Consider the following 57,195-nt stretch of genomic DNA (forward strand, 5'->3'; position numbering starts at 1 on the left):
AGCGCGATATACAGACGTTGATCCATCGAATGAACCAAACCGCCCACATATCTCTTCAGATATCAAATTTTCAAACAACGTTGAGACAAAAGAAACTAAGATGCGCCCTAACTTCTTGGCGCGCCCCGCCCTAATACCTCGAATTTTTATCCGCTTTCCGAACCGAACTCAGCGTCTCCGCTCCCGTCCGCCCCATCTGGCGCCCCGCCGCCGCATCTCTGCGCCGCCGGTAGAGGGGGTTCTAAGGCGAGTGACAGAAACCCGCAAGCCATTTTTTGAGGTTTCGTGGAGTTTTTGTGAAACGACTTCAAAGCCCAATTATAACAGTAACTTAACACCTTATATCATTTGCGAAATCCTGCCCAATCCCCACTTGCGCAGCCCCATTATGTTAACGCCACCAGTTACCCACAGGTCATAGAGCCCATAGGCGCGATTCAGGGGTGTGAATCACGGCTCTTAACTGCGAATCCGATTCACCCCGCCCTGCGAAAGCCTCTGCCGGATGCGCTTGAAGGGAAGGCGGTAGATCAAGAGCGCCAAGATCACTCCGGCGTAGATCAGCGGTTCCAATTGAAGGCCCTTTGCCAGCCACAGAAAATGAAGCGCCGCCAGCAGCGCCGCGGCATAGGTAAGACGATGGAGTTTGCGCCAGCGGGCGCCAAGCTTGCGCAGGGACCAGTTGTTGGAGGTGGCCGCCAAGGGGATCAGACAGAGGAACCCCGCCATACCAACGGTGATATAGGGCCGCTTTAGAATATCCGCCCAGACCCGCGAGAGCGTCTGTACATCCAAGACGGCCCAGACTGTGAGATGCGCAAGCGCATAGACAAAGGTCATCACACCGATGGCCCGGCGAAAGCGAAGCAAGTTCAACCCAATTGTACGGCGCAGGGGGGTGACAATCAGCCCGGCGATCAAGAGGCGCAGCGCCCATAGGCCATAGAGATGCTCCAACCCCTTCACCGGGTCACGACCCAGCCCACCGTTGAGCCCCTGATAGAAGAACCACGGGATCGGGAGGGCCAGCAGCAAATAGACGGACCAAACCGGTACGCGCCGGGCGAGACTGTTCAGAGTGTCAATCGCCCCCGCCATCACCCGGTCATCCCTGGCAACGCGCTTCTACCGAGGCGGCAAAAAACTCTGGGCATATATAGTGTGTCGCGCATCAGAAGTTCGCGGTCAGGTCCATGCCCTCGTAGAGCCCTGCCACCTCTTCTTCGTAGCCGTTGAACATCAGCGTCGGCTGACGCCGCGCAAACAGCCCGCCACCGATGGGGCGCTCATCGGCCTGTGACCAACGCGGATGGCTCACTTCGGGGTTTACGTTACTGTAGAAGCCGTATTCCCGCGGCGCGGCCTTGTTCCAGCTGGTGGGCGGCTGTTTGTCTGTCAGGGTGATCCGCACCACGGATTTGATCGATTTGTAGCCATATTTCCACGGCACCACCAAACGCAGCGGCGCGCCGTTCTGGTTCGGGATGTCTTTACCATAGATGCCGGTGGCCATGATCGTCAGCGGGTGCATCGCCTCATCCAGCCGCAGCCCTTCGACATAGGGCCAGTCGAGCACGGGGAAGCGGACACCGGGCATTTCCTCTGGCCGGTAGGCGGTCTCGAACGCGACGTATTTCGCACCGGATTGCACACCGGCCATATTCAGAAGATCGGCCAGCTCGAACCCGTTCCACGGCACCACCATCGACCAAGCTTCGACGCAGCGCAGGCGGTAGATGCGCTCTTCGACGGTCATCGCCTTCATGATGTCCTCAAAAGCGTAATCGCCCGGCTTGTCGACCATCCCTTCGATGGCCACTGTCCACGGCTTGGTCGTCAGGCTCCCTGCGTATTTCGCGGGGTCACCCTTGCCAGTGCCGAATTCGTAGTAATTGTTGTATTGGGTGATGTCCTCATAGTCATTCGGGGTCAGCCCCTCCTGGGCCACGGCCCCCTGCCCCAAGCTGGCAAGACCAAGCCCCGCCATCGCACCGCCCATGATCTGACGCCGGTTAAAGTACTGCGCCTCGTCAGTCACGTCTCGGTCTGTCAGTCGATTGATCCAGCGATTGGCCATTTCAGCGCTCCCTACTATACTCAATAGAAGTTAGCGCCCGCCGCGGGTGGCACCAAATCCTTTCGCCCGGATTTCAGCCAGCACACCGGAATGTTAGGCGCCGTTATTAAAGGAGTGCCGCCATGATCCGTTTCCTTTTTGTTGCCGGTCTGATGCTGGCCAGCGCCGCGCAGGCGGATGAGATGGTCACCTATACCACCGACCAAAGCTTCGGCGATGTGACCTTTGGGGTGGAGAATGCAATCCTGAACCAAGGGCTGATCCCCGAAAACGTCAGCCATGTGGGAGAGATGCTGGACCGCACCCGCGCGGATGTCGGCTCTGACGTGGTGCTGTTTGAGGCGGCGGAGGTGTTCAGCTTTTGCTCGGCGGCCCTCTCGCGCAAGGTGATGGAAGCGGATGTGATGAACATCGGCTTTTGCCCCTACGACATTTTCGTGATGCAACTGCCTGAGAGTGACGAGGTGACCGTCGGCTACCGCGCCTTCCCCGAGGGTGCGATGCAAGAGGTGCAAACCCTGCTGGATGCCATTGTGAAGGAAGCGATTGGCGAATAATGGGCGCCTATCAAGGGTTTTAGTCCAAGCAAAAAGGCCGGGAAAACCCCGGCCTTTTTTATTGTCTTGGGCGCTTAATGCACTGTGGCATCATCCGGTTTGGGCCGGTTCGACGCGGCCACCTGATCGCCAATGATCAACCCATCGGCCCCGGCACGGACGGTGACGGTATCGCCGTCTTTCACGTCTCCGGCCAGCAGCATCTCGGCCAGCGGATCCTGCACGGTGCGCTGGATCACCCGCTTGAGGGGCCGCGCCCCAAAGACCGGATCATAGCCTTCGTCAGCCAACCACTTGCGCGCGGCGTCATCCAGATCAAGCGTGATCTTCCGCCCCGCAAGCCGCTTGAGCAGACGTGCCATCTGGATCGCAACGATGCCGTCCATATCCGCACGGCCCAGACGGTCAAAGATGATCGTCTCGTCCAGGCGGTTCAGGAACTCTGGCCGGAAATGCGCCCGGACCGCGTCCATCACGTCGCGCTTGGCCCCGGCCATGTCACCCCCCTCGGGCAGTTGGCTCAGTGCCTGCGCCCCGAGGTTTGAGGTCAGGATGATCAGCGTCTGCTTGAAGTCGACCGTGCGGCCCTGACCATCGGTCAGCACACCATCGTCGAGCACCTGCAACAGCACGTTGAAGACATCCGGATGCGCCTTTTCGACCTCGTCAAAGAGCACGACCTGATAAGGGCGCCGCCGCACCGCTTCGGTCAGCACACCGCCCTCGTCATAGCCGACGTAGCCCGGAGGGGCACCGATCAGACGGGCTACCGAATGCTTCTCCATAAACTCGGACATGTCGATGCGAACCATCGCATTGTCGTCGTCAAAGAGGAACTCGGCAACGGCCTTGGTCAGCTCGGTCTTGCCCACACCGGTCGGCCCGAGGAAGAGGAAGCTGCCCAACGGGCGGTTCTCATCATTCAGCCCCGCCCGCGCACGGCGCACGGCATTGGCGACTGCTTTGACAGCCGCGCTCTGACCGATCACCCGATCATGCAACTGCTCTTCCATCCGCAACAACTTGTCCCGCTCCCCTTCGAGCATCTTGCCCGCGGGGATACCGGTCCAACGCTCGACGACGCTGGCGATCTGATCCGGGCGCACGGCCTCTTCGACCATCATGTCGTCTTCGCGGCCCTCGGCGGCCTCAAGGTCGCGCTCCAACTGCGGGATCACGCCATAAGATAGCTCGCCCGCGCGCGCGAGGTTGCCTTCGCGTTTGGCAATGTCGAGGTCGGCCCGCGCATGGTCCAGCTTTTCTTTGATGTCACGCGCCCCGGCCAGCTTGTCCCGCTCGGCCTGCCACTGCGCTGTCATCTCGGCGCTGCGGTCTTGCAAATCGCTCAGGTCTTTCTGCAAAGCCTCCAGCCGATCCTTGGACGCGGTATCGTCTTCTTTCTTCAGCGCTTCGGCCTCGATCTGAAGTTGCAGGATCTGACGGTCCAGCGCGTCCAGCTCTTCGGGCTTGCTGTCGACTTCCATACGCAGACGGCTCGCGGCCTCGTCCATCAGGTCGATCGCCTTGTCGGGCAGGAAACGGTCGGTGATGTAGCGATGGCTCAGCGTCGCCGCCGCGACCAGCGCGGTGTCGGAAATGCGCACGCCGTGGTGCAACTCGTACTTCTCTTTGATGCCACGCAGGATCGAAACGGTGTCCTCCACCGTCGGCTCCTGCACGATTACTGGCTGGAACCGCCGCGCAAGTGCTGCGTCTTTTTCGACATATTTGCGGTATTCTTCGAGCGTGGTGGCACCCACACAGTGCAACTCACCCCGCGCCAGCGCAGGTTTCAGCAGGTTCGACGCATCCATCGCGCCATCGGCCTTACCGGCCCCGACCAGCGTGTGCATCTCGTCGATGAACAAGATCACCTCGCCCGCGGCTTCGGTCACTTCGGTCAGAACCGCCTTCAGCCGCTCCTCGAACTCGCCACGGTATTTCGCCCCGGCGATCAGCGCGCCCATGTCGAGCGCGAGCAGGCGTTTGTTGCGCAGAGATTCAGGCACGTCCCCATGCACGATCCGAAGCGCCAAGCCTTCGGCAATCGCGGTCTTACCCACACCCGGCTCACCGATCAGCACCGGGTTGTTCTTGGTCCGGCGGCTCAGCACCTGCATCGCGCGGCGGATTTCCTCATCCCGGCCAATGATAGGGTCGATCTTGCCCTCTTCGGCCCGCGCGGTCAGGTCGAGGCTATATTTCTCCAAAGCCTCATAGCTGTCTTCGGCGGTGGCGCTGTCGGCCTTGCGCCCCTTGCGCACATCATTGATCGCGGCGTTCAGGGCTTGGGCCGTTACTTTGCCCGCTTCCAACGCCGTCTTCGCGCCGGACTTCACCATGCAAAGCGCGGTCAGAATGCGTTCGACAGTGACAAAACTATCGCCCGCTTTCTTGGCCATGGTTTCGGCCTCGGCCAATACTTTGGCGGTGGTGCCGTCTAGATAGACCTGCCCCGCATCGCCGGTGACTTTCGGGATTTTGCCAAGCGCGAGGTCAAGCGCCTGCATCACGCGCGCACCATCGCCGCCCGATGCAGCGATCAGGTTGCGCGCCAGCCCTTGGTCGTCGTCCAGCAGTGCTTTGAGTACATGTTCAGGGGACAGCCGCTGATGGCTTTCCCGTGTCGCAATGGTTTGCGCCGCCTGAATAAAGCCGCGCGATCTTTCCGTGAACTTGCTCAAGTCCATGGGTCTCTCCTTTTCTACAAGCGCTCCAAAATGCTGCGCCCGATATGTGGCACGCAGCGGTCTGAGCCTCGGTAACAATTTGGGAAGCGGTGCTGCGGGTTCAAGACCGTACAGGCGCAAAATACCGCCACCGAAGAAACCGCCAATAGGAAGAATTCAGCCAATAAGGCGAAAATACGGCAACTTTGCGTAAAAAAATACCATCCTATACCATTGATATAAATACATTGTTAACCTTTATCCACAGAAAGTGTAACCATAATGAAACCATTTGGCTGCCTCTCGCGTTTATTCCGCAGACGAGAGCAGGACGACAAAGCCTGCCAAGGTTCAGAAGAACACAAGAGGTGAAACGATGCAGACGCGCCCTATCCAGTTGACAGATGTCACCTACAATGCGGCCACTCAGTGTTTCGAAGCGCTGGTGACCGTCCAAGACGGGGAGCAGCTGCGCCGCTACGCTTGTGCCATCGATGCCCCAATTACCATGTCATACCGCGACGCCGCTGACGGCCTGTCCCGTCAAGCGCTCCGCCGCCACGCCCAGAAGCGTGGTCTGAGTTCCGAAGTCCTGCGCCACGTCCCCGCTCAGCGGGCCGGACGCCGCAGCTTCGATCCGCTGCGTTGGTTGGAAGAGGTCATGGACCTCCCCGGCCGCGATGCAGCCTAACCCCCTTCCGTGCGGCACCTGCCTGCCGCGCGGCTGCCCGCGGACCTGCCGCCACCTCATCTGTCCTGAGTTGGCGATCCGCATACCAGAGACCAGTGCCTGCCTGCTAAGTCTCTGAACACTGGGCCCGGACCCGCGACGCGGTGTTCGGGCCTCTTTTTTGCCTGCTACCCTCATGAATGATGGACTTGCCCCGCCCCGCGGCGTAGGTCAAAGCCGTTTGAAAATTGGCAGGAGCCCTCGCATGTCTGATGACCGTCTGATTGTCGCCCTTGATGTTCCCCATGCGGTCGCGGGGCTGGAACTGGCCGAAAAGCTCGGCGATGCCGTGGGCTTTTACAAAATCGGCCTCGGCATGCTGACGGGCGGCGGCTTGGCCTTGGCCAATGAACTGAAACAGGAACATGGCAAGCGCATCTTCCTTGATATGAAGCTTTTCGACATCGGCGCCACCGTAGAGGCGGCGGTGCGCGGACTGGCCCAGTTCGATTTGGATTTCCTGACCGTCCACGGCGACCCGCATGTGGTGGCGGCGGCCAAGCAAGGGGCCGCTGGCACCGACATGAAGATCCTCGCCGTCACGATCCTCACCTCGCTTGACCGCGCTGACCTTGACGCCGCTCTGATCCAACCGGGCGATCTGGGCGATCTGGTGCTGACCCGTGCGGGCCGCGCGTTGGACGCGGGCGCGGATGGCGTCATCGCCTCCCCTCAAGAAGCCGCCGCGATCCGCGCCCTCCCCGAAGCAAACGGCAAGCTTATCGTCACCCCCGGCGTGCGTCCCCAAGGTGCCGCATTGGGCGATCAGAAACGGGTCGCCACCCCCGGTCAGGCCATCGCGGATGGCGCCGATCACATCGTGGTAGGCCGCCCGATCTGGCAGGCCGAAGACCCCTCTGCCGCTGCCCGCGCCGTGCTTCAGGAAATTTCTGAACGTTAACAAGAGTCTCCCTCCGCCCTGTAGCAAATCGACCACAGCGCGCCGGGATGCGCCGCGGGGGCGGCCATCAATGTTAGGCGAAAACCGCATAACATGTTATGTTGAACTCAGGTGATACTCCCCGACGAACTGGTTCTTCCTGATGTTCGTCACCTCCCCCCGCTCACGCAGGCGGGGGGCCTTTATTTCCCCCTTTCGTGTTAGTGTTTTTCTGTCGCGCTTTGCGCCAGATAGACCCGCAAGCGGTCCTGAAATGCGGGCACCGCGTGGGGATGGGTCAGAAACTCATCCTGCGTCATCAAACGCCAGCGCTGCCCTTCGTCGCCAAAAACGATCTCGGCCTCTGCCTCGGCGGGCAAGCGTGCAACGAAGAACCATTTGATCCGCCCCGCCTCATCAAAGCTGCCTTGCCAGATCACCGCGTCTTCGGGCACCACGATTCCCAACTCTTCGCGGCATTCGCGGAGCGCGCAGGCCAGCGGGGTCTCTGCCCCCTCGCGGCCCCCACCGGGCAGATCCCAATGATCCGCAAAGGGCAGGCCCGGCGTGTCATCGCGGAGGATCACGGCCAGCTTCTCTCCAAGGTAAAGCGCCAGCTTTGCGCCATCAAAGCCCATGTTAAATCCCTCGCGATCTGGTTAGAATCGTCGCCGAACCCTGCCCTCCTGGTGTACTCATGGCCACCCTCTGTCGCGACTGTCTTTCTGAAATCGTTCCGGCGCGGCGCTGTCCACGCTGTGGCAGCCCCCGTGTGCTGTCGCACCCGGAACTCTTCGACCTGTCGATCGCCCATATGGATTGCGATGCCTTCTATGCCTCGGTCGAAAAACGGGACAATCCCGAACTGGCTGGCAAACCCGTCATCATCGGCGGCGGACGGCGCGGGGTCGTGTCGACCGCCTGCTATGTCGCGCGGATCCGCGGCGTGCGCTCGGCCATGCCGATGTTTCAGGCGCTCAAGCTGTGCCCCGAGGCGGTGATCATCAAGCCGCGGATGGAGGTCTATGTCGAAGCCTCCCGCGCGATTCGCGCAATGATGGAAGAGATGACCCCCGCGATTGAGCCCTTGTCGCTGGACGAAGCCTTTCTCGATATGACCGGCACCGCGCGGCTGCACGGCCAGCCCCCGGCGGTGATGCTGGCGCGTTTGGTGAGGCGGATGAAGGTGGAACTGGGGCTGACAGGTTCTATCGGTCTGAGCCATAACAAGTTTCTGGCCAAGGTCGCTTCGGACCTCGACAAGCCGCATGGCTTCTCTGTCATCGGCGCGGGCGAAACGGCAGCGTTTTTGCGCGACAAACCGGTGGGCATGATCTGGGGCGTCGGGGCCGCCACGCAGACCGCGTTGGAAAAGGCAGGCATCCGCAGCTTTTCCGATCTGTTGCGGTGGGACCAGACCGATCTCATCGCCCGCTTTGGCAGCATGGGGGACCGGCTCTGGCATCTCGCGCGCGGCCAAGACAAACGGCGCGTGTCACGGCACCGTCCGGTGAAGTCGATCAGCAATGAGACGACATTCTCTGACGATACCGGCGATGCAGAGATTCTCGATGGCCACATCTGGCGCTTGGCGGAAAAGGTGGCGGACCGCGCCAAGGCGAAAGAGATGGCAGGCCGGGTGGTGACGCTAAAACTGAAACGCGCCGATCACTCTTTGCTGTCACGCCGCCTGTCGCTGCACGATCCGACCCAACTGGCCGACCGCATTTATCGCACCGCCCGCGCCCTGTTCGATCAGGTCGACCACAATAGCGCATATCGGTTGATCGGCGTGGGGCTATCGGACCTTTCGGGCGCAGAGGGGGCGGATATGGCCGGCGATCTACTTGACCCCGGCGCCGCACAGCGCAGCCGCGCCGAACGCGCCGCCGACAGCATCCGCAGCCGCTTCGGCGAGAAAGCAATCGTGAAAGGCCGCGCCCTGCGCTGACCTACTCCGCAGCGAGGGGAAGCCGCTGCTGTCCGATCTGCGCCACTTCGGCCACCACACGCTGCAGCGCTGCCTGCACCGCCTCGAACGCACCGTTGGGCCGAATCAACCGCTCGTTCATATAGAGCGCCCGGTCGATCTCGACCTGCACGGCGTGCTGCCCGCGCGAGGGACGGCCATAGGCTTGGGTAATATAGGCCCCGGCGAAGGGCGAATTGCGCGTCACCACGAACCCCGCTTCGACAAAGGCGGCTTCGATCTGGTCGACCACCTCGCCCCCCGCCGCCGCGCCAAAGCGGTCGCCCAACACAACATCGGGCCGCCGCATCCCGCCGCGCGCCACGCCGTCCATCGCCTCATGCGGCATGGAGTGGCAATCGACCAGCACCGCCTGCCCGTGACGGCGATGCGCCCCGTTCAGCAACTCTTGCAGTTTCGCGTGATAGGGCCGCCAGTAGCTGTCGATCCGCAGCTGCGCCTCTTCTTGGGAAAGCTTGCCACGATAGATCGCCCGACCATTGGCCACCACGCGGGGAATCACCCCCAGCCCCGAGGCCACGCGCGGGTTATGCCCCTGCCGCGGGATCCCTTCGATGACCGATGGGTCCAACTCCTCGGGCGCGCGGTTGAGGTCGATATAGGCCCGCGGCGCACCTGCTTTGATGAAAGTAGCCCCATGCAGCGGCGCGCAATCGAACAACAGATCAACAAATGCATCCTCGGACGAGCGGATCGCATGTTCATCCAAAACCGACCGCCGCAGGAAAGACGCCGCATAATCCCGACCCGAATGGGGCGAGGCAAAGACCACGCAAGAGCGGTTTCGGTCGGGATGCAGTACTTCGTAAGCGGTCATCGGCATAATAATTCCTTCTAAGTCGAACATAGCGTGTTTATTCCGCTCCAAAAGCCCTTGATCCCGTCGCCGACTCCTTTTATAGCACCCCAACGGCGCGAAATTTCGCGCCCCATTTAGTTTTGGGGCCGGGATGGAAACGCTTAAAAGTGGGTGATTAGCTCAGCGGTAGAGCACTTCGTTGACATCGAAGGGGTCACTGGTTCGATCCCAGTATCGCCCACCATTATTCATCGACCTGTCTTTGGCAGGTTGCCCGCAACCCAGGCGCTGGCCCGCGCCACGACATGAGGAGACGACCATGAAGGTTCGCAATTCGCTCCGCTCGCTCAAGAATCGGCATCGCGATTGCCGTGTTGTGCGTCGCAAAGGCCGCGTTTACGTCATCAACAAGACGCAGCGCCGGTTCAAAGCCCGTCAGGGCTGAGCTTCGCAGCTATTCGGTTTAAAGGCCGCTCCTTCGGGGGCGGCTTTTTTCGTTGCGCCTATCTGCTTGCAACCCCGGCGCAAAACCCCACCTTCAAAGCAGACTTGAATAACAAGGAAGACCATCATGTCGGACACGCCCGAATATACGCCCCCAAAGGTTTGGAAATGGGAATCAGAAAGCGGCGGCAAATTCGCCAGCACCAACCGGCCCATCGCCGGTGCGACCCATGACAAGGACCTGCCCGTCGGCGACCATCCCTTTCAGCTTTATTCCCTTGCCACACCCAATGGCGTCAAAGTCACTGTGATGTTCGAAGAACTGCTAGAGGCGGGCCATAAGGCAGCTGAATACGACGCTTGGCTGGTTGATATTTCCGAGGGCGATCAGTTCGGTTCGGGCTTTGTCGAGGTGAACCCCAATTCCAAAATTCCCGCGCTGATGGACCGCTCTGGCGATGCGCCCCAGCGGGTCTTCGAATCGGGGGCGATCCTGCTCTATCTCGCTGAGAAGTTTGGCGCCTTCCTGCCCCAAGACCCCGCCCGCCGGACCGAGGCGCTGTCGTGGCTCTTCTGGCAGATGGGCAGCGCGCCCTACCTTGGCGGCGGCTTCGGCCATTTCTACGCCTACGCCCCAGAGAAGTTCGAATACCCCATCAACCGTTTCGCGATGGAAACCAAGCGTCAGCTTGATGTGATGGACAAGCATTTGGCCGAGCATGAGTATTTCGCCGATGAATACTCCATCGCCGATATGGCAATCTGGAGCTGGTATGGTCAATTGGTGCTCGGGCGGCTCTATTCGGCGGCTGAGTTCCTTGACGTGACGTCTTACAAAAACGTCATGCGTTGGGCCGAAGCGATTGACGCACGCCCTGCCGTGACCCGGGGCCGTATGGTCAACCGCGCCTTCGGCGACGACCTGTCGATGCAACTGCATGAGCGGCACGACGCCAGCGATTTCGACACCAAGACCCAAGACAAGATCGGCAGCAAGGACTGACCGCGTAGCCCTCGGCCTGATGCGGCCGGGGGCTTTCCGACCAAATTTATCGGAATTGGTTGCAGGACCGGGTAAAATCTGTTTCTTACTGTTTCAGTCAAGTTATCCCAAATGGAACAGGACCCTGATATGACCTTCTGCAAAACATCGACTGCCGCCGCCGCGCTGATGGCGCTGGCTCTTCCTGCGCTGGCCGATGGCGAGTTGAACCTCTACTCCTCGCGTCACTACGACACTGACGAGCGGCTCTACTCCGACTTTACCGAAGCGACCGGCATCACCATCAACCGCATCGAAGGCAAAGCCGACGAACTGCTGGCCCGTATGGAAGCCGAAGGCGCGAATTCCCCCGCCGACGTCCTGCTGACCGTGGACACCAGCCGCCTCAAGCGCGCCAAAGACATGGACCTGCTGCAAGCGATCGAGAGCGACACGCTCGAAGAGCGCATCCCCGGCAACCTGCAGGACGACGACAATCAGTGGTTCGGTCTGTCCCAACGCGCGCGGATCATCTTCTACAACAAAGAGACGGTGGACAATCCGCCAGCGACCTACATGGATCTTGCCGATCCGGCCTACAAAGGTCAGGTCTGCATCCGGTCCTCGACCAACACCTACAACCAGACACTCCTGGCCTCCATCGTGACCCATGAGGGCGAAGAAGCCGCGACCGACTGGGCGCAGGGCGTGGTCGACAACATGGCGCGCGCACCCCAAGGCGGCGACACCGACCAGCTGCGCGGCATCGTCTCGGGTGAGTGCGACATCGCGGTCTCCAACAGCTACTATTTCGCCCGCGCGATCCGCACTGATGTCGACGGCGTGAGCGCCGATATCGGCAAGATCGGCCTGATCTGGCCGGACCAAGAAGGCAACGGCGCGCATATGAACCTCTCGGGCGGCGGCGTGGCCAAGAACGCTCCGAACCGTGAGAACGCGGTGAAATTCCTTGAGTATCTCGCCTCTGATCAGGCGCAGGTCTATTTCTCGGCGGGCAACGATGAATTCCCCACCGTGGAAGGCGTGGAACTGGCCGACAGCGTCAAGCAGTTGGGTGAGTTCAAAGCCGACGAGGTGAACCTGTCGGACGTGGCTGAGAACATCGGCACCGCGCAGAAGATCTTCAACTCGGTTGGCTGGGAATAATTCAACCTAGCGAGTAATGCAGAAGGCGGGCTTTCGGGCCCGCCTTTTTTTATGTGCTGCCCCCTCCTGCAAACGCCCCGCCCGGCGGCACGGGCATCGCCCTCCCTCCCCCCGGAGGGCGATTTTGCAACGCTGGGGCGCCTGCGCCATTAGCAATGACATTACAGAAAGCAGGCCGATCATCGCCCCCCAGAGAGGGCGCTGCCCTTATCGACAGACGGTCCGGAATCAAGCCGCAGGCGCCGGGCCATCGCCGGCCCGCCCGGACGGGGAGGCGATTTGGTGAGGCTAAGTGCAACCTCGCGAACGCACATCACGGTTGAGCCATTAAGTGGCACGAAGGCATGGTTGGATCGCCACCCCACGGGCAGGCGCTGGCCCTCGGTATCTACCGCTGACGGCCCACCTGCCGACAGATCAAGATCACCGGCAGCAGCCCCATCGCCACGATCACAAGGCTCGGCACCGCCGCCCCATTGAGCCGCTCGTCACTGGCCAGCCGGTACGCCTGCACCGCCAGCGTGTCATAGTTGAATGGTCGCATGATCAGCGTCGCGGGCAATTCCTTCATCACATCGACAAAGACGATCAGCAGCGCGGTCAGCAGGCTCGGCGCTAGGATTGGCAGATGCACCCGGCGCAGCGTCCCCAAGGGCGTCTGCCCCAGTGACCGCGCGGCGGCGTCCATATTGGCATGCACCATCGACTGCCCGCCCTCATAGGCCCCAAGCGCCGCAGCGAGGAAGCGCACCAGATAGGCCAGCACCAAAAGCCAGATCGAGCCGGTGATCAAAAGCCCGGTGGAAACATCAAAGGTCTCGCGCATCCAAGCATCGAGCGCATTGTCGAAGGCCGCGAAGGGCACCAGCAGCCCTACAGCGATCACCCCGCCCGGCACCGCATAGCCCAACCGCGCGACATAAGCCGCCCCTTGCGAGACGCGGCCCGGACGCAGCCGCCGGTAAAACCCCACACTGATCGCCGCCAGCACCGTCAATACAGCCGCGACACCAGCAAGCGTCACCGAATTGCGCATGAAACCGAGGTAGCGCGGGCTGAAAAGGCTCTGCTCGCTATCAAGCCCCATGGTCACGAGGATGACCACCGGCAGCACCGCGCCAAAGAGCACCGGCACACCACAAAGCACGATCGCCGCTGCGGCCTGCCAGCCTTTCAGCTCGGCTGGCGGTGCGGATTGGGTCCGACGCGCGGGGTCGTGATACTTGGCCTTGCCGCGCTGCGCCCGCTCCAGCATCGCCAGCAATAGCGCGAAACTCAGCAGGCAAAGCGCCAGTTGCGCGGCGGCGGCCCGGTCGAACATGGAGAACCAGCTGGTGTAGATGCCGGTGGCAAAGGTCTGGACGCCGAAATAGGCCACGGTGCCGAAATCGGCGATGGTCTCCATCACCGCCAGCAACACGCCGCCCGCAATAGCGGGCCGCGCCAGCGGCAAGCTGACCTTGAAAAACGCGGCCCAAGCGCTGGAGCCGAGCGCGCGGGCGGCTAGGAATGTCGTCCCGCTTTGCTGCAGAAAAGCGGCGCGAGCCAGCAGGTAGACGTAAGGATAAAGCACCAACACCAGCATCGCCGCCGCCCCGCCAAGCGAGCGGATCTCGGGGAACCAGTAGTCACGCGGACCCCATCCCGTGACGTCGCGCAGCATGGTCTGCACAATGCCGGGATGGTCGAGCACATGGGTATAGGCGTAGGCCAGCACATAGGCCGGGAAGGCCAGCGGCAGCACCAGTGCAATCTCCAACAGCTTGGCGCCGGGGAAACGTGTCATCGTCACCAGCCATGCCGCCCCCACACCGATGGCAAAGGTGCCGAAAGATACCAGCAGTACCAGCAGCAGCGTCGTCACCGTGTAGCGGCCCAGCACCGTGTCGATCAGGTGTTGCACCGTCTCCGTCCCGCCGCTCAGCGCGGCGATCAGCACCGCCAGCATCGGCAGCGCACAGAGGGTGGCGACGGTCAGGGCGACAGCCGACAGCGCGCGCAGCCCGTCGCGGGCGCGGCGCAGATGGGGCGTCTCAGAGGAGGCAGTGTTCAGCGTCATGCGCCCTATTTCGACGATTTCACTCGGAAATGCCAGAGGGCGCGACGCTGCGCCTCAATCGTAGCTGCGGGTGTCTTCGATCACCAGCCCGTCGCGCGGCAGGCTGCCGGGTGCAACCAGCTCGACCCGGCCCTTGAGCTTGAGTAGATCGGCCACGGATCGGGCATAGGCGTCCTTGTCCTCTCCGGCGGTTTCGATCTGCACGGTCATCACATCTGCCTCGCCTTCCCGGCTTGCGATGACGCGGGCCTTTTCGATCTCCTCGTGTTGGGCAACCAGTGCCGCCACCTGCTCGGGCCGGACGAACATGCCCTTGATCTTGGTGGTCTGATCGGCGCGGCCCATCCAGCCCTTAATGCGCATGTTGGTCCGTCCACAGGGGCTTTCGCCCTCCAAAACGGCACTAAGGTCGCCGGTGGCGAACCGAATGAGCGGGTAATCGGGGTTCAGCGTAGTGACCACCACCTCGCCAACCTCACCAGGCGCGACCGGGATTCCGGTGCCGGGGGTGACGATCTCGACGATGACCTGCTCGTCGACGATCAGCCCCTCCATTGCCGAGCTTTCATAGGCGATATTGCCCAGATCGGCGGTGGCATAGGATTGCAAACAAGTGATACCGCGCTCTTGATAGAAGGCCCGCAGGCTGGGGAAAAGCGCGCCGCCGCCGACTGCCGCCTTGGTGATTTTCAACTCAACCCCCATGGCATCGGCCTTTTCCAAGATTACCTTGAGGTAATCCGGCGTGCCCGCATAAGCGGTCGAGCCCACATCACGGGCGGCGGTGACCTGTAGCTCGGTCTGGCCAGTGCCAGCGGGCAAGACGGTCGCCCCAACCGCGCGCGCCCCGGATTCGAAAATCATGCCGGCAGGGGTCAGATGGTAGCCAAAGCAGTTGTGCACCACATCGCCCGCGCCGATCCCCGCGGCATGCAGGAAGCGCCCCATCCGCCACCAGTTAGAATCGTTGCTGGAGGGCTCGTAAATCGGGCCGGGTGACTGGAAGACATGGCTGAACTCCGTCACAGGCTTGGTGGTGAAGCCGCCGAAGGGCGCCTGCGCAGCCTGTGCCTTGCCGAGCTCAGACTTGCGCAGCACCGGCAGGTCGGCCAGCGCCTCGGGCGAGGTGATCTGCGCCGCATTCACCCCTTTGAGCGTCTCGCCATAGCCCGGCAAGCCCTGCGCGCGGGCGATCTGCTGCGGCAACGCCTGCGCCAGATCGGCCGCCCGTTGGTCGGCGCTGCGGGTTTCCAGATCGTCGAAATGGGGCTTGGTCAGCATCCCTGTCACTTTCCTGCTATGGCATCACTGGAGAGGGCACAGGCCCGCTCTGGTCTTGTCTTGGGTCTTTCCTTCGGGCCTTGGCGGGCCGGTCAGCTGAGCCAGCGCTTGCGGCGGCGGTAGCTGCGCACGTCGCGGAAGCTCTTGCGGCCCTCGTCGGACATGCCGAGGTAGAATTCCTTGACGTCTTGGTTCTCACGCAGGTCTTTGGCGGGGCCATCCATCACCACGCGACCGGATTCGAGGATGTAGCCGTAATGCGCAAAGCGCAGCGCGACGTTGGTGTTCTGTTCGGCCAACAAGAAGGTCACGCCCTCCTTTTCGTTCACCGATTTCACGATCTCGAAAATCTGTTCAACCAGTTGCGGCGCAAGGCCCATCGACGGCTCGTCCAAAAGGATCGTCTCGGGTCGTGACATCAGGGCGCGGCCAATGGCGCACATCTGCTGCTCGCCGCCCGAGGTATAGCCAGCCTGCGAGCGGCGGCGCTCTTTCAGGCGGGGGAAATAGGTATAGACCATCTCAAGATCCTGCTGAATCGCGGCATTGCCATCAGTGCGGGTATAGGCACCGGTCAGCAGATTTTCTTCGATGGTGAGGTGCTCAAAACAGTGGCGGCCTTCCATGACCTGCACGACACCTTTCTTCACGGTCTCGGCAGGATCCTGATGCTGAATCGGACCGCCGCGGTATTTGATCGAGCCTTTGGTGACTTCGCCCCGCTCCGAGGCCAGCAGCCCCGAGATCGCCTTGAGCGTCGTCGTCTTGCCCGCGCCATTGCCGCCCAGCAGCGCGGTGATGCCGCCCTTGGGCACGTTCAGGCTGACGCCCTTCAGCACGAGGATAACGTGGTTGTAGATCACCTCGATATTGTTGACCTCAAGCAGGTTTTCGACTGCGACGTCATTGGTATTGGCAGCATCCAGCATGGGAATGACCTCTCTTAAGGCTTGGAAGGTCCCCGGCCACTCTGTTCGGAATGGCCGGGAAGCGTGGTTTACTTACAGTTGCCTTCGATGGCGTTCTCGGTTGCGTAGGCCGAGGAGTCTTCGTCGATCAGCGGCTGGATCACATCTTGATCCGACTGCATGAAGTCCGACACGAGGTTCCATTCCTTGGCTTCCGCATCCCACTGGGTCACGGCGACAAAGCCCTCACCACCGTGGTTTTCGCAGGAGACCGAGAACTCGGGCCCGAAGTCCGGCAGGCCAAGCGCCGCCATCTTCTCTTCGGTGATCTCAAGCTGCTCCATCCCGTCGCGCATCTGGCCGCCGGTGATGTCGGTCACACCGTGGATTTCCTGCGCCGTACGGGCCGCTTCAGACACCAGCATGGCGGCATAGACACCACGGTTGTAAAGCACCGAACCGACCTGATCGCCTGCGCCAGCTGCTTTGCCCGCATCGACGACGTATTTCTGCAGATCGTCATAAAGCGGATAGTCGGAGCCCACGTTGTGGAAAGTCAGCGCCTTGTAGCCATCGGCCTTGGCCCCCGCCGCCAGAACGTCGTTTTCCGAACCGGACCACCAGATGCCAATGAACTTATCCATCGGGAAGCGGATGTTGGCGGCTTCTTGAACCGCAACTTGGTTCATCACGCCCCAACCATACATGATCACGTAGTCAGGCTTGTCGCGGCGGATTTGCAGCCACTGGGATTTCTGCTCTTGGCCCGGGTGATCGACCGGCACTTCAGCCAGTTCAAAACCGTGCTTCTTGCTCAACTCTTGCAGGGTGCGGATCGGCTCCTTGCCATAGGCGGAGTTGTGGTACACGAGCGCGATCTTCTTGCCCTCAAGGCTGCCACCTTCCTGCTCCATGATGTGTTTGATCGCAACCGAAGCGCCGTCCCAGTAGTTGGCCGGGAAGTTGAAGACGTGGCTGAAAGTGTCGCCGTTCTTGGCCGAAGTGCGGCCCAGACCAGATGTCAGCATCGGAATGTCATCGGCGGTGACCTTGGGAATCAGCTGGTAGGTGATGCCGGTCGACAGCGGCTGATAGACCAACGCGCCTTCGCCCTTGGTCGACTCGTAGCATTCCACACCTTTTTCGGTGTTATAGGCGGTCTCGCATTCCGGCACGCGGATGGTTTCGCCGCCGATGCCGCCGTCACGCTCGTTCAGCAGCGTGAAATAATCGGCGTAACCGTCGGCGAAGGGGATGCCGCCCGCCGCGTAGGGCCCGGTACGATAGCTCAGCGATGGAAAGACAAGGTCCGCCATCACGGGGCTTGCGGCCATCAGGCCAGCTACGGCCAGTGTTCCCAGTTTATATTTCATCGGTGTTTCCTCCCTTGGATTGTCCGACTTGGGTGTGTGGGCCGGGTTTCCTCCCTCCGGCCTCGCTTTTCATGGCCGTCCCTTAGTGCGGGAAGGGCCACAATCTCAGTTTTTCCTTGGCCACGCGCCACAGCTGCGCCAGCCCGTGCGGCTCTGCGATCAGGAAGATCACGATAAGCCCGCCGACGATCACCAGCTGCAAATGCGCCACGATATCCGTGGGCCATCCGAGCCAGTCGACGCCGACGATCTTCAAAAGCACCGGCAACAGCACAAGGAATGCGGCCCCGGCAAAGCTGCCAAAGATGCTGCCCAAACCGCCGATAATAATCATAAAGAGCACAAGGAACGATTTGTTGATACCAAAGGCTTCGCCCACTTCGACCGCGCCGAGGTAGATCGAAAAGAACAACGCGCCAGAAATACCGATGAAGAAAGAGCTCACCGCAAAGGCCGTCAGTTTCGCACGCAGCGGGTTCACCCCGATGATCTCGGCCGCGATGTCCATGTCGCGGATCGCCATCCATTTCCGGCCAACCGAGCCGCGCGTCAGGTTGCGCGCCACCAGCGCCGAGAAGACGGTAAAGATCAGGCAGAACATATAGGTGGCCCAAGCTTCGGCGCTCGGCCCGGTGATCAGGATGCCAAAGGTGTCACGTTCTGGCGCGCTGATCTGACCCGAAGCCGAATAGTTGTAGAACCACGGCACCCGGTTGAACAACCAGACAAGGAAGAACTGCGCCGCCAGCGTTGCCACGGCAAGGTAGAACCCCTTGATCCGCAAGGACGGCAGACCAAACAGTGCCCCCACGGCGGCAGTGATGACACCGGCCAACAGCACATGAATGAACATGCTGACATCGGGAAACGCCGTCATCAGCTTGTAGCAGGCATAGGCCCCCACCGCCATGAAACCGCCGGTGCCGAGGCTCACCTGCCCGCAATAGCCGACAAGGATGTTCAGCCCAATCGCCGCGATGGCGTAGATCAAAAAGGGCAGGAACAGCGAGTTGACCCAATAGTCATTGACCATAAAGGGAATGACAAAGATCGCGACAAAGAGCACCACATAGTAGCGATAGCGGTCGAACTTGATCGGAAAGGTCTGCTGGTCTTCGGCGTATGTCGTGCTGAAATCGCCTGCTTCACGATAGAACATTAGACTGATTTCCCTTCTGCGATCTTTGTGTCGTTGGATGCACAGCCGCGCATCATGCCTGTATCAAACGCGCTCAATGATCTTCTCCCCAAACAGGCCCTGCGGGCGGAAGACGAGGAAGACCAGCGCCAGCATATAGGCGAACCAGTTCTCGGTCGCGCCGCCAAGGAAGGGGGCACCGATCAGGAACTCGAACAGTTTCTCACCCACACCGATGATCAGCCCGCCGACAATCGCGCCGGGGATCGAGGTGAAGCCACCCAGCATCAGCACCGGCAGCGCCTTGAGCGCGATCAGCGACAGCGAGAACTGCACGCCCGATTTAGCGCCCCACATGATGCCCGCAACCAGCGCCACGAAACCCGCCAGCGACCAGACCAAGATCCAGATGAAGTTGAGCGAGACCCCCACCGACAGCGCGGCCTGATGGTCATCCGCCACAGCCCGCATGGCGCGGCCCTGTTTGGTGTATTGCGCAAACATCACCAACCCGATCACGAGGATCGCCGCGACGATGGAGGCCACGATATCGAGGTTGTCGATAAAGAAGCCGTAGCCGGTGGCCTCAAAGGTGAATTCGTCGATCCAGACGTTGATGCCCTGCGGCAGGCCCACGTCGAGGGTCTTGATCTCGGACCCCCACATCAGGTCGCCCACGCCTTCGAGGAAATAGGCCAGACCGATGGTGGCCATGAACAGAATGATCGGCTCTTGTCCCACGAGGTAGCGGAACACGAAACGCTGCACGCAATAGGCCAGCACGATCATCACGATCATCGTCAACACGATGGCGAGGAAGGCAGGCACATGCCAGCCGAAGTGATGTACTTCGGTGCCGAGGATGGCGTTGATCAAATGGCTGAAGGGCACCTGCCCCTCCATGATCCCGACCAACGTCAGCGCGGCAAAGAGCGCCATGACGCCTTGGGCATAGTTGAAAATGCCCGAAGCCTTGTAGATCAGCACGAAGCCAAGGGCGACGAGCGCATAGAGCACCCCGGCCATCAGCCCGTTCATGAAGACTTCGATTGTAAACGCCAGTTGCTCAGGCATCATTGGCCCTCCCCAAAGTCAGAACGGCAGTGTCATTGCGAGTGATCAAACGGGCCTCAGTCATGGGCCACCCCCAGATAGGCGTCGATCACCTCTTGATTGTTGCGCACGTCATGCGGCGAGCCGTCACCGATCTTGCGGCCATAGTCCATCACGACCACGCGGTCGCTCAAATCCATGACCACGCCCATGTCGTGCTCAATCAGCGCGATGGTGGTGCCGAATTCGTCGTTCACATCGAGGATGAAGCGGGACATGTCCTCTTTTTCCTCGACGTTCATGCCCGCCATCGGCTCATCGAGCAGCAGGATCGTCGGCTCCGCCGCCAAGGCGCGGGCCAGTTCAACACGCTTTTTCAGTCCGTAAGGCAGACGCGCGACCGGGGTTTTGCGGATCGCTTGAATCTCCAGAAAGTCGATGACCTTCTCGGCGATCTCGCGGTTCTCCACTTCTTCGCGCTCGGCCTTGCCCTTCCACAGGGACTGCGCCAGCAGCCCCGATTTCATCTGGGTCAGACGGCCCGTCATGACGTTGTCGAGCACCGACATGCCCTCAAAAAGCGCGATGTTCTGAAAGGTCCGGGCAATGCCCTGCTGCGCCACCTGAAACGGCTTCATCGGCGGGCGCTGCGCGCCTTTGTACCAAACCTCACCCTCCTGAGGAACATAGAAGCCGCTGATAACATTGAGCATTGAGGACTTGCCCGCCCCGTTCGGCCCGATGATCGCGCGGATTTCGCCCTCGCGGATGTCGAATGAGATGTCCTTGATCGCCTCCACGCCGCCAAAGCGCAGGGTGATATTCTTCATCTCCATCACCGTCGGGCCGATTGTGCGGCCGTCCTCGGTGACATAGCTGTCAGCCTGATCTTTCACGCTGTCCCTTTCCATAGTTCCCGCCTGCCCGGCGCTGGCCTGAGCCGCGCTCATTCCGCCGCCATCTTGTGGCTGGTCGGCTGCACCGCGGCGTCGCGAATTTCGAGCGTCGCCTTGATCGAGCCCTTGCGGCCGTCCTCATAGGTCACCTCCGTCTCGGTGCTGACCTGTTTGGAGCCGTCATAAAGCGCGGTGATGATATCGGCGTATTTCTCTTCGATGATCTTGCGGCGCACTTTGCGGGTGCGGGTCAACTCACCGTCGTCGGCGTCCAACTCTTTGTGCAGCACGACAAAGCGGTGCACCTGACACCCCGAAAGCATCTCGTCTTCGGCGACCGAGCGGTTCACCTCCTCTACATGGCTTTGGATCGTGTCCATCACCTGCGGATGCCGCGCGAGTTCTTGGTAAGAGGCGTAGCCGATGTTGTTACGCTCCGCCCAGTTGCCGACCGCCGTCAGGTCAATGTTGATGAAGGCAGTGCATTCGTTGCGCTGGTTGCCGAAAACCACGGCCTCAAGGATGTTGGGGAAGAACTTGAGCTTGTTCTCCACATATTTCGGCGCAAAGAGCCGTCCATCGGCCATCTGGCCCACGTCCTTGGCGCGATCGATGATGCGCAGGTGGCCCGAGCCCTCCTCGATAAAGCCCGCGTCGCCCGTGGCGACCCAGCCTTCGGCATCTTTAGTGTCTGCGGTGCTTTCGGGGTTCTTGTAGTATTCCACGAAGACACCCGGCGAGCGGTAGAAGACCTCGCCATTGTCCGCGATTTTCAACTCCACGCCCGGGCAGGTCACGCCCACGGTATCGCTGCGCACCTCGCCATCGGGCTGCGCGGTAATGAACACCGTCGCCTCGGTCTGGCCGTAGAGTTGTTTGAGATTGATGCCGAGCGAGCGGTAGAAATCGAAGATTTCAGGCCCGATCGCCTCGCCCGCCGTATAGCCGACGCGCACGCGGCTGAACCCCAGCGTGTTTTTCAGCGGGCCATAGATCATCAACTCGCCCAGCGCATATTTCGCACGGTCCATGAACGACACCTTTTTGCCGTCCAGAATCGCGGGGCCAACCTTGCGGGCATGGGCCATGAAAGTGTCGAAAAGCCATTTCTTAAAGCGGCTCGCGTCCTCCATGCGGATCATAACGCTGGTCAGCTGCGTCTCGAACACCCGGGGCGGAGCGAAGTAATAGGTCGGCCCGATCTCGCGCAGGTCGACATGCATGGTGTCGGCGCTTTCAGGGCAGTTGGTGCAAAACCCGGTCCAAAGCGCTTGGCCTACGGAGAAGATGAAATCCCCAACCCATGCCATCGGCAGATAGGCGAGGATTTCATCATTGCGTTTGAGGTTGTCGAATTCCGAAGACGACTTCGCCGTCTCGATCACGTTGCGGTTGCTCAACACCACGCCCTTGGGCTTGCCGGTGGTGCCCGAGGTGTAAAGCATCACGCCGGTCGAGTCGTAATTCAGCTTGGCCTGACGCGCCTCCAACTCGGCGATGTGCTTCTCGCGGTTGGCAAGGCCCAGTTCCTGCACGGCGCTGTATTGGTCAAGCTTGGAGTGGTCGTATTTACGCAGGCCCCGCGGGTCGAGATAGACCATCCGCTCAAAGTCGGGCAGCTGCGCCTGCACTTCGATGATCTTGTCGACCTGCTCCTGATCGCCCACCACGGCGATGCGCGCCCCGCAGTGGCCCATGACATAGGCCATCTCTTCGGCGTTGGCGTCTTGGTAAAGCGGCACGGGGATGGCGCCAGCCATCTGCGCCGCCATCATCGCCCAATAGAGGTATGGTCGGTTGCGCCCGATAACAGCGACGAAATCGCCCTCATCCAGTCCCAGCTCCAGAAATCCGAGCGCCAGCGCCTCAACCTCGTCGCGGGTCTGCGACCAGGTCCAGCTTTGCCAGATCCCGTATTCCTTCTCCCGATAAGCGGGGGCGTTTGCGAATTCACTTGCGTTGCGATGCAACAGCGCCGGCACGGACTGAGGTCCGTCGGCACGCGTCAGCGGCTTAGCCAAATTGTCTTCCTCCCATGCCCGCCCTCCCCGGCGGGTTCGATCGCTTGTGCGATTCTATGATCTCACAAGTGACGTTGTCTTAGGTGTGGAGGTCAACTTTTTCCTGATCTTTTCCGAATCCTAACGAATTGTTACAGCGCGATTTAGCACCCTTCGCGGCTAGTCGATGCCGTTGGCACGCTGCACCTCGCGCACATAGGTCACGATGGATTTAACCTCGGCCTGAGTGATCCCTTCCACCGGGGGCATATTGCCGAAAGACCAGTGATGCTGGCGTACGCCATTGGTTGCCGCGACCAGAAAAGCGCCGTCGCCGTGGTGGCTGGGTTCATATATTTTATGGATCAGCGGCGGGCCTGCGCCTTCGCGCCCGGCGGCGTTGACCCCGTGACAGGCCGAGCATTTCGCTTCAAATGCACGCGCGCCGATCTGCGCCTGCTCGCTCAGGCTGTCCGGCAAGGTGACGGCTGCCATCGTCGCGCCGCTTGTTGTGGGGGCCGGGGCCTCTTCGGCACGCCACCACATATATCCGCCAATCGCGACCACCGCAGCCACCGCCACCATTCCAAAGTTCTTGTCCATGCTCTGCCTTTCGGGTTTCATTTGCCGCGCTTCTCCGGGCCTCCAGCGCAAGAAGGTCAAGCGCCATTTGGCCTTTCCTCTGCGCGGTGCTGGCCCTACCGTCGACGGATGCCAATGCAGATCACCGATGACCAAACCAAAGCCCTGACCCAAGCCGGTCTGAACCTGATCGCTCAGGCGCTGACGATCTATGACAGCGACTTGCGCCTTGCGGTCTGCAACGGGCCGTTTCAATCCATGTTCGACCTGCCCGATGAACTGGTCACCCCCGGCGCGCCCTTTGAGGATACGATCCGCCACCTTGCCGGAACCGGCGAATATGGCGAGGTCTCGGATGTCGATGCCTTCGTGGCCGAGCGTGTCGAACAAGCGCAGGCTTTTGTGCCGCATTACATGGAACGCACCCGCGCGAACGGGCGCACCATCAGCGTCGAAGGCTCCCCGCTGCCGCAGGGCGGCTGGGTCACGGTCTATACCGACATCACCAACACCAAACGGCAAGAGGCGCTGTTGCGCGCGCGGTCCGATGCGCTGAGCGATCAACTGCTCTCCCATGCCGAACAACTCGCCGCTAGCAACCGCAAACTCGAAGCGACGATCACGGCGCTGGAAGAAGCCAAACGGCAGGTCACCGAAAGCGAAGCCCGCACTCGCCTCACGACCGAGATGATGCCCGCCCATATCGCCCATGTCGACGAGAATGGCCGCTACATTTATTCCAACCGCCGTCTGAGCAGTGTGATGCCGGGGCGGCCCAGCAATATCTACGGTCTGCACATCAGCGACGCGCTCGGGGCCTCCGCCTATGGGCGGATCAAACCCGCGCTGACCCAAGCCTATGCGGGCAGCCCGGCGGTGATCGAGTTCACTCATGACGCCTCTGCCCGCCGGATACGCGGTGCCTTCACCCCCGATGGGCGCGGCGGGGTCTATATCCTGTCGATGGACATCACCGAAGAGACCCAGACCCGCGTCGCCCTGCAACAGACACTGAAACGCGAGTTGGCCTCTCGCATGATCTCTGGGCTGGCGCATGACTTTTCGAACCTTTTGACCATCATTCTGGGGATGCAGTCGAAACTCGCCCGGCTGCCCGACATGCCGGCGCAAGCGGGCGAATTGGTCGAAGGGACCTTGGCCGCGGCCCGGCGGGGCGGCACGCTGCTCAGCTCCATCGCTGATGTGACCGAACCCCGCGCCCTGCGCCCTGCGGCCACCGATATCACCGACCTCTTGAACGAGCTTTCCACCCTCGCCGCCCCGACCCTGCCCCCGAAATGCGCGCTGGTGGTGCGCAATGACGCGCCGGAGGGGTCGGTGCTACTCGACAAAGGCCGCGTGCAGGATGCGCTTTTGAACCTCATCCTTAACGCCCGCGACGCCTGCGGCGCGCGTGGCACCATCACCCTAACTCAGCGGCTGGTGCATGACACTTGGGTCGAATGGGTGATCCACGACACTGGGCCGGGCTTTTCGCCCTCTGCGCTGGAGCGTGGGGTCGAGCCCTTCTTCACCACAAAGGGCCGCGAGGGGTCGGGGCTGGGTCTGTCGATGGTCTACGACATGACCAAATCCGCCGGCGGCGATCTGCGGCTGAGCAATGCCCCCGAGGGCGGCGCGCAGATCAGCCTGCGTCTGCCCTACCGCGCCGCCGTGCCGGCCACGACGGGTCTGGTGCTGCTGGTCGAAGACACCACCGACATTCGCGCCGTGGTGCGGGACATGCTGATGGATCAAGGCCATTCGGTGATTGAGGCCACCAGCGCAGATGAGGCCACGGCCCTGATCGCTGATCTGCCCGACATCACTCTTGTCCTCTCTGACATCCAACTCACCGGCGAAGGCACCGGCATCGACCTTGCCCTCCGTGTCGGCAGCAGCCTGCCACTGTTGCTGATGACCTCTCTGCCCGCCGATCACCCGCTGTTTGTCGAGGCGCAAACCCTCGCGCCGGTGCTGCGCAAACCCTTTGAAAAAGACGATCTGCAAGCGTTGATCGCCCCTTTGAAAGCCACCGCCCCATGAGCCGTGATACCGCCCCGCGCCCGCTGGTCACCATTCTGGATGACGAACCCGAGATCCGTCAAATGCTGTCGGACACACTGGAGGAAGCCGGTTTCGATACGCTCAGCTTTGGCCGTGCACGGGCTTTTGAGGCCGCCTTGGCCAGCCATACGCCCGATGTCTGCCTTGTCGATCTCAGCCTGCCCGACACCGACGGGCTGACGCTGGTCCACCGGCTGGCGCTGGAGCAAGGCGCGATCGTGATCATCATCTCGGGCCGTGCGCAGGTGCAGGACCGGGTGACTGGGCTGGAACTGGGGGCCGATGATTATATCATCAAACCCTTCGATCCGGCGGAAGTGGTCGCCCGCATCCGCGCCCGCCTGCGCAGTGCCAAGCCCACCCCACAGGCCGGCACCACCGCGCGGTTTAACGGCTGGACCGCGCATTTCGACCGCTATGTCTTGCAGGATGCGAAAGGCACCGAGGTGACATTTTCTCACGCCGAAGGCGAGGTGCTGCGCCTTTTCCTAGACGCACCGAAACGGCTGATCAGCCGTGCGCAGATGCAAGAAAGCCTTGGCGGCGTGGCTTCCGAAAGTTTTGACCGCGCGATGGACGTGCGCATCTCGCGGCTGCGCACGAAGCTTGGCGAAGACCCGAAGAACCCGCAGTTGATCAAGACGATCTATGGCGCGGGCTATATCTTCCTTGGCGATGTGAACTGGGACTGACGGCGCTCAAAGCGCCGCGACGGCCCGGCCCAGCACCTCGACCGCCGCGACCAGATCGTCTTCGGCTGTGTCCTCTTCGAAAGCATGGCTGATCCCGTTGATCGACGGCGCGAACAACATCGCCACGGGCATCAGCCGCGCCACATTGGTCGCGTCATGCAAAGCGCCCGAGGGCATCTTGCGCCACTTGCCCGGCGCTACCGTTTCCGCCGCCTCGGCCAGGGCGTCGCGCAGTCGGGTATCCATCGCTACCGGCTCCAACCCCAACATCGGACCAAAAGACAGCTCCATCCCACGTGTCTGGGCAACCTCTTCGGCGGTCTCGCGGATGATCTTCTCCATCCGCCCCAGACGATCGCTGTCGCCGTCCCGCCACTGCATGGAAAACACCGCCTTGCCGGGCACGATGGACGAGGCATTGGGGTGCAGGCTGACATGGCCTATCGTCCAGACGGTGCTTGGCGTCACTACATTGCGCAGCCGGTCATTAAGCAGGCTGTTGAAGGCAGATACCGCTTGAAAGGCATCCTTGCGCACCGCCATCGGCGTGGTGCCCGCGTGGTTTTGCTGGCCTTCAAAGGTCACCTTCATATCGCGGATGCCGACGATGTCGCTGACCACACCGATCTGCTCACCGCTGTCATCCAGCGTCGGCCCTTGTTCGATGTGCAACTCGATATAGCCGGTGAACTGCGCGGGATCGACCGGGCCGGTGACCATACCCGCCACCGCGCGGCGCGCCTCCGCCAAACTGACCCCAGCATGATCGGTGAGACCGTCAGCATCCACCTGATCCAAAGCGCCGGACCAGACCGTCGAACCGGTGGTCACGCCAAAGCGCCCCTCTTCGTCCTGAAACGACACGACCGAGACCGCAGGCCCTCCGGCCTCACCCGCTGCGCGGGCAACTTCGAGAGCGGCAATCACGCCCAAGGCACCGTCAAGCCAGCCGCCTTCGGGCTGGCTGTCGGAATGCGACCCCAGCAGGATCGACGGCCCTTCGGCCAAGCCAAAGAGGTTGCCCATGGCGTCGACCTCAACGGTCAGCCCCGCATCGCGCATCCGCCCAGTAAGCCATTCCCGCGCCTCCACATCGGCAGCGGAATAGGCCGGGCGCACCACGCCCTTGCCCACACCCGCCGCGCCAATGGCACGCAGGTCGTGCAGGTCTTTCAAAAATCGGGCGGCATCAATCTTCATCTTTAAAACTTTCTTTACTCGGCGGCGACGGCCCCTTTTGCCGCCTCCACCCTAACGGCAGAGAACTTAAACTCCGGGATCTTGCCATAGGGGTCAACCGCTGGATTTGTCAGGATATTCGCCGCCGCTTCGACATAGGCGAAGGGCAGGAAGACCATATCGGGCGCGACCGCGCGATCCGCGCGGGCCATGATCTCGATACTGCCGCGCTTGGTCGACAGCCGCACATGTTCGCCCGGGGCGACGCCGAGGCGACGCAGGGTCGACGGGTGCAAAGAGCAATTCGCCTCCGGCTCCAGCCCGTCGAGTACCTTGGACCGCCGGGTCATCGACCCGGTATGCCAATGCTCCAACTGTCGCCCCGTGGTCAGGATCATCGGATACTCCGCATCGGGCACATCATCAGGGGCCACGATCGCGGCGGGGGTGAATTTGGCACGGCCTTCGGGACGCGGGAAACCCTCGCTAAAGACAATCGCCTGCCCGGGATCGTTTTCGCTGAGCGACGGGTAGGTCACCGCATTCTCCTGCGCCAGCCGGTCCCATGTGATATTGTCGAGCGAGGCCATGTTGCGCTTCATCTCGGCAAAGACATCCGCCGGGCTTTCGTAGGACCAGCCAAGGCCCAGCCGCTTCGCTAGTTCGACCTCGATCCACCAATCCTCGCGCGCCTCCCCCGGGGGCGTCACCGCCGTGCGGCCCATCTGGACCTGCCGGTTGGTGTTGGTCACCGTGCCAGTCTTCTCGGCGAAGGCAGAGGCGGGCAGGATCACGTCGGCGTAATTCGCCGTCTCGGTGAGGAAAATGTCCTGCACCACAAGGTGATCCAGTTTGGCCAGCGCATCGCGCGCATGGTCGACATCGGGGTCCGACATCGCCGGGTTTTCCCCCAGCACATACATCGCCTTGATGTCCCCATCATGCACCGCGTCCATGATCTCGGTCACGGTCAGCCCCTTCTTGGCGCTGAAATCGCCCGAGCCCCAAACCTCGGTAAACGCACTGCGCACCCCATCGTCGCCGACGGGCTGATAATCGGGCAGGAACATCGGGATCAGCCCCGCATCCGACGCGCCCTGCACGTTGTTCTGCCCCCGAAGCGGATGCAGCCCAGCGCCGGGGCGTCCAATCTGGCCAGTCATCAGCGCGAGAGAGATCAGGCAGCGCGAATTGTCGGTACCGTGGATGTGCTGGCTCACCCCCATGCCCCAAAAGATCATCGCCGCATTGGCCCCTGCAAAGGTCCGCGCAACATCGCGCAGCACGTCGGCTTCGATACCGCAGATCGGGGCCGTTTTTTCGGGGCTGAAATCCTTTAGGTGCGCTTTTTCGGCCTCCCAATTCTCGGTATAGGCCGCGATATATTGCGCGTCATACAGCCCCTCTTCAACGATCACATGCATGATCGCATTGAGCATCGACACATCGGTGCCGGGGCGGAATTGAAGCATATGGCTGGCGAAGCGCCGCAGCCCCACACCGCGGGGGTCCATCACGATCAGCTTGCCACCGCGTTTGGTGAATTGCTTGAAATAGGTCGCGGCGACGGGGTGGTTCTCAACCGGGTTGGCCCCGATCACGATCGCCACATCGGCATTCTCGATCTCGTTGAAGGTCGCCGTCACTGCACCCGAACCCACATTCTCCATCAGCGCCGCCACGGATGAGGCATGGCAGAGCCGCGTGCAGTGATCGACGTTGTTATGGCCAAAGCCCTGACGGATCATCTTTTGGAACAGATAGGCTTCTTCATTGGTGCATTTGGCGCTGCCGAAACCCGCCACCTCGCGCCCGCGCCCTTTCAACCCCTTGGCGGCGAAATCCAGTGCCTCGTCCCATGTGGCCTCGCGGAAAACCTCGCTCCAGTTGCCGGGATCGACGTTCAGCCCCTTGGCGGGCGCGTCGTCGCGGCGGATCAGCGGTTTGGTCAGGCGGTGGTCGTGGTGGATATAGTCAAAGCCAAAGCGCCCCTTGACGCAGAGCCGTCCTTCGTTCGCCGGGCCGTTGATGCCTTCGACGTATTTGACCTTGTTGTCCTTCACCTTGAGCGAAATCTGACAGCCGACGCCGCAGAAGGGGCAGACGCTGGCGACTTCGTCGTCGTAATTTGCTGAGTCACCTACCTGCGCTTCATCGACCACCGTGGCGGGCATCAACGCCCCCGTCGGGCAAGCCTGCACGCATTCGCCGCAAGCCACACAGGTCGACGCGCCCATCGGATCGTCGATGTCGAAAACCGGATAGGCATCATGCCCGCGCCCGGCCATGCCGATCACGTCGTTGACCTGCACCTCGCGGCAGGCGCGGACGCAGAGGTTGCACTGGATGCAAGCATCAAGGTTTACACGCATTGCCACATGGCTGTCGTCCAAAAGCGGTATCCGGTCCCGCTCTAGCTTGGGGAAACGGCTGCTCTCCACCCCGCTCAGGGCCGCCATGTCGCGCATGTGACTCGACTTGTCATGGGCCACGTCCTGCGCGGGCTGATCGGCCAGCAGCAGCTCCATCACCATTTTGCGGGCATTCTCGGCGCGCGCATTGTTAGTGGTGACGACCATCCCCTCGGCAGGCTCGCGGATGCAGGAGGCCGCCAGCACCCGCTCTCCTTCGATCTCGACCATACAGGCGCGGCAGTTGCCGTCGGGGCGGTAGCCGGGCGCGGGTTTGTGGCACAGATGCGGAATTCTCAAACCCCGACCGTTGGCCACTTCCCAAATGGTCATGCCAGCCTCTGCCTCAACGGTTTGCCCATCAAGCGTGAATGTGATCCTCTCGGCCATGGCTGCCCCTCCCGCTAGCTATTGCCCAAACTATAAGCAAAACTCGGCCCTTGTCAGGGGCCAATCCCGACACCCCGTCACGGATAAACGCCGCGGCGGTGCATTGCATTGTATGGCCCGACAAGCTGCCCTATCACTTGGGCGAACAGTGAAAGCCCTTTGATGTCCCACATTACCCTGATCCGCCACGGCCAAGCCAATTCCACCGCCAAGGACGAGTTGAGCTATGACCGTCTCAGCCCGCTGGGTCATGAGCAGGCCGCGTGGCTGGGCGACCATTTGCGCCAGAGTGAAACCCACCACACGCGGCTTTATACCGGCACGTTGACCCGCCACATCGAGACGGCGGAGGGGATGAACACCGGGCTGGAACCCATTCGCGACGCACGGCTGAACGAGTTGGAGTATTTCACCCTCGCCAATCTGATGGAGCAGCAGCACAAGGTGCCCTTTCCCCGCGCGGGCGAGTTTGTGCATCACCTGCCGCAGGTCTTTGACTATTGGAAAGCGGGCAAGCTTGCCGACACGCCCGAAACCTATGAGAACTTTGAAACGCGGGTGCAATCGGCTCTGGCTGAAATTGCCGAAGGTGAAGGCCCGGCGCTGGTGGTGACTTCGGGCGGGCTGATCTCTCTGGCGATGGCACAGGCCATGGGGGTGGGCATTCCGGCAATGGCGCGGCTTGCGCTGGCGATCATGCATACTTCGATGCACCGGCTCTTTCCCATCGGCGGGCATTGGTCGCCCGTGCTGTTCAACGCCGTGCCGCATCTTGACCGCCCCGACCGCCGCCTTGCACAAACGCATATGTAACCCCTCGCCGCGAAAGGCTGACCCATGCTGAAACTTCACTACGCCCCCGGCACGATCTCAGTCGCCGTTGCCATCGCCCTTGAAGAAGCGGGGCTGGACTATGAGCCGGTGAAGGTCGATTTCGCCGCTGCCGAACAAACCGGCGCGCCCTATCTGGCGCTGAACCCCAAGGGCCGCGTGCCGACCCTCGTGACCGAAGCGGGCACCACCCTGACCGAGACCGGCGCGCTTTTGGACTATGTCGCAGCCCGTGCGCCCGAGGCGGCGCTGGTCCCGGCTGACCCTGAACTCGCGGCCCATATGCGCGGGGTGATGTACTACCTCGCCTCGACCATGCATGTGGCCCATGCTCATAAGATGCGCGGCCACCGCTGGGCCGATCAGCAATCGAGCTTTGACGACATGAAAGCCAAGGTGCCGCAGACCATGGCCGATTGCGCGGCCTATGTCGAAAACCATGCCTTCCGGGGCGACTTCGTTGCAGGCGATGCCCTGTCGCTGGCCGATCCCTATCTCTTTGTCGTCTCGGGATGGCTGGCTGGTGATGGGGTCGACCGCGCGGCTTACCCACGGCTTGATGCCTTCGCCGCCCGGATGGAAAACCGTGCCAGCGTCAAGGCCGTGCGCGCGAAGGGAATGTTGGCATGACCCATCTGTGGCTGCGCGCCGAACAGCGCGACAATGAGACCCGCACCGGGCTGACGCCCGAAGGGACCGCCGCGCTGATCGCATCCGGCATGAAGATGAGCGTCGAAGACAGCGACAGCCGCGTTATCCCCACCGCCGCCTATGCGCAGGCGGGCTGCGAGATCGTCCCCGCGCATAGCTGGCCCGACGCCCCGCGCGATGCGGTGATCTTTGGTCTGAAGGAACTGCCCGAAGACGGGACGCCCCTGCCCCATACCCACATTATGTTCGGCCACGCCTACAAAGGCCAATCCTCGGGCCGCAAACTATTGGAGCGGTTCAAGGCGGGCGGTGGCACGCTGCTGGATTTGGAATACCTGACCGATGACAATGGCCGCCGCGTTGCCGCCTTTGGCTATTGGGCGGGCTTTGCGGGGGCAGCCGTCTCGGTCAAATGCCGCATCGCACAGCTGCGCGGGGAGACTTGCGGGCCGGTTGCGCCCTACGCTGACGCCGAAGCCCTGAAAGCCGCATTGACCGAAGAACTCGCCCAAGTCGACGCGAGCGGCGACCGTGCGCTGGTCATCGGCGCTTTGGGCCGCGTGGGGCGCGGGGCGAGCGATCTTTGCGCTGCTTTGGGCATCCCCGTCACCGGCTGGGACATGGCAGAGACCGCCCACGGCGGGCCGTTCCCTGAAATCCTTAATCATGCCTATTTCTTCAACTGCATCCTCGCAGGGCCAGACACTCCCGCCTTCGTCCGCCCCGATGCTCCTAAGGCAAAGCGCGCCCTGCGGGTGATCGGCGACATTGCCTGCGACCCCGACAGCGCTTTCAATCCGGTGCAGGTCTATGATCGGGCGACCACTTGGGCGGAGCCTGCGCTGCGTGTGCATGACGCCCCGCCGTTGGATATCATGGCCATCGACAATCTGCCGTCCATGCTGCCGCGCGAAAGCTCAGAGGATTTTGCCAGCCAGTTGTTGCCAACGCTGCGGGCACTGCCGGAGACGGACAATCCCGTCTGGCAACGCGCGCGCGATCTGTTCGATCAGCATGTCGCCGAGGTCTGACCTTCAGGAGAAGAACCGGTAGTAAAGCCAGTCCGGCAAGAACCGCCCCAAACGGAACAGCAGCGAAAACCCGTAGGGAAAATCCAGTTTGAAACTGTCGCCGTTCATATGCTCATAGACACGCCGTGCGGCGTCTTTCGGCTCCATCAAAAAGGGCATTTTGAAATCGTTCTTGTCGGTCAACTGGGTCTTGATGAAACCGGGATTGATCACCTGAACCTGTACGCCGGTCTTGCGCAGATCGGCGTGCATCGATTCTGCCAAAGACAGGGTCGCCGCCTTGGAGGCCGTATAACCGATTGAGCCGGGCAAACCGCGATAGGCGGTCAGGCTGGAGGTGATGACGATATGCCCGTGGTCGCGCGCGACCATCTCTGGCACCACTTGCCCCAAGACACGCATCAGCCCGGTGAAGTTCACATCGGCCATGGTTACGCCATGTTCGGCCTGCCACTCCTGCGCTCCAAAGGGCCAATAGGCCCCCGCCAGATAGACCAACCCGTCGATTGGCCCCACATCCTTTGCCGCCTGCGCCACATCCGCGTCATCGGTCACATCCAAGACCCGCACCCGCGCCCGTCCCGGCAGCGCCTGCGCCAGCTCGGTCAGCTTGTCCTCCGAGCGGGCCGAGAGGATCACCTCAACCCCGGTGCGGCTAAGCTGATGTGCCAATGCCGCCCCAAGCCCGTCGCTTGCGCCCACAAGCCAATAGGTCTTGCCTTGCCAGTCTTTCATCTTTCCTCCGCCGGTCGCAGCGTGGCGACCAATTCTGCTACTTTGATCCCGAATTTCCGAAACTGGCTGCGGTTCACGATGGTGCCATCGGGGGTGAGATACATCCAATCGACAGTTTTCAGCACATGACTGCCCAGTTCTTCGGGCAGTCGGATACGATAGCGCAGCTGCAAGGTCGGTCCAGCCTGAACGCCCTGCCCCACGCCGATTACATCCGGGGCGGTGCTGGTGAAATTGCCGTTCTCGCCCAATGTGACGGTCCATTCGCGCTCCTGACGCGAACCGTCGTTATAGCGAAAGGTTTCGGCCACGGTGGCCACATTCCCCTCCCAAGACACGTCGAACTTGGCCGTGAAGCTGCTGGTGACCCGGCCTAGGGGGCCGAAAATCACGCCTTCGCAAATCATCTCATCGCGCAGATGCAACCGCAGGTCAAAAACGGGAAAGGAGTCGACATAGTCGCTTGGCGACTGGCCATGAAACTCCCCCAAACGACGGCGCAAAAAAGTGAGCAATAGACCAAGGCCAAGCCCGACAGCGATAAAGATCAACGGCTCTGTCACGGTGTCTCCACGTCTTTTGCACTGGCGAGCAGAGCGATTGCCAGCAATTTCAAAGCGCAAGGTACACCGGCATAGAACCAGATCAACAGGGATATGGATGTGTCGGAACTGGTTCCCGCTCCGGTCTGCAGCCCTGCGCGTTCTAAAGCTGGAAGTAGAGCAACAGCCGCGAAAGCCAAGGTCAATTTGGAGACGAAGGACCAGAGGCCAAAACCTTCGGCAGCCGAGGGGGAAATCTGCGCCATGCGGCTGGCGAACATGGCAGGCAAAAGGGTCAAATCCGCGCCCAATACCGCGCCTGAGGCCAGACAGACCAAGGCGAAAAGCGCAACATCCCCCGGCCCCAGCAACAGCGCCCCGCCGAAGGACGCGATGCCTAAAACCATTGCGACCAGCAGCACCCGACGCGGGCCGTGCCGCTCTGCCAAGATCCCCCAAAGCGGTGCCGCCGCTGCCGCTGAAAGGAAAAACAGCAGCAAAAGCGGCCCCTCCCACCCCGGCGCCTCAAGCGCCAGTTCGACATAGAAGAGAAACAGGGTCGAGGTGACGGCAACCGGGGAGGCATTGACCAGCGCGATCAACAACAGCCGCCGCGCCTGCGCATCGCGCAACACGGTGCCGAAGCCACTTTCCATCGGCAGCACCGCCGCCCGCCACTCGCCCCGCATGGCGACCGTGGCCCAAAGCGCCAAGATCGCAAAGCCAACAGCAAACCCGGCAAAGGGACGATCCAGCCCCACGCCCAATAGCAAAGGCGCGACAGAGGCCAGACAAACCCCCAAAAGCGCGCCCGTCTCACGCCAGCGCGCAAGGGTCAAATGCCCCGCCCCCGGCAGGCTGTCGGCCTTGGCAACCCCTTGGGCATAGAAACAGATGGTCAAAAAGCTGAAGGCGGAAAACACCAGCGTCAGCATCAGCGCGAACCACAGCACCGGCGCCACCGGGGCGGGCATGGCAAAAAGCCCCAGCATCGCCAGCGCCATCACCGCGCCCGCCACCATCACCGCAGTGCCGCGCTTGTTGCGCAGCTTTTGGGCCAACCAACCGAGGGCGGGGTCTTGCACCACATCCAACAGCCGCAAACCAAAAAGCACCGACCCAAGTGCCGTCAGCGAGACCCCGTATTCATCGACATAGAACTTCGGCGCGTGAATGTAGATCGGCAGCCCCGCCGACGCGAGCAATGCCGCGAAAAGCGCATAGGCGGGCAACCGGGTCGGGCGTCCTGTCATCGGCCACCCGCGCCATGCGCCGCATCACGGGATACGTCGACATTAGGCGCCTCGGGGCGGGCGCGAAACCCCGCCCGTTTCAGCCAAAGCTTCAGCGCCTGCCAATGGATCAGCGCCAGCACCCGCCGCGCACCGAAAGGGCGGCGCAGCAGCGACCAAAGGATTCCGCGATTGGTCAGCGGCGCACGCGGCCCGGTCAATGTGGCGATCAACCCGTTCTCCCCATCCGAGAAATCGATCCAGATGCCGATCCGCTCAGAGGTGATATCAAAACGAAAGACATAGCCACCCGAGACATCTTGGAAGGGGGAGACATGCATGAGCTTTGCGGCCTTCAGCCTGTCGTCGGGCGCGATCGGGCGTAGGTCTGCATGATGACACAGATATGAATGCCGGTCTCCATAGGTGTTCGTCACCTCGGCGATCACCGCGATCAGCGCATCATCCGCCCGGCGGCACAGCCAAAAGCTGACCGGGTTGAAAACATGGCCCAGCACCCGCGGCTGCGCCACAAGCTCAATCCGCGCGACCCCGACGATGTCATGCGCCGCCAAAACCTCGCGCACCCAAAGGGCACCACGCCCCTGCCCCGGCGCGCCGCCGTGGTCGCTGTCTTGCAGGCTGGTCAGGCCTGCCCCGTTGCGGGCGAAAAGCGCGGGCGTCCTCAGCGCCGTGGCCTCGGCATCGCAGATCACATAGTCGACCGAATAGCGAAAGCGGTTTTCGACCGCGCCCTTGCGGCCATGAAAGGTCTGACCGCTGATATGATCGACGCCCGCCGTCACTCCGCCGCCAATGGCGCCGCCCGCGCGGTCTGCATCCGCTCGACCACATCCACCGCACTGGCCAGCCCGTCTTCGTGAAAGCCGTGCCGCATCCAAGCGCCGCAGAACCACGTATTCTGGCTGCCGTTAAACGCACGCACCTCCTCCTGCGCGGCTAAAGCGGCAAGGTCATAGACCGGATGGCGCAGGGTGACTTGATCATAAATCAGATCTTCGCGGATCGTGCGTTTGGTGTTGAGCGTCACGAAATGCGGATCATCCTGCGGGATCGGTTGAAGCGAATTCATCCAATAGGTTAGGTCGATCCGGTCAGACTTCTGCTCTCGATCCTCGGTATAGACCCAAGATGCCCAAGTAGAACGCCGCTTGGGCATGATGCTGGCATCGGCGTGCAAAACGATGTCGTTGGGCTGATAGCGGATTGCGCCCAAGGCGCGCTTCTCGGCCTCTGTCGGATCAGAAAGCATCGCCAGCGTGTCATCGGAATGGGTGGCAAAGATCACTTCGTCAAACGCCTCCCACTCACCGCCCCATGCGCGGACCTCTGCGCCTTGCGCGGTGCGGCGCACGGCCTGCACCGGGCAATCGGTGCGCAGGTCAACGCCATTGGCGCGCAAAGCATTCTCCAACCGGTCGACATACTGCCGCGAGCCGCCCTTCACCGTGTACCACTGATGCTGGCCGGAATAGTTCAGCAGCGCGTGGTTCTCGAAAAAGTTGACCATGGCATGAGCCGGGAAGTCCATGATTTTTTCGGTCGGGGTGGACCAGATCGCGCCGGAAAGCGGCGAAAGATAGAAGTCGCGGAAATAGCGCCCGGTGCCAAGCCGGTCGAGAAACTCGGCAATGGTCATCGACGGATCGCGCGAGACGGCCAGAGCGTTTTTGTTAAAATGCACGATATCGCGCAGCATCCGCAGGAAGGGCGGACTGAACATATTACGCTTCTGGGCAAAGACCGCATTGAAATTGGTCAGCGCATATTCCAGCCGCCCACCGTCAATCGACGCGCCAAAGCTCATGTTCGACGGCACAACCGGCACGTCCAATTCCGCAAAGAGCTCGGCAAGATGCGGGTAGTTGGCATAGTTGAACACGATAAACCCGGTATCGACCGGCTGATCACCATTCTTGCCCGCGATCACCGTCCGCGCATGGCCGCCGATCTTTGCCCCTGCCTCATAGAGGGTGACGCGGTCCGCAGGTGCCAGCATATGCGCCGCCCCCATGCCGGAAATTCCACCGCCGATCACGGCGACACGCCGACCAAGCGGCTGTCGGGGGAGGGTACTGTCGTTCAGAGCTTCAAAAGGCATAGGGGTCCTGCTTTGGTCCGGAACTTTGGATATGGGGCACCCACGGGTAAAGGGGAGTTAAAGTTGCAGTGCCCGATAGATTTTCTTGGAAGAATTCACGCAGTTCCGCGACCGCGTGCAAAGCCCCTTGGAGGGCGCTAGGACAACAGGCTGTCGAGCGCCGCTTGCCCGCGGCTGAGCTGTCCCAGATAACTGTCTGTATCAATATTCGCCCCGCAGACGATCACCCCCACACGCCGCCCTTCCAGTTGCCCGCGCAGGGGCCCGAGCGCCCCGGCCATCGCGGCCCCGGCAGCAGGCTCCACCGCCAATTTCGCCGCCTGTTGCAGCACGACCATCCCGGCGCAGATCGCATCGTCGCTGACCGTCACCACATCATCGACATAGACCGCACAAAGCGCATGGCCAAACGGCAGCGCCATCGGCGGACCAAGGCTGTCGGCGATGGTATTGACTTCGGGGATGGTCACGGGCGCGCCAGAGGCGAGGCTTCGCGACATGCTGTCAGCGTCTGTCGGCTCAACGCCGTACACCCGACAAGCGGGGTTGATCGCCTTAACCGCGGCGGCCACACCGCTGATCAGCCCGCCGCCGCCGACCGAGACGACGACCGCGTCCAAATCCGCCACCTGCGCCATCAGTTCCAGCCCGACCCCGGCGGTGCCGAGCGAGGTGTGCAGCCCCTCGAAAGGATGGATAAAGAACCGCCCCTCTTCGCGCACCAGCCGCTCTGCCTCGGCAAAAGTCTCTTGCCCGGCGGGTTTCAGGATGACCTCGGCCCCGGTGGCACGGGCGAGGGCGACGCGAAAAGGGTTGGCATTGTCCTGCATCACCACCTTAGCGCTGATGCCCAACTTGGCTGCGGCCCAGCCTGCCGCGATGGCGTGATTGCCGGCACTGGCTGCGGTGATGCCCCGCCCGCGCGTGTCGTCGTCAAGCTGGCGCGCCACCGAGAGCGCGCCGCGGGCCTTGAAGGTGCCGGTACGCTGAAAACACTCCAGCTTGAGCGCAACCCGCGCGCCGCCCAGCACCTCATCGACCATGGGAGAGGACAGCGTCACCACCGGTGTTTGCACAATATCGCTGCGCAACGCGGCGGCTCGCGTCTGCATCGCCTCCAGCGTCATCCCGGTAATGTCCACGTCGTTCATTCAGCCGTTCCCTTCGGGTGTCCTTAGGGGAACAATAGCCTCGGTTTTGTCTTCTGCCAGTTCTTCGAAGTCGAAATTATGCAAGCGGCCCGCGCGTTTGGCGGCTTTTTCGCTGCTGACTTTGATCTCTTCGACATCGCGCCGCGCTTGGCTGAAATGCCGATCAAGGTTGCCGACACGCATCGCCAGACGTTCGACATCCTTGTTCAGATTGCCCAACTCCTTGCGGATCGCGCCTGCCTGTTCGCGCATCCGCGCATCTTTCAGGATCGCGCGCATGGTGTTGAGCGTGGCCATGCAGGTCGTCGGGCTGACGATCCAAACACGCTTTTCAAACCCCTCGCGGACGAGTTCGGGAAAGTTGGCGTGCAATTCGGCATAAACCGCCTCAGAGGGGAGGAACATCAACGCGCCTTCGGCGGTCTCACCCTCCAGAATATACTTGTCGGCGATGGCATTCAGATGCACCCGCACGGCGACCTTCATCTGCTGGGCGGCGGCGCGGGTCTCGGCTTCGGTCTTGGCGCGGCGCAGGGCCTCATAGGCCTCCAGCGGGAATTTACTGTCGATCACAATCGGCCCCGGCGGGTTGGGCAGGTGGATCAGGCAATCGGGCCGCTTGCCGTTGCTGAGCGTGGCTTGGAGCGAATAGCTGTCGCTCGGCAGGGCTTTCGACACGATATCGCGCAGTTGGATTTCACCAAAGGATCCGCGCGTCTGCTTGTTGCTGAGGATGTCTTGCAGCGACAGCACGTCGCCGGACAGTTTAGTGATATTATCCTGCGCCTTGTCGATTGAAGCCAGACGCTCCTGCAACTGCGCAAGGCTGGTGGAGGTGCGTTTCGACGAGCCGTGCAGCGTCTCGGTCATGCGCTGCTGCATCTCAGCGAGCGAGCGGGCCGAGCGGGCGGCGTTGTCGGCCAGCCGGTCCTGCATCTGCTGCTGCACATAGGCGAGCCGCGCCTCCATGCTCTGCATCATCTGCGCTTGGGTGTTGCTTTGTGTGTCCGAAACCATCTGCAACCCGCCGCGCAGCTGCTCCTGCCCCTGCCCCAACTGCTGCACATGACCCCCAAGCACGCGCATCTGCTGTGCCAAGGGGGCCGCCACACGGGCCGAGCGGCCCGCGGCGCGGACCGCCATGATCAGCAGGATAACGATGAGCAACAGCAGCCCGGCCCCGGCAAGGGCGGCCAGCGTCACAGGGTCAGACAGGTTCAACGTCGTGCCGCCAAGCTCCATCAAGTGCGCCCGAAAAGCCGTTCGATGTCGGCGAGTTTGAGTTCGACATAGGTGGGCCGCCCGTGGTTGCACTGACCGGAATGCGGGGTCGCCTCCATCTCGCGCAAGAGCGCGTTCATCTCTTCGGCGCGCATCCAGCGGCCCGAGCGGATCGAGCCGTGACAGGCCACGCGGCTCAGGATCGCTTCGATTTTGGCCTGCACGATGTTGCTGCTGTCGCCGTCGGCCAATTCGTCCAGCACATCAAGGATCAGCGCGCGGGCGTTGACGGTGCCGAGGATCGCAGGCGTCTCGCGCACCGCGATGGCGCTGCCGCCGAAGGCTTCGATGCCAAGGCCGAGTTTGGCAAGCTCGTCCGCCAGTTCCAGCAGCCGCGCGCAGTCATTGGCGGAAAGCTCGACAATCTCGGGGATCAGCAGCGCTTGGGCGGCGACGCCGTTGGCTTCCATCTGACGCTTCAGCTTCTCGTAAACCAACCGCTCATGCGCGGCGTGTTGGTCGACGATGACCATGCCACTGGCGGTTTGCGCGATGATGTAATTCTCATGCACCTGCCCGCGCGCGGTGCCGAGCGGGTAGTCGGGGGCGGGGGCCGCCTCCTCGCCTTCGGGCGCGGCAGTGAACGGCGCGGGTGCTTCGGGCATCGGCGTGCCCTCCACCCGGCCCCAGACGCCTGCGGTTTCGGCAAAACCCGGCGCCTGCGCCTGATAGGCAGCCTCACGCGCGGCGGGGCTGGGCCGATCCATGCCCGCGCGGTCCATCTGATAAACCCGCGCGCCTTGCGGCTCAGGCTGCATCGCGCCCAAAGTCGCCTGTGCCACGGTGGTCGAAGCGCGGTGCCCCGCCGCCGCCAGCGCGTGGCGAAGGGCCGAGACGATCAGCCCCCGCGCCAAACCGGGATCGCGGAAACGCACCTCGGATTTCGCGGGATGCACGTTTACATCGACCAGCGTCGGCGGGCATTCCACGAACAGCGCCGCCGCCGGGTGGCGGTCTCGGCTGAGGAAATCGAAGTACGCGCCGCGCAATGCGCCTGTCAGCAGTTTGTCCCGCACCGGGCGGCCATTCACGAAGAGATATTGCGCCACGGCAGAGCCGCGCGAATAGGTCGGCAGGGCAGCGAAGCCGGTCAGATGCAGCCCCTCGCGCATGGCGTCGATGGGCAGGGAGTTTTCCGCGAACTCTCGGCCCAGCACCTGCGCCAAACGGCCATGCAGCGCATCGAAGAGATCGCCCTGCTCGGCTTCGGCGCGGAACACATCGCGGCCTTTGCCGTCCCCCGACACGTCGCGCAGCACGAAACGCACGAAGGGCTCGGCCATGGCCAACCGTTTGATGACATCGCCGATGGCCTGCGCCTCCGCCCGGTCCGTGCGCAGGAACTTGAGCCGCGCAGGTGTGGCGAAAAACAGATCGCGCAGGGTGACGATGGTGCCGCTGTTCAGCGCCGCCGGGCGCACCTCGCCCATACGGCCCCCGTCGACGGTGATCTCGGCCCCGTCAAACCCCGATGCTCGGCTGGTGATGGTCAGCCGCCCGACAGCACCGAGGGACGGCAACGCCTCGCCCCGAAAGCCGAAAGTGTGGATATCAAGCAGGTCTGAGCCGTCGATTTTCGAGGTCGCGTGGCGCGACAAGGCCAGCGCCAGATCCTCGGGCGCGATGCCGCAGCCATCGTCGGTCACACGGATCATCGTTTTGCCACCGTCGGCGTATTCCACGGTGATGCGCCGCGCGCCCGCATCGATGGCGTTCTCGACCAGTTCCTTCACGGCGGAAGCGGGGCGTTCGACCACCTCGCCCGCAGCGATGCGGTTGATCGCGGAATCGTCCAACTGGCGGATGACGGGGCGGTTTTCGCTTATATTGGGGGTCGGGCTTGGCATACCGCAAGACCTAGCATGGGCCATTCCGATTCTGCCAGATCGGATTGCGTCTATCAGAGGGGGACGACAGAGTCAGCGGACCGCCGCCAAGACTGGGGCGATCCGCTTCTGGGTCGGCTACTCGGCGCACTGGTGCTTTTGTTATTCCGGTCTTATCAGAGCGGCGGGCGACCCGGGTACAAGTCGTCTCCGAAGGAGCTTGCCACCTGTATAGACGCAGGACGAATCACAGGTCAAAGCAAAAGCGAATCGGTTGCCCAGAAAACGAATCGTTGCGATTCGGTTAAGCGGCGGGGGCAGCGGCGCCTCTTTGCCGATGCGGTCCCATAAGTGCCGCAAACCCAAGGATAACCCCTGAAACCGTGGCGATCATCCCCGCCGCTGACACCGAATCCCGCATGCCGAGCCACAGCGGCCCGTATCCGGCCAGCACATAGCCCAGCACAGCGGCCAAAGTGGCAAAGAGCACCGACCACGCAATCTGGTACTCCAATCGGTTGGTCATCATCCGCGCGGCGGCGGGGGGGCAGATGAACATGGCGATGACGATGATACTGCCCACCGCGTCAAAGGCAGCCACAGCGGCAATCGCCGCAACGATGACCAGACCAAGACCCAGTGGCCCGGTCTTCATGCCGATGGTACGGGCGAAGCCCTCGTCGAAGGTGCTGATCTTGAGCGGCCGCCAGAAGATCGCGGTAAAAAGCGCGACGAAGAGCAGCGTCACCGCCATGCGCGGCAGCTCCACCGGGAGGGTCGCCAGCGCCTCGGGGTCGAGCAGCGACGCCCAGCCGGTGGCATCCAGCCAGATCAGGCTTTCGAGGTTACCGTAAAGCGCATGTTCGACATCGAGATGCACATTGCTGGTGTCCGATTGCTCAAGCAGCAGCACGCCGCCCGCGAACATGGCGGTAAAGACCACGCCCATCGCCGCCCCGGATTCGATCTTGCCCAGTCGTCGCACACCCTCAATGGCCAGCACAGAAATCAGCGCCGCGCCTGCAGCGCCCAGCAGCATCGGCCAAGTGCTGACCGCCCCGGTCAGCAGGAACGCCACCACGATCCCCGGCAGCACCACATGGCTGATCGCATCGCCGATCAGCGCTTGGCGGCGCAGCACAAGGAAATTCCCCGGCAAGGCGCAGGCCACGGCGACGAAAATGCCCGTCAGCATCGGCACCAGCGACAGGGGGACGAATTCAGAACCGTTCATGCCATGACCCCGCCACGCATGTCGATGCGGCTGTCAATTTCGCGGATTTGGTCGGCGGTCAGCACCGTCTCAATCGGGGTCAGACCGTCATATTGCTGGGCGGCCGCCTCGTATGCCGGATCGCGGCGGATCAACTGCCAGCGGGTTTCGTCCCTCAACGCCTTGGCTGCGCGGCCCCGGCCTGCTTTGGTGGCGACCCCATCGGGCAGGGCGTAGCCCTCGGCCCGCAACAGGCGCAGAGTCAGTTGTTCGTAGATCGGTTGCCCATGGGCCAACGCCAGCAGCCCCTGCCGCAGATGCACCCGACGCTGATACCGGCGGTGGCGCAGCAGAGCCGAAAGCGCGCCGCGCCCCGGGGCCAGCAGCAGCGACAGCGCAAAGAGCGCAAAGCCCACCAGCACGATGATCGGTCCCGTCGGCAGGTTCGGCTGGGCCGCAGACAACGCTGCGCCGACATAGGCCGCGATACCGCCAAGCGCGCCGGAGATCAGCACCACGTGATCGGTGCGCTCGCTCCAGAACCGGGCGGTGACAGGCGGGATGATCAGCAGCGCGACGATCAGGATCAGCCCGACGATCTTGAGCCCCACCACCGTCACGGCCAGCACCAACCCCATCATTGCCAGATCGGTACGCGGGACGTTCTGGCCGATGGCGGTGCCATATTCGGGATCGAACGACGCCAATGTCAGCGGGCGGCGCAACAGCAGCACCAGCGCCAAGGTAAGCGCCGCTGCCACCGCGATAATCAGCGCATCGTTGCGCAGCATCCCAGCGGTGGAGCCCAAGAGAAAATCCTCCAGCCCCGCCTGTCGCCCCGCGCTCATGGTCTGGATCACCGTCAGCAAGACGATGCCAAGCCCAAAGAAAACCGACAGGACCGAGCCAATCGCCGCATCCTCAGCCAGCCGTGTGCGGTTGCTGAGCCATGAGACCAAGAGCAGCCCTGCCGCCGCAGACAAGGCCGCGCCCAGCAGCAGGCCGATCAGGTTGCGGCCGTCCCCGCCAAGCGCGACCATCACCATGAAAGCCAGCGCCACACCCGGTAGCGTCGCATGCGAGATCGCATCGCTGACAAGCGCCCGCTTGCGCAGGAATAGAAAGGTGCCGCCAACCCCCGCAGCCATGCCCAGCAGGGTGGCCCCAAGTGTTACCAGCGTGGCGTTATAGCCCAGTTGCAGCGTCAGCGCGTCCCAGATCATGACAGCTGCAACGCATCCATCTGCGCACCCGCCAAGCGGCCGCCATAGGCATCTTGCAGGTGGTTGGCTTGGAACACCTCTTCGACACTGCCTTCGGCGACGCGGTGGGTGTTGATCAGGAAAACATTGTCGAAATACTCGGCCACGGTCGATAGGTCATGGTGAACCGCCACAACCGTTTTGCCTGCGTCGCGCAGGGATTTCAACACGGCGATGATCGCCTTTTCGGTTGCCGCATCGACCCCGGCAAAGGGTTCGTCCAGCAGGTAGAGATCCGCCTCTTGCGCCAAGGCGCGGGCGAGAAAGACCCGCTGCTGCTGGCCACCGGAAAGCTGCCCGATCTGGCGGGTGGCGAAATCTTCCATCCCGACGCGCGCCAGACAATCTGTGGCGCGGGCGCGGTGCACAGGGCGGATGCGGCCCAACAGGCCCAGCTGCGGGTAAAGGCCCATCAGCACCACGTCGATCACGCGAGTCGGAAAATCCCAATCCACGCTGGCACGCTGCGGCACATAGGCGATGCGGTGGCGTTGTTCGGCCACCGGCTTGCCATAGACGGTGGCGGTGCCCGCCAGCGGGGTCAGAATGCCCAAGGCGGCCTTGAGCAAGGTTGACTTGCCCGCGCCATTCGGGCCGATGATCGCGGTCATTTTGCCCGGCTCAACGGTCATATCGACCGAAAAAACCGCAGGTTTCTGCCCGTAGGAGACGGTCATGCCGCGCACGGCAAGCGGGCTATCGGCGCGGGAGGTGGGCGCGGCGTCACGGCTGCTGGCGAGTTCAAGTGTCATGGATCAGCTTCCCTGTACCAGCTTGCCGTTCATCCCGCCCGCATCCACCGGCGCGCCGAGCGCACGGGCGATGGTGGTGACGTTGTGATCGATCATACCGATATAAGTGCCCTCATAGCTGCCCGGTTCCCCCATGGCGTCGCTATAGAGCGAGCCGCCGATCACGACCTCATGACCGCGCGCCGCAGCGCCTTCGACCAGCGCGCGCATGTTGCGGTCGGAAACCGACGTTTCGACAAAGACGGCGCCGATCTCACGCTCGACCAATTCATCAACCAGTGAAGAGATACGGTTCAACCCCGCCTCGCTGTTGGTCGAGATGCCCTGAATGCCGATCACCTCGAACCCAAAGGCGCGTCCGAAATAGCTGAATGCATCATGCGCTGTGACCAGCACGCGCTGGCTCTCTGGCACCTGCGCCACGGTCTCGGCGGCATAGCTGGCCAGTTGTTCCAGCTCGGCGCGGTAGGTGGCCACGTTCTGGGCGAAAGTCTTGGCCCCTGCGGGATGCGCCTCGGTCAGGGCGCGGGCTACCTCATCGACCACGGCGATCCAAGTTTTCGGGTCCATCCAAACGTGAGGGTCATAACGCCCCTCGTAATCCGGGTGGCTGAGCAGATCGTCCTTGGGTAGCGCATCGGCCACGGCAACCACGGCGCGCTTGCGACCCAGATCTTCGAAAAACCGTTCCATCTGCGCCTCAAGGTAGAGACCATGCCAGAGCACCAAATCGGCCCGTGTCAGCGCCACGATGTCACTGCGCGTCTGGCGGTAGCTGTGCGGATCGACCCCTGAACCCATGAGCGAGCGGACCTCGACCAATTCGCCCCCCACGCGGCGAGCGGCGTCGGCGATCATCCCTGTCGTCGCGACAACGTTAAGTTTTTGCGCTGCGAAGGCGGCTGGCGTAGCCCCGAGAAGTGCAAAGACACTGATGCCACCGATTATAGCGGTGCGGCGGGAAGGGCGAAGCAGGTCAGATGTATGTTTCATGAGACATTAATGAGAACGATTCTCAATCAAGTCAACAGTTGAGAATGGTTCTCATTAACAATTGCGGTATCTTGCCTGTTTTTCGGGCAATCACCCCGTGACGCGGGGTTAGCGTCGCTTGCCTTGCCCCCGGCCCCATGCCATTTTGCCCGCCTGACCAAACCGGAGAGACCCGATGGCCACCCAAACGACCCCGCGCGAAAGCACGACTGAAACCGGCGCCACCGGCCATCTGCCGCAGGTGACCGAACGACGTGTCGAGCCTATGCCGCTTGATATGGACTGGCTGCGCTCGGTGCAGGCGAACACCTCGGCGATCGAGCGCCGCGCCGCCGCCCTGCCCGCCCGCCGTTCGCTGAAAAAGGCGCATCAGGCCGCGTGGCTGCTGCGCGCCGTGACCTGTATCGACCTGACGACCCTCTCGGGCGATGATACCGCGCGCCGGGTCGAGCGGCTCTGCGCCAAGGCCCGCCAACCGATTGCGCCCGATCTGCTTGATGCGCTTGGTATGGCCCCAATCACTACCGGCGCGGTTTGTGTGTACCACGAGATGATCCCCGCCGCGCGCAAGGCGCTGGAAGGGACCAATATCCCGATCGCTGCCGTTTCCACCGGTTTCCCGGCGGGCCTGTCGCCGCTGGAACTGCGCATCCGCGAGATCGAGATGAGCGTCGAAGCAGGGGCGAGTGAGATCGACATCGTGATCTCGCGCCGCCATGTGCTTTCGGGCGACTGGCAAGCGCTTTACGACGAAATGCGCGCCTTCCGCGAAGCCTGTGGCGAGGCGCATGTGAAGGCGATCCTTGCGACGGGCGAATTGGGCTCACTGCGCAATGTAGCGCGTGCGTCGCTGGTCTGCATGATGGCCGGGGCCGATTTCATCAAGACCTCGACCGGCAAGGAAAGCGTCAACGCCACCCTGCCCGTCAGCCTCGTGATGATCCGCGCGATCCGTGAGTATTATGAACGCACTGGGGTGCGTGTGGGCTACAAGCCTGCGGGTGGCATCTCGAAAGCCAAGGATGCGATCACATATTTGGCGCTGATGAAGGAAGAGTTGGGGGACCGTTGGTTGCAGCCCGACCTGTTCCGCTTTGGCGCGTCTTCGCTCTTGGGCGATATCGAGCGGCAGTTGGAGCATCATGTGACCGGCAACTATTCGGCGGCTTACCGCCACGCGACCTCCTGAGCCTGTTGCAGGCTGCGGGACGGTATTTGGAAAAGGATGAAGGCATGAGCGTGTCCGAGATTTTTGAGAGCATGGAATACGGGCCGGCCCCGGAATCGGCGGCAGATGCGCTGGCGTGGATCGTCGACCAGGGCGGGCGCTTTGGTCATTTCATTGATGGCGCTTTCACCGCGCCAGGCGCGGGTTTCGACAGCACCAACCCGGCGACGGGTGAGGTCTTGGCAAGTCTGACGCAGGCGACGCAGGGTGATGTTGATAGCGCAGTGAAGGCCGCGCGAAAGGCGCAGCCGAAGTGGGAGAAGCTGGGAGGCCATGGCCGGGCGCGGCATATCTATGCGCTGGCGCGGTTGTTGCAGAAACACGCGCGGTTGTTTGCGGTCTTGGAGGTCTTGGACAACGGCAAGCCGATCCGCGAGGCGCGCGATATCGACGTGCCTTTGGCGCAGCGGCATTTCTATTATCACGCGGGTATGGCGCAGTTGATGGAGAGTGAGCTGCCCCATGCGCAGGCGCTTGGGGTTTGCGGGCAGATCATTCCGTGGAACTTCCCGCTATTGATGCTGGCGTGGAAGATCGCGCCCGCGCTGGCGATGGGCAACACGGTGGTGTTGAAGCCTGCGGAGTATACTTCGCTGACGGCGCTGCTCTTTGCTGACATTTGCCGTCAGGCGGGCCTGCCGAAGGGTGTGGTTAACATTGTCACCGGTGATGGTGCCGTGGGCGAGATGATTGTCACCCATGAGGATATCGACAAGATCGCCTTTACCGGCTCCACCGCCGTAGGCCGCCGCATTCGTGAGGCGACGGCAGGCTCGGGCAAGGCGCTGACGTTGGAGTTGGGCGGCAAATCGCCCTATATCGTGTTTGACGATGCCGATCTTGATAGCGCCGTAGAGGGGCTGGTTGATGCGATTTGGTTCAATCAGGGTCAGGTCTGCTGTGCGGGCTCGCGGCTGTTGGTGCATGAGCCTGTTGCGGACCGGTTCTATGCGAAGCTGCGCACCCGGATGGAGAAGCTGCGTATCGGCGATCCGCTGGACAAGAGCATTGACGTGGGCGCGCTGGTGGACCCGGTGCAATACAAGCGCGTGAGTGACATGGTGGAGGCAAACACCGCGGGCGAGCGGTTTGTCACGCCGGGGGAGATGCCTGAGAATGGGTGTTTCTATCCGCCGACGCTGATCACCGGGCTGAACCCGGCGGATACGCTGATGCAGGAAGAGATTTTTGGCCCGGTGTTGGTCTCGACCACTTTCCGTACGCCCAGCGAGGCGGTGCAACTGGCCAATAACACCCGCTATGGGCTGGCGGCGACGGTCTGGACCGAGAATGTGAACCTTGCCCTTGATATTGCGCCACAGTTGGAGACCGGGATCGTTTGGGTGAACGGGACCAATATGATGGATGCGGCGGCCGGGTTTGGCGGCAAGCGCGAGAGTGGCTTTGGCCGTGAGGGCGGCTGGGAAGGTCTGGCGGGCTATACCAAGCCCAAGACCGCTCGGAAGCCATTGAAAGAGATCGAAGCCTTAAGCGGTGAAGGTGGCCCGGAAGACGGGATCGACCGCACCGCAAAGCTTTATATCGGGGGCAAGCAAGCGCGGCCCGATGGGGGGTATTCCGCACCGGTTTGGGGCAAGTCTGGCGGGCTTTTGGGCCATGTGAGCCTCGCCAACCGCAAAGATGTGCGCAACGCGGTTGAGGCGGCGCATGCGGCAAAGGGCTGGTCGAAAACCACTGGCCATCTGCGCGCGCAGATCCTTTATTATATTGCCGAAAACCTCTCGGCGCGGGGCGATGAGTTTGCCGCGCGGCTGGATGCGATGCAGGGAACGAAGGCGGGTCGCAAAGAGGTTGATGCCGCTATTGACCGGCTGTTCACCTATGCCGCTTGGGTCGACAAATACGACGGTCAGGTGCATGGGGTGCCGATCCGGGGCGTGGCCTTGGCGATGAAGGAGCCTGTGGGCGTGATCGGGGCACTTTGCCCGGCAGAGGCACCGCTTTTGGGCCTGATCTCTTGCATGGCACCCGCCATTGCCATGGGCAACCGCGTGATCCTTTCGGCGAGCGAACCCTTCCCGCTGGCGGCGACCGATTTCGTGCAGGTGCTTGAGACATCGGACGTGCCTGCCGGGGTGGTCAATATCCTGACCGGACCGCAGGCCGATTTGGCCGAGCCGATGGCGCGGCATATGGATATTGATGCCGTCTGGTGCTTTGGCGCGGCGGAACTGTCTGGCGTGGTTGAGAAAGGGGCGGCGAGCAATATCAAGCGCACCTGGGTCAACCACGGCATGGCGCGCGATTGGTTCGGGGCCGAAGGCGCGGGGCGTGCATTCTTGCAGGCCGCGACAGAGGTCAAGAATATCTGGGTGCCCTACGGCGAATAAGTCCTATCGCCGTGATGCATTGAAAGCGCCGCCCCTTTTCGGGAGCGGCGCTTTTTTCATTCCTGCGGTGGGGTTGACGCCTCAAGCCCTTCTGGCTGGCCGACGACGACGAAATGCAGGTTTTCGGGGTCCAGCAAATCTGCCGCGACGCGCTTGACGTCCTCCAGCGTGACCGCTTCGACCTTGTCATTGCGGGTGGCAATATAGTCGGTCGGCAGGCCGAGCATCTGCATGCCGACGAGGATATTGGCGATCGGGCTGTTGCCGTCGAACCGCAGCGGATAGGCGCCGGTGATATAGGTCTTGGCGGCCTCCAGTTCCTCTTGGGTGATGCCCTCGGTCGCGGCTTTGGCCCATTCGGCGCGGATCACGTCAATCGCCTCACCGATACGGTCATTGGCCGAACTGACGGAGCCGAGGTAGGTCTCAGCCAGATCACGCGGGGCGAGGTAGGAATAGACGCCATAGGTCAGGCCGCGCTTCTCGCGCACCTCGGTCATCAGACGGGATTCGAAACCGCCGCCGCCGAGGACGTGGTTCAGCACTGTCGCAGTGAACCAATCGGGATCGTCCTGCGCGAGGCCCGGCTGGCCAAAGATCGCAACGGATTGCGGTGTGGCGAAATCGACCACTGTCGTGCCCGCGGGGATATCCACATCGGCGCGCGGGGGCATCGGCGCACCCTTGGCGGGCAGATCGCCCAGCAGGGTATCGAGCAGCTTGCCCAGTTCTTCGGGAGTGATGTCGCCCACCGCGCCGACATAGATGCGGTCACGGGCCAGCACAGCGCTATGCGCCTCAATCAAGTCGTCGCGGGTCAACCCGGCCACCGTCTCAAGCGTGCCGTTTAGAGAACTGCCATAGGGATGGTCGCCAAAGGCAATCTTGTCGAAGGTCTGGCGGGCGATCTCATTCGGGTCTTTCTGGTTCGACTGGATGTTTGAGATCACCTGACCGCGCACCCGCTCTACCGCGTCTTCGTCAAAGCGCGGCTCCAACAAAGCGGCGCGCAGAAGCTCGATGGAGGCGTCGCGGTTTTCGGTCAGGAAACGGGCCGAGACGGAAAGCGAGTCATCCGACACGTCGAAACTGAGGTTGGTTGCCAGCGCTTCGGTCTCACGGCTGAAGGCGCGCGCGTCCATGTCGCCTGCGCCCTCTTCCAGAAGGCCGGTCATCAGGTTGATCGCGCCGCGTTTGCCGGGCGCGTCCAGCGATGCGCCGCCCCGGAACCGGATTTCCAAGGCAACAAAGGGGATCGAATGTTCTTCGACCAGCCAAGCGGTGATGCCGCCGGGGCTGGTGACGGGCTGGATGTCGACTTCGGCACGGGCGGGGAGTGCGGCGAAAACCGTCAGGATCAGGGCGTAGAACAGTTTCATTGCGCGTCCTCCTTCATCAGCCATCCAGTGACCGATGCGCGTTTGTCGAACAGGGTGCGGGCAGCCTGCATGATGTCTTCGGCAGTGACGGCTTGCAGCACGTCGGGCCAATCTTGCACGTCTTGCACCGTTAGGCCGATGGCGAGGGCAGAGCCGTAGCGGTTTGCCACGCGGTCGGCATCGTCGCGGGCATAGATCTGATCGGCGCGCAATTGCGCCTTGAGGCGCTCAAGATGCTCGGGGTCCACCCCGGCTTCCATGAATTGCACGAGCACCTCGTCCAGCGCCTCTTCGGCCTGCTGGAGGCTAACGCCGGGCACGGGCAACACCACGACATCAAAGGTCGTGTCGTCGAGCGTATCGGCCTTGTAGAAGGCGCCGGTGTAATTGGCGATCTGTTCGTCGAATTGCAGCTTTTCCGCGAGGTATGAGGTGGTGCCGCCGCCCAGCAATTCGCTGAGGAGGAAGAGCGCCGCCGCCTCTTCCTGCGCACCGCTGTCCCGCTCTTGGGCAAGGTAGGAGCGGCGCACATAGGGCTGGGCCACGCGGGCATCTTTGTAGATCAACCGGCGTTCGGCGATCTGCGGCGGCTCTTCGGTGCGCAAACGCTCGGGCAGGTCAGGGTTGGCGGGGATCTGGCCATAGGTGGCTTCGGCCAATTCGCGAACGTCCTCTGGCGTCACATCACCGGAGACGACGAGGATGGCGTTGTTGGGCGAATAGTAGAGCTCATAGAACGACAGCGCATCTTCAAGGTCCAACTCCTCCATCTCATGTTTCCACCCGATGATCGGCACGCCGTAGCGGTGGTTGAGAAATTGCGCGGCGTTGAGTTGTTCACTGAAGAGGGCAGCGGGGTTGTTCTCTGTCCGCTGGTTGCGCTCTTCCAAAATCACATCGCGTTCGGTTTCGATGTTTTCGGGGGTGAGGCGGATGTTCTTCATCCGGTCGGCCTCCATCTCCATCATCAGGCCGAGGCGATCGGCGGCGACGCGCTGGAAATAGGCGGTGTAATCGTAGCTGGTGAAGGCATTATCGCGCCCGCCGTTGGCGGCAACGGTGGCGGAAAACTCGCCCGCTTCCAGTTTGTCGGTGGCCTTGAACAGCAGGTGTTCAAGAAAATGCGCCACCCCGGACGACCCTTTGGGTTCATCGGCTGAGCCTGCGCGGTACCAGACCATCTGCTGCACGACCGGGGCGCGGTGGTCTTCGACGACCACGACCTCCAAGCCGTTATCGAGGGTGAAATGGGTTACCGCCTCATTCTCGTTATCGCGCGCCTGCGCGGAGGGGGCTGTGAAGAGCGTCGCCACCAGGGCCGCCATCATCGGCAGTCGGATCATTGCTTACCTCGAAATATATCGCCTCCCGCATTACCTACGCGGTCTGGCGCTACATTCAAGAAGCCTAGCGAAAACGTGTGTCGTGTGGCGGGTAAGACGGCGTACGCCCGCCTGCGTTGCGCCAGCGCTCCGCCTCGCTATGGGCGTCAAGGGATTGCCGCTGGTAGGCTTGGCTGTAGCGATCCACCGGCACGATGCGGAACTGGGTGAAGCGACCCTTACGCTTGCGGAATTCGGCGTCAGATTGCGCCAAGCTGGCGCGAATGCCCGGTTGCACACCCATGCGGCTCGTGTGTTGCACCAGTGCGGCATCTCCGGCTGGTATGCCTGTCGACGTATCCAGCCGCCCGCCAAACGCCGCCACACCTTCGGCCACCGCTGACCGATCCGTCAGGTTCGCCTGCCCCGGCATGGGGGTCGGCAGAGCGTTCAAATTTTCGGGGCGTTCCAGTGGCTTGACCGGTTGGATCAGGAATTCATCCGGCCCTTCGGAGACAGGCTGCAAGTCGCGAAGGCCCTGATTGCTGCAGGCGGCGAGGGCCAGCGGGATCAAGCTGATGAGGGCAATGCGACGCATGATGTCTCCTTTCGGGGTCTGCTTGTTCAATATCGCAGGCGAGCAGGCAATGTCACTGACCTTTTTTGCCCCGGCGCTTGGGCGCGCTTTTTGGCTCTCCGGTAAAGAGGATCAGCCCCAAGGCCCCGGCAAAGATAAAGACATCCGCCAAGTTGTAGACGAAAGGGTTGTTGATGCCACAGCAAGAGTTGTTCAGGAAATCCAGCACATAGCCATAGATCAGCCGGTCCGCCACATTCGCCAAGGCCCCGCCGACCAACAGACCGCCGCTGAGCTGCGCCCACCGCCCATGCGGGCTGCGCCAGAGCCACAGGGTGACGCCCGCGCAGATCACCAGCGCCACCACGATCAGCACCCATTGGCTCATGTCACCCCCGAGGCCAAAGTTGATGCCCCGGTTTTCGCCATAGCGGAAATTCAGCACCGGCGGCAGCACTTCGATGGAGCGGATACGTGCCAATTCCATCATGTGAATGACCACATATTTGCTGATCTGATCGATCAAAAAGGCCACAAAGGCCGCGATGCCGAATGTCCGCATGGTGCTGCCCTTCGCTTAGTGCCGGAAGTGGCGCATATTGGTGAAGACCATGGCAAGGCCCGCTTCATCCGCTGCGGCGATCACTTCGTCGTCCCGCATGGAGCCGCCGGGCTGGATCAGCGCCGTGGCACCGGCCTCTGCCGCCGTGATAAGACCGTCGGCAAAGGGGAAGAACGCATCGGAGGCCACGACCGACCCTTGGGTCAGCGGCGCGTCGATGTCCATCACCTCGGCCATGTCTTGGGCCTTGCGCGCGGCGATGCGGGTGCTGTCCACCCGGCTCATCTGGCCTGCGCCAACGCCGACTGTGGCACCGTCTTTGACATAGATGATGGCGTTGGATTTGACGTGTTTCGCCACGGTCCAGGCAAACAGCATGTCGTCGAGCTCTTGATCCGACGGCTTGCGCTTGGTCACCACCTTCAGATCATCGCGGCTAAGCCGGCCCACGTCTTTGTCTTGCACCAGAAACCCGCCGGAGACTTGGCGCACGGCCAGTGCCGCGGCGGCAGGGTCGGCCAGACCTTCGGTGGTCAGCAAACGCAGGTTCTTCTTGGCGGCAAAGATGCGTTTGGCATCCTCATCCGCGCCGGGGGCGATGACGACTTCAGTAAAGATCGCAGCAATGGCTTCGGCAGTCGGGCCGTCGAGCGGCTGGTTCAGCGCGATGATGCCACCAAAGGCCGAGGTGCGGTCGCAGTCAAAAGCGCGTTTGTAGGCGTCGAGCATCGTTTCACCCCGTGCAACGCCACACGGGTTGGCGTGTTTGATGATCGCGCAGGCGGGGCCGTCTTTAGGGTCAAACTCGCTGACCAGCGCAAAGGCGGCGTCGGTGTCGTTGATGTTGTTGTAGGAGAGTTCCTTGCCCTGATGCTGCACGGCGTTCGCCAGCCCCGGCGCGGTGGAGCCGTCGGTGTAAAACGCCGCCTGCTGGTGCGGGTTTTCGCCATAGCGCAGGGTTTGGGCAAGCGTGCCGCCAAAGGTGCGGCGACGCGGGGTGCCCGCGACCTGCTCGGCCATCCATGTGCTGACGGCAGTGTCATAGGCGGCGGTGCGGGCATAGGCGGTTTGGGCCAGACGCTGGCGCAGGGCATAGGTGGTCTGGCCGTCGTTGGCTTCCATCTCGGCGATCACCTCGGCGTAGTCTTCGACATCGACCACGACATTGACGAACCCGTGGTTCTTGGCCGCCGAACGGATCATCGCAGGGCCGCCGATGTCGATATTCTCGATCACCTCGCCGTATTCCGCGCCCTTGGCGACAGTTTCCTCAAACGGATAAAGGTTCACCACCACCAGATCGATCGCGCCGATGTTATGTTCGTTCATCGCGCCGACGTGCTCATCGTTATCGCGCAGCGCCAACAGGCCACCATGCACCACGGGGTGCAGCGTTTTCACCCGCCCGTCCATCATCTCGGGGAAGCCCGTCACATCGGCCACATCCAACACCTCAAGCCCCGCCTCGCGCAGCGCTTTAGCGGTGCCGCCGGTGCTGAGCAGTTCGACGCCCCGCGCCGCCAAGGCTTTGCCAAGGTCCAAAAGACCGGTCTTGTCAGATACGGAAAGAAGCGCGCGTTTGATGGGATAGAGATCGGGCATGGGGCTGGTTCCTTGGTCAGTCTTCATCAGCATAGGGATCGTCGATCGACAAATCTCGCACGCCAATCGCAGTTTCCTGCGCTTTTGACAACGACCAGCGCACCCGTGTGGCATAGTTCATGGCATATCCGGTCAGCACGATCTGCTGCGCGGCGCGGGGTTTAAGACGGGTTGTCTCTAGGTAAACCCCCGGTTCCAAAGATAAATTATGCGTGCCGTCATGGCGAAACACCCAAATTTCACCGCTTTTCAGCGCCATTGAGATCGCAGCCCCGCCAAGGTCGACCGTGGCATCCACATCCGGATGCAGGTGAAAACGGATGTCGAACGGCACGCCCTTCAGTTGCGTGGCGCTCAACACCTTATCAAAGCGCCGTTTCTCTGCCCCCTCTATCGCCAACAGCATATCCTCCCCCGTCAGCCCGCGCCCGTCCGAAGTGAGTTCGAGCCGCCGCGCATGGGTCAGGCCATGGCTGCGCAGATAGGCGTCATGGCCGCCCTCAAAACGCAGCCCATCCGCCGCCTCTCCGATCTCTACGGGCACTTGGCGCGGGCCAGCGATGAGCGCCTCTGTCCCGCTGTGGGGGTCAGGCTCTGCCAGTCGGGCGCTGGAATGGCCGACAAGCGACAGGGCCGAATGCGACGGCGTGGCCCGCCCCGCCCGCCGCCATTCCAGCCCAAATGACGCGCCTGAGCCGCAGTTCACCACCAAGGGCCGCCGCCCCGAGGTCAGCTCAAACGCCAATGTCGAGGCATGGGCATTGCCCGAGGCTGCGCCGCCCGGTGGCGCCGCCGCATCGACGATCACGCTGGTGCGCCCCGCCGACAGCCTTGCATAGCCCATGGCCAGCCCATCAGGCTGCCGCGTCTTGACCTTGGCTGCCGCCAGCGCGTGATCTAGCCAGCCCTCCATACCGCGCCCGCCGCCATGAAACCGCGCCAAGGCGCCATCGGCATGACGCAGGCTGCGCAGGGTCGGCGCGATACGCTCAATCGCGGTGAGGTGCTCTTTGGGCGTGCTGCGGCCTGCATCGCTGAGCGCCGCTGCGGCCCATGTGAGCAGAGTAAACACAGCGAGCAGTTCTTCGGGGTTGCGGGTTGGCAGACCGCCCTCGGCGTCGATCTGGCTGGCACATTCGCGTGCTAATGCCTTGATGGCGGGATCGGCCAGTTCCTCCAGCCCCTCCAGCGACAGGCCCGCGTAAATCAACCCGGTCAGCGCTTCGAAACGCGGCAGGCCCGGCGCAGAGGCGCGCCAGCGTTTTGACAGGAAACGGGTCTGCTGTTCGAGCGAACGGTAGAAGGCATCGCTCTGCGCGGTGTCCGTCCCGCGCAGCATGAAAAGTGCGTGGTTGATCCAGCGGATCAGCCGCCGACCGGTCAGCGCCGGGGTCCAGCCCGGCCCTTGCCCGCGCCCGAAACGGTCGATCCACCCCCAAAGCCAATCCTGCGCCGACGCCCGCGCCCGTGCATCCCCCACGGCGGCCAGATCATCCAGCCATGCAAAACCGTGCAGTTCCGCCGCAAAGGCAGGGTCAGGCGGGGTCAGATCCCACATCGCGGTCTGCGGCGCGGTCAGCAGGCTGCCGGCAAAAAGGTAATTGCCCGCCATCAACTGCCGCCCCCGCGCGAAAGAGCCGATGGTGCGCGGCTCGGGCGACGCGGTAAACCCCGCCACCCGCGCCCGGCCCCGGGTCGCACGCCAAGCGTGCCAGCGGTTCAAAAACCGCACCCTTCGGGCCATGACGCTGGAAAGATTAATCATATCAAGCTGCCCCTGACGCTCTGATGGCGTTTGGCGGCAGCATAACCGCGGCCCTGCAATGAGTCACCGGATTTTCCCCGCGCGCCGGGGGATCGGCGGGGAACGGACGGTTGCCAGCCCGCAGGGGTGCCGCCTAAACAAGGGCACCGCAACCGGAGCGCACCGATGATCGCCAGCCTGATGATGTACCTACGGCCAGAAACCGCCGCGGCCACGGCCCGCTACTGGGCGTTGATCCGCGACGGGCTGCGCGCGCGAGGCGTTGTGGCCCCGGAAGAGTTGGACAATGCGCGAGAGGAATTCGCGGTCTGGAAAGCCCCCGACCTGACCTTTTCGCAAACCTGCGGGATGCCCTACCGCCTGTGGCTGCACGACCATGTTACGCTGATCGGGACACCTGACTTTGCCGTCGAGGGCTGCCCGCCGGGCTATTACAACAGCGTCTTCGTGGTCCGCGCCAATG

Annotated in this window: 49 protein-coding genes and 1 tRNA gene (1 of these 50 only partly in view); 16 read left to right on the forward strand and 34 right to left on the reverse strand. The window is 62.3% G+C overall.

The features are described 5' to 3' along the window. Positions 1-459: 459 nt before the first annotated feature. Together msrQ and msrP are read right to left on the reverse strand one after the other, a co-directional pair. Entirely contained in the window at positions 460-1,098 is a 639-nt protein-coding gene (msrQ, locus tag O4H31_RS00005) for a protein-methionine-sulfoxide reductase heme-binding subunit MsrQ (protein WP_269341547.1), read from the reverse strand. A 73-nt stretch (positions 1,099-1,171) separates the two neighbouring features. Beyond that, positions 1,172-2,077, reverse strand: a complete 906-nt coding sequence (msrP, locus tag O4H31_RS00010; RefSeq protein WP_269341549.1) for a protein-methionine-sulfoxide reductase catalytic subunit MsrP — start codon at positions 2,075-2,077, stop codon at positions 1,172-1,174. Positions 2,078-2,199: 122 nt separating this feature from the next. Between msrP and O4H31_RS00015 the strand changes: the two genes are divergently transcribed. After that, on the forward strand, positions 2,200-2,634 hold the full coding sequence (locus O4H31_RS00015) for a DUF302 domain-containing protein (RefSeq protein WP_269341551.1): 435 nt from the start codon (positions 2,200-2,202) through the stop codon (positions 2,632-2,634). A gap of 74 nt (positions 2,635-2,708) precedes the next feature. On the opposite strand, the gene clpB is transcribed toward O4H31_RS00015, so the two are convergent. Further along, a complete protein-coding gene (gene clpB, locus O4H31_RS00020; protein ID WP_269341553.1) occupies positions 2,709-5,324 on the reverse strand; it encodes an ATP-dependent chaperone ClpB in 2,616 nt (871 codons plus the stop codon). Positions 5,325-5,679: 355 nt separating this feature from the next. Here clpB and O4H31_RS00025 point away from each other — a divergent pair, with 355 nt between their 5' ends. Further along, positions 5,680-5,994 (forward strand): orotidine 5-phosphate decarboxylase, encoded by a 315-nt coding sequence (locus tag O4H31_RS00025; RefSeq protein ID WP_067942287.1) that lies wholly within the window; start codon positions 5,680-5,682, stop codon positions 5,992-5,994. A 244-nt stretch (positions 5,995-6,238) separates the two neighbouring features. After that, entirely contained in the window at positions 6,239-6,934 is a 696-nt protein-coding gene (pyrF, locus tag O4H31_RS00030) for an orotidine-5'-phosphate decarboxylase (RefSeq protein WP_269341558.1), read from the forward strand. Between the two features lie 200 nt (positions 6,935-7,134). Here the strand turns inward: pyrF and O4H31_RS00035 are convergent, their stop codons facing one another. Next, entirely contained in the window at positions 7,135-7,551 is a 417-nt protein-coding gene (locus O4H31_RS00035) for an NUDIX hydrolase (RefSeq protein WP_269341560.1), read from the reverse strand. A 59-nt stretch (positions 7,552-7,610) separates the two neighbouring features. Between O4H31_RS00035 and O4H31_RS00040 the strand changes: the two genes are divergently transcribed. After that, entirely contained in the window at positions 7,611-8,864 is a 1,254-nt protein-coding gene (locus O4H31_RS00040; protein ID WP_269341562.1) for a DNA polymerase IV, read from the forward strand. A gap of 1 nt (position 8,865) precedes the next feature. Here the strand turns inward: O4H31_RS00040 and O4H31_RS00045 are convergent, their stop codons facing one another. Next, positions 8,866-9,726: an N-formylglutamate amidohydrolase gene (locus O4H31_RS00045; RefSeq protein ID WP_269341564.1), complete on the reverse strand. Its 861-nt coding sequence runs from the start codon at positions 9,724-9,726 to the stop codon at positions 8,866-8,868. Positions 9,727-9,871: 145 nt separating this feature from the next. Between O4H31_RS00045 and O4H31_RS00050 the strand changes: the two genes are divergently transcribed. The 4 genes from O4H31_RS00050 (at position 9,872) to O4H31_RS00065 (ending at position 12,295) form a co-directional block, all read left to right on the forward strand. Further along, positions 9,872-9,946, forward strand: a tRNA-Val gene (locus tag O4H31_RS00050). A 75-nt stretch (positions 9,947-10,021) separates the two neighbouring features. Beyond that, on the forward strand, positions 10,022-10,147 hold the full coding sequence (ykgO, locus tag O4H31_RS00055; RefSeq protein WP_005850168.1) for a type B 50S ribosomal protein L36: 126 nt from the start codon (positions 10,022-10,024) through the stop codon (positions 10,145-10,147). A 126-nt stretch (positions 10,148-10,273) separates the two neighbouring features. Continuing rightward, positions 10,274-11,149, forward strand: coding sequence for a glutathione-dependent disulfide-bond oxidoreductase (gene yghU, locus O4H31_RS00060; protein ID WP_269341572.1), 876 nt, complete (start codon positions 10,274-10,276; stop codon positions 11,147-11,149). Between the two features lie 129 nt (positions 11,150-11,278). Further along, entirely contained in the window at positions 11,279-12,295 is a 1,017-nt protein-coding gene (locus O4H31_RS00065; protein WP_269341574.1) for a Fe(3+) ABC transporter substrate-binding protein, read from the forward strand. A 388-nt stretch (positions 12,296-12,683) separates the two neighbouring features. Here the strand turns inward: O4H31_RS00065 and O4H31_RS00070 are convergent, their stop codons facing one another. The 9 genes from O4H31_RS00070 to O4H31_RS00110 form a co-directional block, all read right to left on the reverse strand. Further along, complete coding sequence (locus tag O4H31_RS00070; protein WP_269341575.1) at positions 12,684-14,354, reverse strand: ABC transporter permease; 1,671 nt, start codon at positions 14,352-14,354, stop codon at positions 12,684-12,686. 54 nt (positions 14,355-14,408) lie between these two features. Then, entirely contained in the window at positions 14,409-15,635 is a 1,227-nt protein-coding gene (locus tag O4H31_RS00075; RefSeq protein WP_269341577.1) for a phenylacetate--CoA ligase family protein, read from the reverse strand. Between the two features lie 92 nt (positions 15,636-15,727). Beyond that, positions 15,728-16,564 carry an ABC transporter ATP-binding protein gene (locus tag O4H31_RS00080; protein WP_269341579.1) on the reverse strand — a complete coding sequence of 279 codons (837 nt, stop codon included), beginning with the start codon at positions 16,562-16,564 and terminating at the stop codon, positions 15,728-15,730. Between the two features lie 68 nt (positions 16,565-16,632). After that, positions 16,633-17,916, reverse strand: a complete 1,284-nt coding sequence (locus O4H31_RS00085) for an ABC transporter substrate-binding protein (protein WP_269341581.1) — start codon at positions 17,914-17,916, stop codon at positions 16,633-16,635. An 82-nt stretch (positions 17,917-17,998) separates the two neighbouring features. Beyond that, complete coding sequence (locus tag O4H31_RS00090; RefSeq protein ID WP_269341583.1) at positions 17,999-19,075, reverse strand: branched-chain amino acid ABC transporter permease; 1,077 nt, start codon at positions 19,073-19,075, stop codon at positions 17,999-18,001. 63 nt (positions 19,076-19,138) lie between these two features. After that, positions 19,139-20,128: a branched-chain amino acid ABC transporter permease gene (locus tag O4H31_RS00095; protein WP_243262196.1), complete on the reverse strand. Its 990-nt coding sequence runs from the start codon at positions 20,126-20,128 to the stop codon at positions 19,139-19,141. A gap of 56 nt (positions 20,129-20,184) precedes the next feature. Continuing rightward, positions 20,185-21,003, reverse strand: coding sequence for an ABC transporter ATP-binding protein (locus O4H31_RS00100; protein WP_269341586.1), 819 nt, complete (start codon positions 21,001-21,003; stop codon positions 20,185-20,187). Positions 21,004-21,053: 50 nt separating this feature from the next. Next, positions 21,054-23,024, reverse strand: coding sequence for an AMP-binding protein (locus O4H31_RS00105; RefSeq protein WP_269341588.1), 1,971 nt, complete (start codon positions 23,022-23,024; stop codon positions 21,054-21,056). Between the two features lie 159 nt (positions 23,025-23,183). Further along, complete coding sequence (locus tag O4H31_RS00110; RefSeq protein WP_269341590.1) at positions 23,184-23,606, reverse strand: c-type cytochrome; 423 nt, start codon at positions 23,604-23,606, stop codon at positions 23,184-23,186. A 114-nt stretch (positions 23,607-23,720) separates the two neighbouring features. On the opposite strand from O4H31_RS00110, the gene O4H31_RS00115 reads away from it, so the two are divergent. Together O4H31_RS00115 and O4H31_RS00120 are read left to right on the forward strand one after the other, a co-directional pair. Beyond that, positions 23,721-25,631, forward strand: coding sequence for a PAS-domain containing protein (locus tag O4H31_RS00115; RefSeq protein WP_269341592.1), 1,911 nt, complete (start codon positions 23,721-23,723; stop codon positions 25,629-25,631). Then, positions 25,628-26,344, forward strand: coding sequence for a response regulator transcription factor (locus O4H31_RS00120; protein WP_269341593.1), 717 nt, complete (start codon positions 25,628-25,630; stop codon positions 26,342-26,344). The genes O4H31_RS00115 and O4H31_RS00120 overlap by 4 nt, the downstream gene beginning before the upstream one ends. Before the next feature lie 6 nt (positions 26,345-26,350). Here O4H31_RS00120 and O4H31_RS00125 read toward each other — a convergent pair whose 3' ends face one another. Together O4H31_RS00125 and fdhF are read right to left on the reverse strand one after the other, a co-directional pair. Then, positions 26,351-27,544, reverse strand: coding sequence for a hydantoinase/carbamoylase family amidase (locus tag O4H31_RS00125; RefSeq protein WP_269341595.1), 1,194 nt, complete (start codon positions 27,542-27,544; stop codon positions 26,351-26,353). A 14-nt stretch (positions 27,545-27,558) separates the two neighbouring features. After that, the gene (gene fdhF, locus O4H31_RS00130; protein ID WP_269341597.1) at positions 27,559-30,324 is read right to left on the reverse strand and encodes a formate dehydrogenase subunit alpha; all 2,766 of its coding nucleotides are present in this window, start codon (positions 30,322-30,324) and stop codon (positions 27,559-27,561) included. A gap of 162 nt (positions 30,325-30,486) precedes the next feature. Between fdhF and O4H31_RS00135 the strand changes: the two genes are divergently transcribed. From O4H31_RS00135 to O4H31_RS00145, 3 genes are read left to right on the forward strand one after another with little or no spacing between them, the layout of a single operon-like run. After that, positions 30,487-31,137, forward strand: a complete 651-nt coding sequence (locus O4H31_RS00135) for a histidine phosphatase family protein (protein ID WP_259984139.1) — start codon at positions 30,487-30,489, stop codon at positions 31,135-31,137. Positions 31,138-31,161: 24 nt separating this feature from the next. Further along, a complete protein-coding gene (locus O4H31_RS00140) occupies positions 31,162-31,785 on the forward strand; it encodes a glutathione S-transferase family protein (protein ID WP_269341602.1) in 624 nt (207 codons plus the stop codon). After that, on the forward strand, positions 31,782-32,837 hold the full coding sequence (locus tag O4H31_RS00145) for a saccharopine dehydrogenase (RefSeq protein ID WP_269341604.1): 1,056 nt from the start codon (positions 31,782-31,784) through the stop codon (positions 32,835-32,837). Before O4H31_RS00140 ends, O4H31_RS00145 begins: the two co-directional genes overlap by 4 nt. Before the next feature lie 3 nt (positions 32,838-32,840). Here O4H31_RS00145 and O4H31_RS00150 read toward each other — a convergent pair whose 3' ends face one another. The 12 genes from O4H31_RS00150 to O4H31_RS00205 form a co-directional block, all read right to left on the reverse strand. Further along, a complete protein-coding gene (locus O4H31_RS00150) occupies positions 32,841-33,572 on the reverse strand; it encodes an SDR family NAD(P)-dependent oxidoreductase (RefSeq protein ID WP_269341607.1) in 732 nt (243 codons plus the stop codon). Beyond that, positions 33,569-34,135 carry a DUF3833 family protein gene (locus tag O4H31_RS00155; protein WP_067629629.1) on the reverse strand — a complete coding sequence of 189 codons (567 nt, stop codon included), beginning with the start codon at positions 34,133-34,135 and terminating at the stop codon, positions 33,569-33,571. Before O4H31_RS00155 ends, O4H31_RS00150 begins: the two co-directional genes overlap by 4 nt. Continuing rightward, positions 34,132-35,367 (reverse strand): MFS transporter, encoded by a 1,236-nt coding sequence (locus O4H31_RS00160; RefSeq protein WP_269341611.1) that lies wholly within the window; start codon positions 35,365-35,367, stop codon positions 34,132-34,134. Before O4H31_RS00160 ends, O4H31_RS00155 begins: the two co-directional genes overlap by 4 nt. Further along, positions 35,364-36,152: a DUF1365 domain-containing protein gene (locus tag O4H31_RS00165; RefSeq protein ID WP_269341613.1), complete on the reverse strand. Its 789-nt coding sequence runs from the start codon at positions 36,150-36,152 to the stop codon at positions 35,364-35,366. Before O4H31_RS00165 ends, O4H31_RS00160 begins: the two co-directional genes overlap by 4 nt. Continuing rightward, entirely contained in the window at positions 36,149-37,468 is a 1,320-nt protein-coding gene (locus O4H31_RS00170) for an NAD(P)/FAD-dependent oxidoreductase (protein WP_269341615.1), read from the reverse strand. The genes O4H31_RS00165 and O4H31_RS00170 overlap by 4 nt, the downstream gene beginning before the upstream one ends. Positions 37,469-37,605: 137 nt before the next feature. Further along, entirely contained in the window at positions 37,606-38,619 is a 1,014-nt protein-coding gene (locus O4H31_RS00175; protein WP_269341617.1) for a pyridoxal-phosphate dependent enzyme, read from the reverse strand. Next, positions 38,620-39,864, reverse strand: coding sequence for a DNA recombination protein RmuC (locus tag O4H31_RS00180; protein WP_269341619.1), 1,245 nt, complete (start codon positions 39,862-39,864; stop codon positions 38,620-38,622). Continuing rightward, positions 39,861-41,747 (reverse strand): DNA mismatch repair endonuclease MutL, encoded by a 1,887-nt coding sequence (mutL, locus tag O4H31_RS00185; RefSeq protein ID WP_269341621.1) that lies wholly within the window; start codon positions 41,745-41,747, stop codon positions 39,861-39,863. Before mutL ends, O4H31_RS00180 begins: the two co-directional genes overlap by 4 nt. Positions 41,748-42,030: 283 nt before the next feature. Beyond that, positions 42,031-42,960: a metal ABC transporter permease gene (locus tag O4H31_RS00190; RefSeq protein WP_269341624.1), complete on the reverse strand. Its 930-nt coding sequence runs from the start codon at positions 42,958-42,960 to the stop codon at positions 42,031-42,033. Next, positions 42,957-44,162, reverse strand: coding sequence for a metal ABC transporter permease (locus O4H31_RS00195; RefSeq protein ID WP_093927897.1), 1,206 nt, complete (start codon positions 44,160-44,162; stop codon positions 42,957-42,959). The genes O4H31_RS00190 and O4H31_RS00195 overlap by 4 nt, the downstream gene beginning before the upstream one ends. After that, complete coding sequence (locus O4H31_RS00200; RefSeq protein ID WP_269341626.1) at positions 44,159-44,953, reverse strand: metal ABC transporter ATP-binding protein; 795 nt, start codon at positions 44,951-44,953, stop codon at positions 44,159-44,161. The genes O4H31_RS00195 and O4H31_RS00200 overlap by 4 nt, the downstream gene beginning before the upstream one ends. Positions 44,954-44,956: 3 nt before the next feature. Further along, positions 44,957-45,946 (reverse strand): metal ABC transporter solute-binding protein, Zn/Mn family, encoded by a 990-nt coding sequence (locus O4H31_RS00205; protein WP_269341628.1) that lies wholly within the window; start codon positions 45,944-45,946, stop codon positions 44,957-44,959. A 175-nt stretch (positions 45,947-46,121) separates the two neighbouring features. Between O4H31_RS00205 and deoC the strand changes: the two genes are divergently transcribed. Then, positions 46,122-47,135 carry a deoxyribose-phosphate aldolase gene (gene deoC / locus O4H31_RS00210; RefSeq protein WP_269341630.1) on the forward strand — a complete coding sequence of 338 codons (1,014 nt, stop codon included), beginning with the start codon at positions 46,122-46,124 and terminating at the stop codon, positions 47,133-47,135. 44 nt (positions 47,136-47,179) lie between these two features. Then, positions 47,180-49,525 (forward strand): aldehyde dehydrogenase family protein, encoded by a 2,346-nt coding sequence (locus O4H31_RS00215; RefSeq protein WP_269341631.1) that lies wholly within the window; start codon positions 47,180-47,182, stop codon positions 49,523-49,525. A 56-nt stretch (positions 49,526-49,581) separates the two neighbouring features. On the opposite strand, the gene O4H31_RS00220 is transcribed toward O4H31_RS00215, so the two are convergent. From O4H31_RS00220 to O4H31_RS00245, 6 genes are all read right to left on the reverse strand, one after another. Next, entirely contained in the window at positions 49,582-50,904 is a 1,323-nt protein-coding gene (locus O4H31_RS00220; protein ID WP_269341633.1) for a M16 family metallopeptidase, read from the reverse strand. Beyond that, positions 50,901-52,247: a M16 family metallopeptidase gene (locus O4H31_RS00225; RefSeq protein ID WP_269341634.1), complete on the reverse strand. Its 1,347-nt coding sequence runs from the start codon at positions 52,245-52,247 to the stop codon at positions 50,901-50,903. Before O4H31_RS00225 ends, O4H31_RS00220 begins: the two co-directional genes overlap by 4 nt. Before the next feature lie 64 nt (positions 52,248-52,311). Further along, positions 52,312-52,824 (reverse strand): DUF3035 domain-containing protein, encoded by a 513-nt coding sequence (locus tag O4H31_RS00230; RefSeq protein WP_269341635.1) that lies wholly within the window; start codon positions 52,822-52,824, stop codon positions 52,312-52,314. A 52-nt stretch (positions 52,825-52,876) separates the two neighbouring features. Further along, complete coding sequence (gene lspA, locus O4H31_RS00235; RefSeq protein WP_269341637.1) at positions 52,877-53,365, reverse strand: signal peptidase II; 489 nt, start codon at positions 53,363-53,365, stop codon at positions 52,877-52,879. A 15-nt stretch (positions 53,366-53,380) separates the two neighbouring features. Continuing rightward, a complete protein-coding gene (gene purH, locus O4H31_RS00240) occupies positions 53,381-54,967 on the reverse strand; it encodes a bifunctional phosphoribosylaminoimidazolecarboxamide formyltransferase/IMP cyclohydrolase (protein ID WP_269341639.1) in 1,587 nt (528 codons plus the stop codon). A 16-nt stretch (positions 54,968-54,983) separates the two neighbouring features. Beyond that, on the reverse strand, positions 54,984-56,732 hold the full coding sequence (locus O4H31_RS00245; protein ID WP_269341641.1) for a heparinase II/III family protein: 1,749 nt from the start codon (positions 56,730-56,732) through the stop codon (positions 54,984-54,986). A 165-nt stretch (positions 56,733-56,897) separates the two neighbouring features. On the opposite strand from O4H31_RS00245, the gene O4H31_RS00250 reads away from it, so the two are divergent. After that, positions 56,898-57,195, forward strand: the 5' end (the start) of a protein-coding gene (locus tag O4H31_RS00250; RefSeq protein ID WP_269341644.1) for a phosphate/phosphite/phosphonate ABC transporter substrate-binding protein. It continues 452 nt past the right edge of the window; only the first 298 of its 750 coding nucleotides appear in the window; its start codon is at positions 56,898-56,900; its stop codon lies off the right edge, out of view.

It is taken from the genome of Sulfitobacter dubius (genome assembly GCF_027214245.1).
Lineage (GTDB): Bacteria > Pseudomonadota > Alphaproteobacteria > Rhodobacterales > Rhodobacteraceae > Sulfitobacter > Sulfitobacter dubius_A.

What these genes read in the sequence shown, in the direction of transcription:
- msrQ (WP_269341547.1), bottom strand. Translation starts at nt 1,098, where the DNA reads ATGGCGGGGGCGATTGACACTCTGAACAGTCTCGCCCGGCGCGTACCG.
- msrP (WP_269341549.1), bottom strand. Translation starts at nt 2,077, where the DNA reads ATGGCCAATCGCTGGATCAATCGACTGACAGACCGAGACGTGACTGAC.
- O4H31_RS00015 (WP_269341551.1), top strand. Translation starts at nt 2,200, where the DNA reads ATGATCCGTTTCCTTTTTGTTGCCGGTCTGATGCTGGCCAGCGCCGCG.
- clpB (WP_269341553.1), bottom strand. Translation starts at nt 5,324, where the DNA reads ATGGACTTGAGCAAGTTCACGGAAAGATCGCGCGGCTTTATTCAGGCG.
- O4H31_RS00025 (WP_067942287.1), top strand. Translation starts at nt 5,680, where the DNA reads ATGCAGACGCGCCCTATCCAGTTGACAGATGTCACCTACAATGCGGCC.
- pyrF (WP_269341558.1), top strand. Translation starts at nt 6,239, where the DNA reads ATGTCTGATGACCGTCTGATTGTCGCCCTTGATGTTCCCCATGCGGTC.
- O4H31_RS00035 (WP_269341560.1), bottom strand. Translation starts at nt 7,551, where the DNA reads ATGGGCTTTGATGGCGCAAAGCTGGCGCTTTACCTTGGAGAGAAGCTG.
- O4H31_RS00040 (WP_269341562.1), top strand. Translation starts at nt 7,611, where the DNA reads ATGGCCACCCTCTGTCGCGACTGTCTTTCTGAAATCGTTCCGGCGCGG.
- O4H31_RS00045 (WP_269341564.1), bottom strand. Translation starts at nt 9,726, where the DNA reads ATGCCGATGACCGCTTACGAAGTACTGCATCCCGACCGAAACCGCTCT.
- ykgO (WP_005850168.1), top strand. Translation starts at nt 10,022, where the DNA reads ATGAAGGTTCGCAATTCGCTCCGCTCGCTCAAGAATCGGCATCGCGAT.
- yghU (WP_269341572.1), top strand. Translation starts at nt 10,274, where the DNA reads ATGTCGGACACGCCCGAATATACGCCCCCAAAGGTTTGGAAATGGGAA.
- O4H31_RS00065 (WP_269341574.1), top strand. Translation starts at nt 11,279, where the DNA reads ATGACCTTCTGCAAAACATCGACTGCCGCCGCCGCGCTGATGGCGCTG.
- O4H31_RS00070 (WP_269341575.1), bottom strand. Translation starts at nt 14,354, where the DNA reads ATGACGCTGAACACTGCCTCCTCTGAGACGCCCCATCTGCGCCGCGCC.
- O4H31_RS00075 (WP_269341577.1), bottom strand. Translation starts at nt 15,635, where the DNA reads ATGCTGACCAAGCCCCATTTCGACGATCTGGAAACCCGCAGCGCCGAC.
- O4H31_RS00080 (WP_269341579.1), bottom strand. Translation starts at nt 16,564, where the DNA reads ATGCTGGATGCTGCCAATACCAATGACGTCGCAGTCGAAAACCTGCTT.
- O4H31_RS00085 (WP_269341581.1), bottom strand. Translation starts at nt 17,916, where the DNA reads ATGAAATATAAACTGGGAACACTGGCCGTAGCTGGCCTGATGGCCGCA.
- O4H31_RS00090 (WP_269341583.1), bottom strand. Translation starts at nt 19,075, where the DNA reads ATGTTCTATCGTGAAGCAGGCGATTTCAGCACGACATACGCCGAAGAC.
- O4H31_RS00095 (WP_243262196.1), bottom strand. Translation starts at nt 20,128, where the DNA reads ATGCCTGAGCAACTGGCGTTTACAATCGAAGTCTTCATGAACGGGCTG.
- O4H31_RS00110 (WP_269341590.1), bottom strand. Translation starts at nt 23,606, where the DNA reads ATGGACAAGAACTTTGGAATGGTGGCGGTGGCTGCGGTGGTCGCGATT.
- O4H31_RS00115 (WP_269341592.1), top strand. Translation starts at nt 23,721, where the DNA reads ATGCAGATCACCGATGACCAAACCAAAGCCCTGACCCAAGCCGGTCTG.
- O4H31_RS00120 (WP_269341593.1), top strand. Translation starts at nt 25,628, where the DNA reads ATGAGCCGTGATACCGCCCCGCGCCCGCTGGTCACCATTCTGGATGAC.
- O4H31_RS00125 (WP_269341595.1), bottom strand. Translation starts at nt 27,544, where the DNA reads ATGAAGATTGATGCCGCCCGATTTTTGAAAGACCTGCACGACCTGCGT.
- fdhF (WP_269341597.1), bottom strand. Translation starts at nt 30,324, where the DNA reads ATGGCCGAGAGGATCACATTCACGCTTGATGGGCAAACCGTTGAGGCA.
- O4H31_RS00135 (WP_259984139.1), top strand. Translation starts at nt 30,487, where the DNA reads ATGTCCCACATTACCCTGATCCGCCACGGCCAAGCCAATTCCACCGCC.
- O4H31_RS00140 (WP_269341602.1), top strand. Translation starts at nt 31,162, where the DNA reads ATGCTGAAACTTCACTACGCCCCCGGCACGATCTCAGTCGCCGTTGCC.
- O4H31_RS00145 (WP_269341604.1), top strand. Translation starts at nt 31,782, where the DNA reads ATGACCCATCTGTGGCTGCGCGCCGAACAGCGCGACAATGAGACCCGC.
- O4H31_RS00150 (WP_269341607.1), bottom strand. Translation starts at nt 33,572, where the DNA reads ATGAAAGACTGGCAAGGCAAGACCTATTGGCTTGTGGGCGCAAGCGAC.
- O4H31_RS00160 (WP_269341611.1), bottom strand. Translation starts at nt 35,367, where the DNA reads ATGACAGGACGCCCGACCCGGTTGCCCGCCTATGCGCTTTTCGCGGCA.
- O4H31_RS00170 (WP_269341615.1), bottom strand. Translation starts at nt 37,468, where the DNA reads ATGCCTTTTGAAGCTCTGAACGACAGTACCCTCCCCCGACAGCCGCTT.
- O4H31_RS00175 (WP_269341617.1), bottom strand. Translation starts at nt 38,619, where the DNA reads ATGAACGACGTGGACATTACCGGGATGACGCTGGAGGCGATGCAGACG.
- mutL (WP_269341621.1), bottom strand. Translation starts at nt 41,747, where the DNA reads ATGCCAAGCCCGACCCCCAATATAAGCGAAAACCGCCCCGTCATCCGC.
- O4H31_RS00190 (WP_269341624.1), bottom strand. Translation starts at nt 42,960, where the DNA reads ATGAACGGTTCTGAATTCGTCCCCCTGTCGCTGGTGCCGATGCTGACG.
- O4H31_RS00195 (WP_093927897.1), bottom strand. Translation starts at nt 44,162, where the DNA reads ATGATCTGGGACGCGCTGACGCTGCAACTGGGCTATAACGCCACGCTG.
- O4H31_RS00200 (WP_269341626.1), bottom strand. Translation starts at nt 44,953, where the DNA reads ATGACACTTGAACTCGCCAGCAGCCGTGACGCCGCGCCCACCTCCCGC.
- O4H31_RS00205 (WP_269341628.1), bottom strand. Translation starts at nt 45,946, where the DNA reads ATGAAACATACATCTGACCTGCTTCGCCCTTCCCGCCGCACCGCTATA.
- deoC (WP_269341630.1), top strand. Translation starts at nt 46,122, where the DNA reads ATGGCCACCCAAACGACCCCGCGCGAAAGCACGACTGAAACCGGCGCC.
- O4H31_RS00215 (WP_269341631.1), top strand. Translation starts at nt 47,180, where the DNA reads ATGAGCGTGTCCGAGATTTTTGAGAGCATGGAATACGGGCCGGCCCCG.
- O4H31_RS00220 (WP_269341633.1), bottom strand. Translation starts at nt 50,904, where the DNA reads ATGAAACTGTTCTACGCCCTGATCCTGACGGTTTTCGCCGCACTCCCC.
- O4H31_RS00225 (WP_269341634.1), bottom strand. Translation starts at nt 52,247, where the DNA reads ATGATCCGACTGCCGATGATGGCGGCCCTGGTGGCGACGCTCTTCACA.
- O4H31_RS00230 (WP_269341635.1), bottom strand. Translation starts at nt 52,824, where the DNA reads ATGCGTCGCATTGCCCTCATCAGCTTGATCCCGCTGGCCCTCGCCGCC.
- lspA (WP_269341637.1), bottom strand. Translation starts at nt 53,365, where the DNA reads ATGCGGACATTCGGCATCGCGGCCTTTGTGGCCTTTTTGATCGATCAG.
- purH (WP_269341639.1), bottom strand. Translation starts at nt 54,967, where the DNA reads ATGCCCGATCTCTATCCCATCAAACGCGCGCTTCTTTCCGTATCTGAC.
- O4H31_RS00245 (WP_269341641.1), bottom strand. Translation starts at nt 56,732, where the DNA reads ATGATTAATCTTTCCAGCGTCATGGCCCGAAGGGTGCGGTTTTTGAAC.